Origin of the sequence: Oerskovia turbata, assembly GCF_000718325.1 — a bacterium.
Taxonomy (GTDB): Bacteria; Actinomycetota; Actinomycetes; order Actinomycetales; family Cellulomonadaceae; genus Oerskovia; species Oerskovia turbata.
Map to the genome: position 1 here is coordinate 57,672 of NZ_JOFV01000002.1, position 57,671 is coordinate 115,342.

General features: G+C 71.7%; 48 protein-coding genes (1 of these 48 only partly in view). 12 read left to right on the forward strand and 36 right to left on the reverse strand.

All coding sequences use genetic code 11. The annotated features are described in order from the left end of the window. Positions 1 to 177 precede the first annotated feature (177 nt). Together glgX and IE95_RS0101820 are read left to right on the forward strand one after the other, a co-directional pair. The gene (gene glgX / locus IE95_RS0101815) at positions 178 to 2,472 is read left to right on the forward strand and encodes a glycogen debranching protein GlgX (protein ID WP_030149917.1); all 2,295 of its coding nucleotides are present in this window, start codon (positions 178 to 180) and stop codon (positions 2,470 to 2,472) included. A gap of 89 nt (positions 2,473 to 2,561) precedes the next feature. Beyond that, on the forward strand, positions 2,562 to 4,334 hold the full coding sequence (locus IE95_RS0101820; RefSeq protein WP_084689703.1) for an FAD-binding dehydrogenase: 1,773 nt from the start codon (positions 2,562 to 2,564) through the stop codon (positions 4,332 to 4,334). A 28-nt stretch (positions 4,335 to 4,362) separates the two neighbouring features. On the opposite strand, the gene IE95_RS19375 is transcribed toward IE95_RS0101820, so the two are convergent. Beyond that, on the reverse strand, positions 4,363 to 5,127 hold the full coding sequence (locus IE95_RS19375; protein WP_030149919.1) for a hypothetical protein: 765 nt from the start codon (positions 5,125 to 5,127) through the stop codon (positions 4,363 to 4,365). Between the two features lie 185 nt (positions 5,128 to 5,312). On the opposite strand from IE95_RS19375, the gene IE95_RS18545 reads away from it, so the two are divergent. Further along, the gene (locus tag IE95_RS18545; protein WP_051702593.1) at positions 5,313 to 6,239 is read left to right on the forward strand and encodes a hypothetical protein; all 927 of its coding nucleotides are present in this window, start codon (positions 5,313 to 5,315) and stop codon (positions 6,237 to 6,239) included. A gap of 54 nt (positions 6,240 to 6,293) precedes the next feature. Here the strand turns inward: IE95_RS18545 and glgP are convergent, their stop codons facing one another. Beyond that, positions 6,294 to 8,879: an alpha-glucan family phosphorylase gene (gene glgP, locus IE95_RS0101835; RefSeq protein WP_030149921.1), complete on the reverse strand. Its 2,586-nt coding sequence runs from the start codon at positions 8,877 to 8,879 to the stop codon at positions 6,294 to 6,296. A 235-nt stretch (positions 8,880 to 9,114) separates the two neighbouring features. Between glgP and IE95_RS0101840 the strand changes: the two genes are divergently transcribed. From IE95_RS0101840 to glgB, 5 genes are all read left to right on the forward strand, one after another. Continuing rightward, on the forward strand, positions 9,115 to 11,160 hold the full coding sequence (locus tag IE95_RS0101840) for an alpha-1,4-glucan--maltose-1-phosphate maltosyltransferase (RefSeq protein ID WP_051702639.1): 2,046 nt from the start codon (positions 9,115 to 9,117) through the stop codon (positions 11,158 to 11,160). Beyond that, a complete protein-coding gene (gene treS / locus IE95_RS0101845; protein WP_084689704.1) occupies positions 11,157 to 12,977 on the forward strand; it encodes a maltose alpha-D-glucosyltransferase in 1,821 nt (606 codons plus the stop codon). Before IE95_RS0101840 ends, treS begins: the two co-directional genes overlap by 4 nt. Positions 12,978 to 13,010: 33 nt before the next feature. Then, positions 13,011 to 14,570 (forward strand): phosphotransferase, encoded by a 1,560-nt coding sequence (locus tag IE95_RS0101850; protein WP_051702594.1) that lies wholly within the window; start codon positions 13,011 to 13,013, stop codon positions 14,568 to 14,570. 160 nt (positions 14,571 to 14,730) lie between these two features. Then, positions 14,731 to 17,478 carry a glycoside hydrolase family 2 protein gene (locus IE95_RS0101855; protein WP_051702640.1) on the forward strand — a complete coding sequence of 916 codons (2,748 nt, stop codon included), beginning with the start codon at positions 14,731 to 14,733 and terminating at the stop codon, positions 17,476 to 17,478. Between the two features lie 72 nt (positions 17,479 to 17,550). Next, positions 17,551 to 19,845 (forward strand): 1,4-alpha-glucan branching protein GlgB, encoded by a 2,295-nt coding sequence (glgB, locus tag IE95_RS0101860; RefSeq protein ID WP_030149926.1) that lies wholly within the window; start codon positions 17,551 to 17,553, stop codon positions 19,843 to 19,845. Positions 19,846 to 19,932: 87 nt separating this feature from the next. Here glgB and IE95_RS0101865 read toward each other — a convergent pair whose 3' ends face one another. The 3 genes from IE95_RS0101865 to IE95_RS0101875 all read right to left on the reverse strand — a co-directional run bounded on the left by IE95_RS0101865 (position 19,933) and on the right by IE95_RS0101875 (position 23,246). After that, positions 19,933 to 20,880: a tetratricopeptide repeat protein gene (locus IE95_RS0101865; protein ID WP_030149927.1), complete on the reverse strand. Its 948-nt coding sequence runs from the start codon at positions 20,878 to 20,880 to the stop codon at positions 19,933 to 19,935. A gap of 111 nt (positions 20,881 to 20,991) precedes the next feature. Then, positions 20,992 to 22,011: a DUF8094 domain-containing protein gene (locus tag IE95_RS0101870; RefSeq protein ID WP_051702595.1), complete on the reverse strand. Its 1,020-nt coding sequence runs from the start codon at positions 22,009 to 22,011 to the stop codon at positions 20,992 to 20,994. Further along, a complete protein-coding gene (locus tag IE95_RS0101875; RefSeq protein ID WP_030149929.1) occupies positions 22,008 to 23,246 on the reverse strand; it encodes a hypothetical protein in 1,239 nt (412 codons plus the stop codon). The genes IE95_RS0101870 and IE95_RS0101875 overlap by 4 nt, the downstream gene beginning before the upstream one ends. Before the next feature lie 261 nt (positions 23,247 to 23,507). On the opposite strand from IE95_RS0101875, the gene IE95_RS0101880 reads away from it, so the two are divergent. Both IE95_RS0101880 and IE95_RS0101885 read left to right on the forward strand, forming a co-directional pair. Next, positions 23,508 to 24,905 carry a coiled-coil domain-containing protein gene (locus IE95_RS0101880; RefSeq protein WP_051702596.1) on the forward strand — a complete coding sequence of 466 codons (1,398 nt, stop codon included), beginning with the start codon at positions 23,508 to 23,510 and terminating at the stop codon, positions 24,903 to 24,905. 4 nt (positions 24,906 to 24,909) lie between these two features. Continuing rightward, on the forward strand, positions 24,910 to 25,449 hold the full coding sequence (locus tag IE95_RS0101885) for a hypothetical protein (protein ID WP_248700174.1): 540 nt from the start codon (positions 24,910 to 24,912) through the stop codon (positions 25,447 to 25,449). Between the two features lie 33 nt (positions 25,450 to 25,482). Here the strand turns inward: IE95_RS0101885 and IE95_RS0101890 are convergent, their stop codons facing one another. The 3 genes from IE95_RS0101890 to IE95_RS0101900 form a co-directional block, all read right to left on the reverse strand. Further along, on the reverse strand, positions 25,483 to 26,277 hold the full coding sequence (locus IE95_RS0101890) for an alpha/beta fold hydrolase (protein WP_036570522.1): 795 nt from the start codon (positions 26,275 to 26,277) through the stop codon (positions 25,483 to 25,485). Next, a complete protein-coding gene (locus IE95_RS0101895) occupies positions 26,274 to 27,191 on the reverse strand; it encodes an alpha/beta hydrolase (protein WP_240666296.1) in 918 nt (305 codons plus the stop codon). Before IE95_RS0101895 ends, IE95_RS0101890 begins: the two co-directional genes overlap by 4 nt. A gap of 72 nt (positions 27,192 to 27,263) precedes the next feature. Then, positions 27,264 to 27,563, reverse strand: coding sequence for a hypothetical protein (locus tag IE95_RS0101900; protein ID WP_030149934.1), 300 nt, complete (start codon positions 27,561 to 27,563; stop codon positions 27,264 to 27,266). Positions 27,564 to 27,708: 145 nt separating this feature from the next. Here IE95_RS0101900 and IE95_RS0101905 point away from each other — a divergent pair, with 145 nt between their 5' ends. Beyond that, positions 27,709 to 28,671 (forward strand): FKBP-type peptidyl-prolyl cis-trans isomerase, encoded by a 963-nt coding sequence (locus IE95_RS0101905; RefSeq protein WP_030149935.1) that lies wholly within the window; start codon positions 27,709 to 27,711, stop codon positions 28,669 to 28,671. Positions 28,672 to 28,801: 130 nt separating this feature from the next. Next, on the forward strand, positions 28,802 to 29,296 hold the full coding sequence (locus tag IE95_RS0101910; protein WP_030149936.1) for a phosphoribosyltransferase: 495 nt from the start codon (positions 28,802 to 28,804) through the stop codon (positions 29,294 to 29,296). A 138-nt stretch (positions 29,297 to 29,434) separates the two neighbouring features. Here IE95_RS0101910 and nrdF read toward each other — a convergent pair whose 3' ends face one another. From nrdF to prmC, 28 genes are all read right to left on the reverse strand, one after another. Continuing rightward, positions 29,435 to 30,415, reverse strand: a complete 981-nt coding sequence (nrdF, locus tag IE95_RS0101915; protein WP_030149937.1) for a class 1b ribonucleoside-diphosphate reductase subunit beta — start codon at positions 30,413 to 30,415, stop codon at positions 29,435 to 29,437. Positions 30,416 to 30,588: 173 nt separating this feature from the next. Next, positions 30,589 to 32,748 carry a class 1b ribonucleoside-diphosphate reductase subunit alpha gene (gene nrdE, locus IE95_RS0101920; protein ID WP_377679149.1) on the reverse strand — a complete coding sequence of 720 codons (2,160 nt, stop codon included), beginning with the start codon at positions 32,746 to 32,748 and terminating at the stop codon, positions 30,589 to 30,591. Then, positions 32,718 to 33,149: a class Ib ribonucleoside-diphosphate reductase assembly flavoprotein NrdI gene (nrdI, locus tag IE95_RS0101925; protein ID WP_030149939.1), complete on the reverse strand. Its 432-nt coding sequence runs from the start codon at positions 33,147 to 33,149 to the stop codon at positions 32,718 to 32,720. Before nrdI ends, nrdE begins: the two co-directional genes overlap by 31 nt. 37 nt (positions 33,150 to 33,186) lie before the next feature. Continuing rightward, positions 33,187 to 33,429, reverse strand: a complete 243-nt coding sequence (nrdH, locus tag IE95_RS0101930) for a glutaredoxin-like protein NrdH (protein WP_030149940.1) — start codon at positions 33,427 to 33,429, stop codon at positions 33,187 to 33,189. A gap of 675 nt (positions 33,430 to 34,104) precedes the next feature. Next, positions 34,105 to 35,523, reverse strand: a complete 1,419-nt coding sequence (locus tag IE95_RS0101935) for a GH1 family beta-glucosidase (protein ID WP_036570525.1) — start codon at positions 35,521 to 35,523, stop codon at positions 34,105 to 34,107. 264 nt (positions 35,524 to 35,787) lie between these two features. Then, complete coding sequence (gene yicI / locus IE95_RS0101940; protein WP_030149942.1) at positions 35,788 to 38,067, reverse strand: alpha-xylosidase; 2,280 nt, start codon at positions 38,065 to 38,067, stop codon at positions 35,788 to 35,790. A gap of 30 nt (positions 38,068 to 38,097) precedes the next feature. Beyond that, positions 38,098 to 39,003, reverse strand: a complete 906-nt coding sequence (locus IE95_RS0101945; protein WP_030149943.1) for a carbohydrate ABC transporter permease — start codon at positions 39,001 to 39,003, stop codon at positions 38,098 to 38,100. Next, a complete protein-coding gene (locus IE95_RS0101950; protein ID WP_084689705.1) occupies positions 39,003 to 39,968 on the reverse strand; it encodes a carbohydrate ABC transporter permease in 966 nt (321 codons plus the stop codon). The genes IE95_RS0101945 and IE95_RS0101950 overlap by 1 nt, the downstream gene beginning before the upstream one ends. A gap of 77 nt (positions 39,969 to 40,045) precedes the next feature. After that, the gene (locus IE95_RS0101955; RefSeq protein ID WP_030149945.1) at positions 40,046 to 41,347 is read right to left on the reverse strand and encodes an ABC transporter substrate-binding protein; all 1,302 of its coding nucleotides are present in this window, start codon (positions 41,345 to 41,347) and stop codon (positions 40,046 to 40,048) included. A gap of 151 nt (positions 41,348 to 41,498) precedes the next feature. Beyond that, entirely contained in the window at positions 41,499 to 42,524 is a 1,026-nt protein-coding gene (locus tag IE95_RS0101960) for a LacI family DNA-binding transcriptional regulator (protein ID WP_030149946.1), read from the reverse strand. A 215-nt stretch (positions 42,525 to 42,739) separates the two neighbouring features. Further along, positions 42,740 to 44,062 (reverse strand): N-acetylglucosamine-6-phosphate deacetylase, encoded by a 1,323-nt coding sequence (locus IE95_RS0101965; protein WP_084689706.1) that lies wholly within the window; start codon positions 44,060 to 44,062, stop codon positions 42,740 to 42,742. Between the two features lie 85 nt (positions 44,063 to 44,147). Further along, on the reverse strand, positions 44,148 to 44,672 hold the full coding sequence (locus tag IE95_RS0101970; protein ID WP_030149948.1) for a DUF1990 domain-containing protein: 525 nt from the start codon (positions 44,670 to 44,672) through the stop codon (positions 44,148 to 44,150). Continuing rightward, the gene (locus IE95_RS0101975; protein ID WP_051702598.1) at positions 44,669 to 45,610 is read right to left on the reverse strand and encodes a YndJ family protein; all 942 of its coding nucleotides are present in this window, start codon (positions 45,608 to 45,610) and stop codon (positions 44,669 to 44,671) included. The genes IE95_RS0101970 and IE95_RS0101975 overlap by 4 nt, the downstream gene beginning before the upstream one ends. A gap of 1 nt (position 45,611) precedes the next feature. Continuing rightward, a complete protein-coding gene (locus IE95_RS0101980; RefSeq protein WP_030149950.1) occupies positions 45,612 to 46,274 on the reverse strand; it encodes a TetR/AcrR family transcriptional regulator in 663 nt (220 codons plus the stop codon). Positions 46,275 to 46,369: 95 nt separating this feature from the next. Further along, positions 46,370 to 47,065 (reverse strand): endonuclease NucS, encoded by a 696-nt coding sequence (gene nucS / locus IE95_RS0101985; protein WP_030149951.1) that lies wholly within the window; start codon positions 47,063 to 47,065, stop codon positions 46,370 to 46,372. A 129-nt stretch (positions 47,066 to 47,194) separates the two neighbouring features. Then, positions 47,195 to 47,608: a DUF2550 domain-containing protein gene (locus IE95_RS0101990; RefSeq protein WP_030149952.1), complete on the reverse strand. Its 414-nt coding sequence runs from the start codon at positions 47,606 to 47,608 to the stop codon at positions 47,195 to 47,197. A gap of 18 nt (positions 47,609 to 47,626) precedes the next feature. Further along, complete coding sequence (locus IE95_RS0101995; RefSeq protein WP_030149953.1) at positions 47,627 to 47,911, reverse strand: F0F1 ATP synthase subunit epsilon; 285 nt, start codon at positions 47,909 to 47,911, stop codon at positions 47,627 to 47,629. An 88-nt stretch (positions 47,912 to 47,999) separates the two neighbouring features. Then, positions 48,000 to 49,481 (reverse strand): F0F1 ATP synthase subunit beta, encoded by a 1,482-nt coding sequence (atpD, locus tag IE95_RS0102000; RefSeq protein ID WP_030149954.1) that lies wholly within the window; start codon positions 49,479 to 49,481, stop codon positions 48,000 to 48,002. An 85-nt stretch (positions 49,482 to 49,566) separates the two neighbouring features. Beyond that, on the reverse strand, positions 49,567 to 50,463 hold the full coding sequence (locus IE95_RS0102005) for a F0F1 ATP synthase subunit gamma (protein ID WP_030149955.1): 897 nt from the start codon (positions 50,461 to 50,463) through the stop codon (positions 49,567 to 49,569). A 1-nt stretch (position 50,464) separates the two neighbouring features. Further along, a complete protein-coding gene (gene atpA / locus IE95_RS0102010) occupies positions 50,465 to 52,096 on the reverse strand; it encodes a F0F1 ATP synthase subunit alpha (RefSeq protein ID WP_030149956.1) in 1,632 nt (543 codons plus the stop codon). 134 nt (positions 52,097 to 52,230) lie between these two features. Then, positions 52,231 to 53,046 (reverse strand): F0F1 ATP synthase subunit delta, encoded by an 816-nt coding sequence (locus tag IE95_RS0102015; protein ID WP_030149957.1) that lies wholly within the window; start codon positions 53,044 to 53,046, stop codon positions 52,231 to 52,233. After that, on the reverse strand, positions 53,046 to 53,639 hold the full coding sequence (locus tag IE95_RS0102020) for a F0F1 ATP synthase subunit B (protein ID WP_030149958.1): 594 nt from the start codon (positions 53,637 to 53,639) through the stop codon (positions 53,046 to 53,048). Before IE95_RS0102020 ends, IE95_RS0102015 begins: the two co-directional genes overlap by 1 nt. Beyond that, positions 53,639 to 53,866: an ATP synthase F0 subunit C gene (gene atpE / locus IE95_RS0102025; RefSeq protein WP_030149959.1), complete on the reverse strand. Its 228-nt coding sequence runs from the start codon at positions 53,864 to 53,866 to the stop codon at positions 53,639 to 53,641. The genes IE95_RS0102020 and atpE overlap by 1 nt, the downstream gene beginning before the upstream one ends. A 116-nt stretch (positions 53,867 to 53,982) precedes the next feature. Beyond that, positions 53,983 to 54,801 (reverse strand): F0F1 ATP synthase subunit A, encoded by an 819-nt coding sequence (gene atpB / locus IE95_RS0102030; protein ID WP_030149960.1) that lies wholly within the window; start codon positions 54,799 to 54,801, stop codon positions 53,983 to 53,985. A gap of 257 nt (positions 54,802 to 55,058) precedes the next feature. After that, entirely contained in the window at positions 55,059 to 55,574 is a 516-nt protein-coding gene (locus IE95_RS0102035) for a Cg1360 family ATP-synthase-associated protein (RefSeq protein WP_240666297.1), read from the reverse strand. After that, a complete protein-coding gene (locus IE95_RS0102040; protein ID WP_084689707.1) occupies positions 55,571 to 56,830 on the reverse strand; it encodes an MraY family glycosyltransferase in 1,260 nt (419 codons plus the stop codon). Before IE95_RS0102040 ends, IE95_RS0102035 begins: the two co-directional genes overlap by 4 nt. Further along, positions 56,827 to 57,612, reverse strand: a complete 786-nt coding sequence (locus IE95_RS0102045) for an L-threonylcarbamoyladenylate synthase (RefSeq protein WP_420819369.1) — start codon at positions 57,610 to 57,612, stop codon at positions 56,827 to 56,829. The genes IE95_RS0102040 and IE95_RS0102045 overlap by 4 nt, the downstream gene beginning before the upstream one ends. 5 nt (positions 57,613 to 57,617) lie before the next feature. Then, positions 57,618 to 57,671, reverse strand: the 3' end of a protein-coding gene (gene prmC / locus IE95_RS0102050) for a peptide chain release factor N(5)-glutamine methyltransferase (RefSeq protein ID WP_051702642.1). Its footprint extends 954 nt past the window's final position; the window shows 54 of its 1,008 coding nt (coding positions 955-1,008); the start codon falls outside the window, past its right edge; it ends in the stop codon at positions 57,618 to 57,620.

Genomic DNA, 57,671 nt, shown 5'->3' on the forward strand with positions numbered 1-57,671 from the left:
ATGTGCTCCGTGGTTGGGACGACGGTGGACCCGGGTGGTACCCGCACGCCACAGCCCTTCGTGGAAGGTGTGGCACAGGCGAAACCCTACCGGGCAGCGCCGCGCAACCGGGTGAGATCTCGCGCACGACCACCTGGTGAGCACGAGCCGTCCACTTCCGGGCCTCACAATGGAGGGGTGCAAGCGCTTGCCCCCTCCCCCCGTCCTCGCCCCTCGCACGTCCCGGCCCCGCGCCTGGGCGTCCGTCTCGCCGGTGACGGCGTCGACGTCGCCGTGCTCGCCTCGCACGCGAGCGCCGTCGACCTGTGCCTGCTGGACGTCCTGCCCGACGGCGAGATCCACGAACGGCGGGTGGCGCTCGACGGGCCGACCCACGGCGTCTGGCACGGGCACGTCCCGGGCGTGCGCGAGGGGCAGCGCTACGGCTTCCGGGCCGAGGGCCCGTGGGACCCCGCGGCAGGCTTCCGGTACAACCCCGCGAAGCTCCTGCTCGACCCCTACGCGCGGGGGATCGTGGGCGAGCTCGACGACGACCCGTCGACGCGCGGCCACGTCACCGAGCGGGACGGCTCGGGCACGCTCGTCGGGGACGTCCGCGGCCCGGCCGACCCGCGCGACTCGGCGGCGCACGTGCCGCACTCGGTCGTCGTCGCGCCCCGCACCGGGCACGAGCCCGTGCGCAGGCCGCACGTGCCGTGGGCCGACACCGTGATCTACGAGGCCCACGTCCGCGGCCTGACCATGCAGCTCGACGCCGTGCCCGAGCACCTGCGCGGTACCTATGCGGGGCTCGCGCACCCGGCGACGATCGCGCACCTGAAGGCGCTGGGCGTCACGACGGTCGAGCTGCTGCCGATCCACGCGTCCCTGACCGAGCCGCACCTCGTGGCCAAGGGGCTCACCAACTACTGGGGCTACTCGACCGCGGGCTTCTTCGCCCCGCACGCCCCGTACGCGACGCGTGCCGCGCAGGAGGCCGGGCCCGGCGCCGTCGTCGACGAGGTCCGCGGCATGGTGCACCTGCTGCACGAGGCCGGGCTCGAGGTCCTCCTCGACGTCGTGCACAACCACACGTGCGAGGGCGGTGCGGACGGCCCGCACCTGGCGTGGCGCGGCCTCGACAACCCGGTCTACTACCTGCACGACGGCGCGTCCCCGGCCGAGCTCGCAGACGTCACCGGGACCGGGAACAGCCTCGACTTCCGGCGTGCCCGGGTGGTCCAGCTGACGCTCGACTCGCTGCGCTACTGGGCGCAGGAGATCGGCGTCGACGGCTTCCGCTTCGACCTCGCCGTGACGCTGGGTCGTGGCCCGGGCGGGTTCGACCCCGACCACCCGTTCCTCGTCGCGCTCCAGACCGACCCCGTGCTGAACGGTCTCAAGCTCGTCGCGGAGCCGTGGGACGTCGGCCCCGGTGGGTGGCGTACCGGGCAGTTTCCCGCCCCGCTGGCCGAGTGGAACGACCGCTTCCGCGGGGCTGCGCGCCAGTTCTGGCTCGCCGACGCGCGCGAGGCGTCGCACGGGCGACCCGGCCAGGGCGTGCGCGAGCTCGCGACCCGCCTGGCCGGGTCCGCGGACCTCTTCGGGCACAGCGACCCGCCGCTCATGCGCGGGCCCGTCGCGTCGGTCAACTTCGTCACGGCGCACGACGGGTTCACGCTCGCGGACCTCGTCGCCTACGAGCACAAGCACAACGAGGCCAACGGCGAGGGCAACCGCGACGGCAGCGACGACAACCGGTCCTGGAACCACGGGTTCGAGGGGCGCCTCGAGAACGAGGAGATGACGGTCGAGGGCTTCGAGCCGGGGGTCGAGATCGCCCCTCTTCGCCGCCGCTCGATCCGCAACCTCATGGCGACCCAGGTCCTGGCGGCCGGGACGCCCATGCTCACCGCGGGCGACGAGATGGGACGCACCCAGCGCGGCAACAACAACGCGTACTGCCAGGACGGGCCGGTGTCGTGGGTGAGCTGGGAACTGTCGCCCTGGCGCAAGGACCTGCTCGCGACCACGACCCACCTCCTGGCGCTGCGTCGAGAGCACGCAGCGCTGCGCAGCGAGACGTTCTTCCACGGCCGTCCCCGGCACTCGGCGCAGGACACGGTGCCGGACCTCGCGTGGTTCGACGCCGCCGGCCGCCCCCTCGACCACGCGGCCTGGCACGACCCCGGCTTCCGTGTGCTGCAGATGCTGCGCACCGGACCGGGTGGGGGCGACCGCGACGTGCTCCTGGTGCTCAACGGAGCGCTCGACTCGGTCGAGGTGGCGCTCGCGGACGTGCCGGGGCGCCGTGTGCCCGGGGCTGCCGAGGGTGCCGGGACCACCGGCTGGGAGCTTGCGTGGGACTCGGACTGGGAGCACCCGGCCGAGGGCCGCGGAGAGTCGAACGGCGGGACTCTCCCGGGCGACGACACGGCGGCGACGGCCCTCCTGGAGCCCCTCAGCCTGCAGGTCTACCTCTCGCCGAGGTAGAGGGTTCTCGTCGAGGTAGAGGGCCAGGGGCCTCTACCTCGACGGCTGGCCTCTACCTCGCGGCGGGGCGCGGGGTCTAGTCTCTGCGCATGAGTGACAACGACGTCAGCATCCCTCCCGCGAGCCACGCCGTCCCGTCGGGCACGCCCGCCCACGGGAGCGCTCCCAGCACCTCCGGTCCTGACCATGCCGAGGTCATCGTGGTCGGCGCCGGGCTCTCCGGCCTCGTCGCGGCCACCGAGCTCACCGCCGCGGGGCGCCGCGTGATCCTGCTCGACCAGGAGCCCGCCGCGAGCCTGGGAGGCCAGGCGTTCTGGTCCTTCGGCGGCCTCTTCCTGGTCGACTCCCCCGAGCAGCGCCGCCTGGGCGTCAAGGACACACCCGAGCTCGCGCTCGACGACTGGCTCGGGTCGGCGAGCTTCGCCCCCGGAGCCGCCGACGGCGAAGGCCCCGACCGCTGGGGCTACGCCTGGGCGCGCGCCTTCGTCGACTTCGCCGCGGGCAACCTGCGCTCGTGGCTCCACGCCAAGGGGGTGCGCTGGTTCCCGCTCGTCCAGTGGGCCGAGCGCGGCGGCCACCCCGCAGGCGGCCACGGCAACAGCGTGCCGCGCTTCCACGTCACCTGGGGCACCGGGCCCGGCATCCTCGAACCGTTCGTCCGTGCGGCCCTCGACGCCCGGGCCGCCGGGCTGCTCGACGTCCGGTTCCGCCACCGCGTCACCGGGCTCGTCGTGACCGACGGCGCCGTGACCGGTGTGCACGCCGAGATCCTGGCCGACGACCATGCCGAGCGCGGCGCCCCCTCGGTGCGCGACGTCGTCGGCGAGGTCGAGCTGTCCGCGAGCGCCGTCGTCGTCTCCTCCGGGGGGATCGGTGCGAACCACGACCTGGTGCGCTCGCACTGGCCCGCGTCCGCCGGGGCGCTGCCCGCGCGCATGCTCTCGGGCGTCCCCGACTCGACCGACGGGCTGATGCTCGGGATCGCCCGCGACGCGGGCGCGGCCCTGGTCCACGAGGACCGCATGTGGCACTACCCCGAGGGCATCGCGAACCACTCGCCCGTGTGGACGAACCACGGCATCCGCATCCTGCCCGGACCATCGTCGCTGTGGGTCGACGCGCACGGGCACCGGCTGCCCTCGCCCCTGTTCCCCGGCTTCGACGCCCTCGGCTCGCTCCAGCACGTGACGGCCCGCGCCGACGACCACTCCTGGTTCGTGCTCAACAAGGCCGTCATGGAGAGCGAGTTCGCGCTGTCGGGCTCCGAGCAGAACCCCGACCTCACCGGCAGGAGCGTGCGCCTGCTGGCGCAGCGGGTCCTGCCCGGGGCCGTCGGTCCCGTGGCGCGGTTCGCGGCCGAGTCCCCCGAGTTCGTGTGGGGCGCGAACCCCACCGAGCTCGCGGCCGGCATGAACACCCTGACCGACGCGACCCCCGGCTCGCAGGGACACATCGACGCCGAAGAGCTCGAACGGCTCGTGCGGCTGCGCGACGACCAGGTGCGCTCGGGCCTCGGCAAGGACCACCAGGTCGTCGCGACGGCCAGGGCCCGCACGTTCTTCGTGGACCGTGTCATCCGCGTGTCCCCGCCGCGCCCGCTCACGACGCCCCAGGACGGCCCGATGCTCGCGGTGCGGCTCTCGGTCCTGACCCGCAAGACGCTCGGCGGCCTGCACACCGACACCGACGGTCGCGTGCTGCGCCCCGACGGCTCGGTGCTCGAGGGCCTGTACGCCGCGGGTGAGGCGGCGGGGTTCGGGGGCGGTGGCGTGCACGGTCACCGGGCGCTCGAGGGGACCTTCCTCGGCGGTTGCCTGTTCTCGGGGCGGACCGTGGGGCGGGCGCTCGCGCGGAGCCTGTGAGGCCGGCGCTCGCGCCCGGGCAACCCTCTCACCAGTCCGCAGGCATCTGCACGGGTTCGTCCGGGTGCACGCGCGACGTGCGCAGCCCGGGCACGGCGAGCAGGTCCGCGACCAGCTCCTCGCTGCCCCCGAGGTCGGTGGCCACGGTGTCGAGCTCGGTGCACACGAACCACGACCGGTCGTCGGGCCACCACAGCGTGGGCGACTGGTCCATCGCGGCGAACGCCGCCGCCTGCGCGAGCCGACCGTGCCACAGGTGGTAGTCGCGGTGCGGTAGCGCGAGCATCGGTGCGGCGGGCCGCTCGACCTGGCGTGCGGCGCGGAGGGCGTGAGCCGTGGCCTGCGCCCGCGCCTGAGCCAGCGCGAACGACGACCCCGGCGCGTCCCCCTCCCCCACGTCGTCGATCGCGTACGTCAGCGCGGCGAACGACGTCGAGTCCTCGGGCCGCGTCCCGTGGTCGTACAACCACCCGTACCCGGTCCACAGCGCGAAGTGGCACTCCTGGTCGCCCGTGAACGGCGCGAGGGCGTCGAGCAGCAGGTCCATCTGCTCGGGGCCCGTCCCACCGCCGCGCCCCAGGTAGAGCGACCCCATGACCTCGTCCTCGTCGGACCACCCGGGCACGTTCGGGATGCGGGCGTAGGCCGCGTACACCGGCGGCACGCACGACGCGACCGTCCCCCCGCCGCCCAGCCGTGGCCCGATCCAGTCACCGGCCGACGCGTCGTCGTCCCACGTGACGCCACCGAAGGGTGAGGGAGGGTCGGGAAGGTGAGCGGCGTCGTCGGGCATGAGGCGAACGTAGCCGCGGCGAGGCCGCCCGGCCACCGGTCACGCGCGCCGCGAGGTAGAGGCCTGACGTCGAGGTAGAGCCCTGCAGGCCTCCAACTCGACGCGAACCCTCTACCTCACGAGCGGCTGTCCACAGATTCGTCGATCGACATCCATCAGCAGCGACGAGCCACCACAGTGGGCGCATGCTCTCGACGTCCCGCCCTGCACTGCCCCGGCTCCACGCCACGTCCGCGTTCTCGCGCGCGGAGCTCCAGGCCGGACTGGCCGACGGCACACTCGTGCGCGTACGGCGTGGCGTCGTCGCCCGGACGAGCCCCGGACCCGGTCGCCGGGAACGGTTGGTGCTCGCCCGCGGGGCAGCGTTCGCCCGTGATGCCACGACGGACTTCTGGCTCAGCCACTCGACGGCGGCCGTCCTCTGGGGATGCTGGACCTACCGCCTCCGGGACCGGGCCGACGTCACCCAGCTCACGCCGCCGAGCATCGTGCGCCGGGGCGGGGACCCGGTCCACCTGGTCGCGAGGCACTGGACCCGGCTCCCCGAGCGCGACCGCACGGTCCTGGACGGCCTCCCGGTGACGTCGCTCGAGCGCACGGTCGTGGACTGTGCACGTACGCTGCGCGGGGCGAGCGCCCTCGTCGTCGCCGACTCCGGTCTTCGCCTGGGAGCCGACCCGGTGGGGGTCGACGAGATCCTCACCGAGGCGGCTGGAGGACGAGGCGTCCGGCAGGCGCGCCAGGTCCTCCTCCTGGCCGACCGGGCGTCCGAGTCCCCCGGCGAGTCGGTCGTGCGGTGGCTCGTCCACGAGGCGGGCCTCCCGGCCCTCGACCTGCAGGTACCGGTGAGCACGTGGGCGGGATCGTTCCGGCTCGACCTCGGCTGGCCGGACCTCAAGATCGCGATCGAGTTCGACGGTGCGGTGAAGTACACAGTCCTGGCAGACGGTGACGCGACGGCCCGGTTCATGGCCGAGAAGCAGCGTCACGACGCGCTCGTCGAGGCAGGGTGGCTCGTGCTCCGGGTGACCTGGGCCGACCTCGAGCAGCCGGACCGGTTGATCGGACGGATCGTCGACGCTCGACGACGTAGAGCCCTGACGTCGAGGTAGAGGCCTGCAACCCCCAGTCGGGGCTGCAGGCCTCTACCTCGGCACCACAGCGGGTCAGGCGTTCGCCACCAGGCCCAGCTCTGCCACGCTCGCCAGGCCCTCGTGCCTCGGCACGATGCGGACCGTGTACCCGAAGGGGCCGGACGCCTCGAGGCGCACCGACCCGGCGAACGCCGCCCGACCCGCCTCGTAGGTCTCGGCGAGCTCGAGCGGCTCCGCCGTGAACGACTCGATCACGTCGGCCTCGGTCACGCGGCCGTGGACCACCTGCACCTCGACGTCGCCCGGAGCCAGCGTCCCGAGCGACACGTACGCCCGGACCGACAGCAGGTCGCCGACCTGTGGCACCTCGCGGATCCCGCTCGACTCGACGTGGTCGACGCGCACGTGCGACCAGTCGCCACGCACGTGCGCCTTCCACGCCGCGAGCTCGCGCGCCGGCTCGAAGCCCGGAGCGTTGAGCGCACGCCCCGCGACGGCGGCAGGCCCGTACAGGCGGTGCACGTAGTCCGCGACCATGCGCGTGGCCTGGACCTTGGGGCCGAGGGTCGCGAGCGTGTGCCGCACCATCTGGAGCCAGCGGACCGGGACACCCCGCTCGTCACGGTCGTAGAACCGGGCCGCGACCTGGGTCTCGATGAGGTCGTACAGCGCGGCGGCCTCGAGGTCGTCGCGGCGGTCGTTGTCCTCGACACCGTCGGCCGTGGGGATCGCCCAGCCGTTCTCGCCGTCGTACCACTCGTCCCACCACCCGTCGAGGATCGACAGGTTGAGACCGCCGTTGAGCGCGGACTTCATGCCCGACGTGCCACTGGCCTCGAGCGGGCGCAGCGGGTTGTTGAGCCACACGTCGCAGCCCGGGTAGAGCGACTGCGCCATGCCGATGTCGTAGTTCGGCAGGAACACGATGCGCCCGCGCACGTCGTGCTCGTCGGTGAACCGGACGAGCTGCTGGATGAGCCGCTTGCCCTGGTCGTCGGCGGGGTGGGACTTGCCGGCGACGACGAGCTGGACGGGCCGTTCGGGGTCGAGCAGCAGCGACCGCAGCCGCTCGGGGTCGCGCAGCATGAGCGTCAGGCGCTTGTAGGTGGGCACGCGGCGCGCGAACCCGATGGTCAGGACGTCGGGCGAGAGCGCCTCGTCGACCCAGCCGAGCTCGGCGGGGCTGGCCCCGCGCTCGCGCCAGGACCGGCGCAGCCGGTTGCGGGCCTCGTCGACGAGCTGGCCGCGCAGCTCGCGGCGCACGTCCCACAGCTCCTCGTCGCTCACCCCGGCGGGGTCGAGCCATCGCGACGACGCCGTGTCGGCCGTGAGCTCGTCGAGCCCGAGCCGTTCGGCCTCGAGCGCGGCGAGGCGCGGGTCGACCCAGGTGGGCGTGTGGACGCCGTTCGTCACGGACGTGATGGGGACCTCGCGCGAGTCGAAGCCCGGCCAGAGGCCGTTGAACATGCCGCGCGAGACCTCGCCGTGCAGGAGCGAGACGCCGTTGGCGCGCCCGCCCAGGCGCAGTCCCATGACGGCCATGTTGAAGACCGTGGGGTCGCCGCCCTCGTAGTCCTCGGCACCGAGCGAGAGGACCTGCTCGACGTCGATCCCGGGGATCTGGTTGTCCCCGCCGAAGTACTGCGAGACGAGGTCGCGGCCGAACCGGTCGATGCCCGCGGGGACCGGCGTGTGCGTCGTGAACACGGTCGCGGCCCGCACCGCCTCGAGCGCCGCGTCGAACGTGAGCCCGGCACCGGTCACGAGCTCGCGGATGCGCTCGACGCCGAGGAACCCGGCGTGGCCCTCGTTGGTGTGGTAGACCTCGGGCTCGGGTGCCCCGGTCAGGCGCGACCACAGGCGCAGCGCGCGCACGCCGCCGACGCCCAGCAGGAGCTCCTGCTGGAGGCGGTGCTCGCCGCCGCCGCCGTAGAGGCGGTCGGTGACCTTGCGTGCGGCCTCGTCGTTGCCCGGGACGTTGGAGTCGAGCAGCAGCAGCGGCACGCGCCCGACGGCCGCGACCCACACGTGCGCGTGCAGCACGCGCCCACCGGGCAGGTCGATCGAGACGCGCGCAGGCGTGCCGTCGTCCTCGCGCAGGATCGTCAGCGGCAGGCCGTCGGGGTCGAGCAGCGGGTAGGTCTCGACCTGCCAGCCGTCGCGTGTGAGGGACTGGCGGAAGTAGCCCGCGCCGTAGAGCAGACCGACGCCGACGATCGGCACGCCCAGGTCGGACGCGCTCTTGAGGTGGTCGCCCGCGAGGATGCCGAGGCCCCCCGAGTACTGCGGCAGGACCGAGGTGATGCCGTACTCCGGGGAGAAGTAGGCGATCGCCTGCGGGAGGACCTCGCCGCCCGCGGCCTGCTCCTGGTACCACATCAGGTCCTGGAGGTAGCGGTGGAGGTCCGCTGCCGCCGCGCGGACGCGGCCCACGAACTCCTGGTCGGCTGCGAGCGCCGCGAGGCGGTCCGGCCCGAGGGCGCCGAGGAGCGCCACCGGGTCGCGCTTCGCGGACTCCCAGAGCTGCGGGTCGATCGTGCTGAAGAGCTCGCGCGTGGGCGCGTGCCAGGACCAGCGCAGGTTGAGGGACAGCTCGTCGAGGTCGTGCAGCTCGGCGGGCAGGACGGTGCGGACGGTGAAACGTCTGATCGCTCTCACGGGTCCGACAGTACGCAACTGTGGGCCGCTGTACACCCTTTGCCGACCGCGTGCTCTCGTGGGTCTCGGGGTCTTTCACCCGGCCGTCGGACGACCGGGCTCGCGCGGGTTGCACGCCACGCCCGCCCTGCGGGTGCCGCACCTCGCCCGCGCTCGATACCTTGTGCTCGTGCCTGAGAACTCCGCGACCCCCGTGACCTCCGCGTCGGCGTCCCTGCCGGCCACGTCCTCGCCCCTGTCCGCCGCTGCTGCGACGGTCCCGCCGCTCGCTCCTCCGGTCGCCCCGGCGGCACCGATCGGGCGCATCCCCGTCCTCGAGGTGTCGCCCGTGGTCGAGGGCGGCCGCTGGCCCGCGAAGGCCGTGGTGGGTGAGGTCGTCCCGGTCGAGGCCACGGTCTTCCGCGAGGGCCACGACGCGGTCGCGGCGACCGCGGTGCTCGTCGCCCCGGACGGCACGGACCACTCGTGGGCGCGCATGGTCGACGTGGCCCCGGGCCTCGACCGGTTCCGTGCGACGCTCTCCCCCGACGCCCCGGGCGAGTGGTCGTTCCGCGTCGAGGCGTGGTCCGACCCGTACGGCACGTGGGCGCACGACGCGGCGATCAAGGTCGCGGCGGGCATCGACGTCGAGCTCATGCTCGCCGAGGGCGTCGCGCTCTTCGAGCGCATCTGCGCGGTCGCAGGTCGGGAGGCGCGCGACGCGAAGACGCTGCACGACGGCGCCGCGGCCCTCGCGGACCCGTCGCGCCCCTCCCCGGCCCGGCTCGCGGCAGCCCTGTCGCCCGAGGTGCGCGACGCCCTGGGCCGTGCTCCTCTGCGGGACCACGTGACGCCGTCGGGCACGTACCGCCTGCGCGTGGACCGGCCGCTCGCGCTCGCCGGCGCCTGGTACGAGATGTTCCCCCGCTCCGAGGGGGCGCGGCGCCTCAAGGACGGGACCTGGAAGTCAGGGACGTTCACGACCGCGGCCAGGCGCCTGCCCGCGATCGCCGCGATGGGCTTCGACATGGTCTACCTGACGCCCGTGCACCCCATCGGGACCACGCACCGCAAGGGGCGCAACAACTCGCTGACCGCGCTGCCGGGCGACCCGGGGTCGCCCTACGCGATCGGCTCGAAGGACGGCGGGCACGACGCGATCCACCCCGAGCTCGGCAGCGAGCGCACGTTCAAGGCGTTCGTGAAGGAGGCCCGGCGCCTGGGCATGGAGGTCGCGCTCGACCTCGCGCTCCAGTGCTCGCCCGACCACCCGTGGGTCACCGAGCACCCCGAGTGGTTCACGACGCGCGTCGACGGCTCGATCGCGTACGCCGAGAACCCGCCCAAGAAGTACCAGGACATCTACCCGCTCAACTTCGACAACGACCCCGAGGGCATCTACGCCGAGGTGCTGCGCGTCGTGCGGGTGTGGATCGCGCGCGGCGTCACGGCGTTCCGCGTCGACAACCCGCACACCAAGCCGCTCCCGTTCTGGGAGTGGCTGCTCGCCGAGGTGCGCGCGACGAACCCCGAGGTGATCTTCCTGTCGGAGGCATTCACCAAGCCCGCGATGATGCACACGCTCGCACGCATCGGGTTCCACCAGTCGTACACGTACTTCACGTGGCGCAACGAGAAGACCGAGCTCGCGGAGTACCTGACCGAGGTCTCGGGGCCCGCAGGGTCGTACATGCGCCCGAGCTTCTGGCCCACGACGCACGACATCCTCCCGCCCTACCTCCAGCACGGCGGTGTCGCCGGGTTCGCGGTGCGCGCGGTGCTCGCGGCGCTCGGCTCCCCCACGTGGGGCGTCTACTCGGGCTACGAGCTCGTCGAGAACGTGCCGCGCCCCGGCGTCGAGGAGCAGATCGACAACGAGAAGTACGAGTACAAGCCGCGCGACTGGGCGCTCGCGGAGGAGTTCGGCATCTCGACGCTCCTGACGACCCTCAACGAGGTGCGCCGCGAGCACCCCGCGCTGCGCCAGCTGCGCAACCTCACGGTCCACCCCACGAGCAACGACCGGGTCCTCGCGTTCTCGCGGCACCTGCCCGAGCGGGTGTCGCCGGGCGGGTTGGTCGAGCCCGCCGACACCGTGGTCGTGGTCGTGAACCTCGACCCGTGGGGCACGCAGGAGTCCATGGTCCACCTCGACCTGGCCGCCCTGGGCCTGGCGCCCGAGCAGCAGTTCGTCGCGCACGACCTGCTGTCGGGGGCGTCGTACGGCTGGGGCGAGGACGTCTACGTCAGGCTTGTCCCGCAGGAGCAGGTGGCGCACGTCATCCACGTGAGGACACCATGAGCAGCTCGCCGTTCTCGGCGCGCGCCGCAGGGCCCGCCGCGCGCGCCCCGGGCCCCGCCGCACGCGCCCCGGGCCCTGCCGCGGGGCCCGCCCCGGTCGCGCCGGTGACCGCGCCCCTGCCCGTCGGCGCGCTCCCCCCGCGGCGCCAGCCCGCCGCTCCCTCGGCACAGCGCTCGGGGCTCTCGGCGGACCCCGCCTGGTACAAGACCGCCGTGTTCTACGAGGTCCTGGTCCGCGCGTTCTCGGACTCCTCGGGCGACGGCTCGGGGGACCTGCGCGGGCTGATCGAGCGCCTCGACTACCTCCAGTGGCTCGGGATCGACGCGCTGTGGCTTCCCCCGTTCTACCCGTCGCCGCTGCGGGACGGCGGGTACGACGTCGCGGACTACACGGCCATCGCGGGCCAGTACGGCTCGATGGCGGACTTCACCGAGCTCATCGCCGAGGCGCACTCGCGCGGCATCCGGATCGTGATCGACCTGGTCATGAATCACACGAGCGACCAGCACCCGTGGTTCCAGGCGTCGCGCGCCGACCCCGAGGGGCCGTACGGCGACTTCTACGTGTGGAGCGACGACAGCACGCGGTACGAGGACGCGCGCATCATCTTCGTGGACACCGAGACGAGCAACTGGACGTTCGACCCGGTCCGGCGCCAGTTCTTCTGGCACCGGTTCTTCTCGCACCAGCCGGACCTCAACTTCGAGAACCCGCGCGTCGCGGACGCGATGCTCGACGTGACGCGGTTCTGGCTCCAGGTGGGCGTCGACGGGTTCCGCCTGGACGCGGTCCCGTACCTGTTCGAGGCCGAGGGGACGAACTGCGAGAACCTGCCCCAGACGCACCGGTTCCTGCGGCGCGTGCGCCAGATGGTCGACGCCGAGTTCCCGGGCCGCATCGTCCTCGCGGAGGCGAACCAGTGGCCCGCGGAGGTCGTGGACTACTTCGGCACCGAGGAGGAGCCGGAGTGCCACATGTGCTTCCACTTCCCTGTCATGCCGCGCATCTTCTACGCGATCCGCGACCAGCGGGCCAACCAGATCGTCGACATCCTGCGCGACACCCCGCCCATCCCGGCGGGCGCGCAGTGGAGCACGTTCCTGCGCAACCACGACGAGCTGACGCTCGAGATGGTCTCGACCGAGGAGCGCGCGTCGATGTACGGGTGGTACGCGCAGGACCCGCGCATGCGCGCGAACGTCGGGATCCGGCGCCGCCTGGCACCGCTGCTCGACAACTCGCGCAAGGAGGTCGAGCTCGCGCACGCGCTGCTGCTGTCGCTGCCGGGCAGCCCGTGCCTGTACTACGGCGACGAGATCGGGATGGGCGACAACATCTGGCTGCCGGACCGGGACGCCGTCCGCACGCCCATGCAGTGGACCCCGGACCGCAACGCGGGATTCTCGACCGCGGACCCGGGCAAGCTCTACCTGCCGCCCATCCAGTCGCTCGTGCACAACTACGGGTACGTCAACGTGGAGAACCAGCTCGCGCAGCCGACGTCGCTGCTGCACTGGGTCCACGGCATGCTCGCGGTGCGCAGGCTGCATCCGGCGTTCGGCGACGGTGAGCAGGTGACGCTGGGCACGGACAACGAGTCGATCCTCGCGTTCCTGCGCCGCAACGCGGCCGAGACGATCCTGTGCGTCGCGAACCTGTCGGCGACCGCGCGCACGGCCACGATCCACCTGCCCGAGCACGCGGGCGCGACCCTGACCGACGTGTTCGGCGGGGCCGCGTTCCCCTCGGTGGGCGAGGACGGCGACGTCGTGATGACATGGGGTTCGAGGGACTTCTACTGGCTCACGGTGTCGTAGGACGCCCTGACCTGCCCGGCAGAAGGAGCTGACGTGGTGCCGAAGACCGTCTCGTCCTCGCCCGTCGTGCCGCGTCCCGGGCCGCTCGGTTCGGCGCAGCGCGTACCTGTCCCGGACGCCCGGCTGCTCGGGCTCCTCGACGCGTGGCTGCCCGCGCAGCGGTGGTACCCGGTCAAGGGCCTGGCGGTGCGGCACGTGCCGTGGATGAGCTTCGCGCTCACCGGGCGCTGCACGCTGCACCTGCTGCGCATCGTGGGCGACGGGGTGGACCTGGTGGTCCAGGTCCCGCTGGTCCTGACCCCCGCGGGCAGGCTCGCGGAGTCGTCTGAGACCGTCCCGCCGACCGGTCCCGCGACGGGCGCCGGACGCGCGGGCCCCGCCGAGACAGGCGGGGCACGCACACCGCTCCCGGGCCTCGTGGGCTTCGTCCCCGGGGCTCCCGGTCGTCCCGGGGAGCGTCTCGACGCGCCGTTCGCGGTGCACGACGGCGCCACGCACCCCGACCTGTGGGTGGCCCTCCTGGGCGCGCTCGAGCGGGCGGACGACGTACGCCCGAGCGACTCCGACAGGCACGACGCCCCCGGGCACCGGCCGGTCGACCTGACGGGCGCGCGCATGGTCGGCGGCGAGCAGTCGAACTCGTCGGTGATCCTCCCCGGGGTCGCGGGCGGGTCGATCCTCAAGATCCTGCGGACGATCGCGATCGGCCCGAACCCGGACGTCGTGGTCCCGGACGCCTTGGCCCGCGTGGGGTGGACGGGCGTCCCGCGCCCGCTCGGCTGGGTCGAGGCGACGTGGGAGCCGCTCGACGTACCGGCGGATGCCCCCGCCCTGGGCCCTGCGAGGACCGCGCACCTCGCGGTCCTGAGCGAGCTCGTCACGGACGCGCGCGACGGGTTCGAGCTCGCGTGCGCCTACGCGGCCCAGGACACCTCGTTCGCCGACCTCGCGGCCGACCTCGGCCGGACGCTCGCGAGCATGCACCGGGCGCTGCGCGAGGCCCTGCCCACGGGACCGCCGCTCGAGGCGGGCTGGCTGCTGGGCGACCTGCGTCGTCGTGCACGCGAGGCCTGCGCCTCGTCCGTCCCGCTCGGGCGACGCGCCGCGCAGGTCGAGGTGTTCCTCGACGGTGTGGCCGACCGCCTCGCCCGCGAGGAGGCGCCGCCTCCCGTGCTCCAGGCGATCCACGGCGACATGCACCTGGGGCAGGCCCTGCACGCGCTCGGCGACGGCTGGAAGATCCTCGACTTCGAGGGCGAGCCGCTGCGGCCCGTGGCCGAGCGCACGCGCCCGGACCTGCCGCTGCGCGACGTCGCGGGGATCGTGCGCTCGCTCGACTACGCGGCGGCGGTCGGCGGGGCGCGCTCGCCCCGGTGGACGACGACGGCGCGCACCGCGTTCGTCGAGGCGTACCGGCGCGCGATCGGCGACGACGACGGGACGGCGGGTCTCTCGGTCTCCACGACCGAGGCGCTGCTGCGCGCGCTGGTCCTCGACAAGGCGCTGTACGAGGTCGTGTACGAGTCCCGGAACCGGCCGGCGTGGGAGCCGATCCCGCTCACCGCGGTGGACCGGCTGCTGGGCGGGCGGTAGCCGCGCGGCCGGCCGTACGCGACGTGCCGTCGTCGACCGCTGCGCAGGAGACGCACCGTCACCAGGCATGATGGTGCCGCGGTTCGACGACGACCCCTCACCTCTCTGGAGCTTCCCCGTGACTTCGGCCCCGGCCTCTGCAGACCTCGCGCACTCGACGATGACAGCGCTGACATCCCCGCCCGCCCAGACCCCGGGCACCGCCACCGCCGCGCGGGGCCTGACCCGCCGCGAGCTGCACGCAGGCTGGACCGTGCGCGCCGTCGCGGGCCCCGTCCCGGCGCACCTCGCCGACCAGGTGCACGCGCCCGTGCCCGCGACCGTGCCCGGCACGGTCCACACCGACCTCCTCGCGGCCGGGATCGTCCCCGACCCGTACCTCGACGACAACGAGCACGTCCTCGCGTGGATCGGCCGCTGCGACTGGGAGTACCGCACCACGTTCGAGTGGGCCCCCGACGGCCACGAGCGCCACGACCTCGTCGCCGACGGCCTCGACACCGTCGCGGCCGTGACCCTCAACGGCCACCTGCTCGCCGAGACCGCGAACCAGCACCGCACCTACCGCCTGCCCGTCGACGAGCACCTGCGCCCCGGCACCAACGAGCTCGTCGTGCGCTTCTCCTCGCCGCTCGCGTACGCCGCCGCCCAGAACGTGGCCATGGGCTACCGCCCCCACACCAACCCCCACCCGTTCAACGCGATCCGCAAGATGGCGTGCAGCTTCGGCTGGGACTGGGGCCTGGAGACCGCGGCGTCGGGCATCTGGCGCCCCCTCACGCTCGAGGCGTGGTCCGGGGCGCGGCTCGCGGCCGTGCGGCCCGTGGCGTCGGTCGCCGGAGACCCGGCGGCCTCGGCCTCCCCCGACGCCCCCGTCCGCGGCCGCCTCACGGTCCACGTCGACGTCGAGCGCTCCCCCGGCGCCGACGGCCCGTTCGACGTCGCGGTCCACGTCGACGGCCTCGTCACGACCGCGTCCGTCCCCGCCGGGGAGACCTCCACGGTCATCGACGTCGACCTCCCGGAGGTCCGCCGCTGGTGGCCCCGCGGGTTCGGCGAGCACCCGCTCTACGAGGTCGCGGTCGAGCTCCTCGCCGACCCCGGCGCGACGCCCGGGGAGACCGAGGCGACCGAGACGCACCAGCCGCGCGCCGCCGTCGGACCGCTCGACGTGCGACGCCACCGCGTGGGCTTCCGCACCGTGCGCCTCGACATGCTCGCCGACGAGCACGACGGCGAGCCCGGCACGTCGTTCGTGATCGTCGTCAACGACCAGCCCGTGTTCGTGCGCGGCGCCAACTGGATCCCCGACGACGCGTTCCCCCACCGCGTGACTCGCGAGCGGTACGCCGCGCGCATCGCCCAGGCCGAGCAGGCGAACGTCAACCTCCTGCGGGTCTGGGGCGGCGGGATCTACGAGGCCGACGACTTCTACGACCTGTGCGACGAGCGCGGCATCCTCACGTGGCAGGACTTCCTCTTCGCGTGCTCGACGTACGCCGAGGAGGAACCGCTGCGCAGCGAGGTCGAGGCCGAGGCGCGCGACAACGTGACCCGCCTGGCCTCGCACCCGAGCCTCGTGCTGTGGAACGGCAACAACGAGAACCTGTGGGGCTTCCACGACTGGGACTGGCAGCCGCGCCTCCAGGGCCGCACGTGGGGCCTGGGGTACTACACCGAGCTGCTGCCGCGCATCGTGGCCGAGCTCGACCCGGGGCGCCCGTACACCCCGGGCAGCCCGTGGTCGGGCACGGTCGACCTGCACCCCAACCTCGACGCGCACGGCTCGGTGCACGTCTGGGACGCGTGGAACCGCCAGGGCTACGACGTGTACCGCGACCACGTCGCGCGCTTCGTCGCCGAGTTCGGCTGGCAGGGCCCGCCCACGTGGTCGACGCTGCGCGACGCCCTGTCCGACGACCCGCTCACGCCCGAGTCCCCCGGGATGCTCGTGCACCAGAAGGCCGCGCAGGGCAACGACAAGCTGACCGACGGCCTGCTCCCCCACTTCCCGCTGCCCGACGACATGGACGACTGGCACTGGGCCATGTCCCTCAACCAGGCGAATGCCATGACGGTCGGGATCGAGCACCTGCGCTCCTGGAGCCCGCGCTGCGCGGGCGCGATCGTGTGGCAGCTCAACGACTGCTGGCCCGTCACGTCGTGGGCCGCGGTCGACGGCGCGGGCCGCGCCAAGCCCACCCTGTTCGCGCTCGCCCACGCGTACCGCGACCGCCTGGTCACGATCCAGCCCCGCAGGCCCGACGGCGGCGCCCCCGTCCCCGGCGGCCCCTCGGCGCTCGCGGTGGTCGTCGTCAACGACTCGCCCGACCCGTGGAGCGGGACGCTCGTCCAGCGGCGCGTGCGCTACGACGGGACGGTCCTCGCGGAGGCGAGCACCGCCGTCGGGCTGGCGCCGCGCGAGACGCGCACGCTCCTGCTGCCGGGCGACATCTCGACGGCCGGGAGCCCAGCCGACGAGCTGGTCGTCGCGACCCTGGGCGACGAGCGCGGGCTGTGGTTCTTCGCGGAGCCGCGCGACAGCGCGCTGGCCGAGGGCGGGCTGGACGTCGCGGTGCGGGAGGTCGCCTCCGACGTCCTGGCGCCGTCGCCCGTGCCGGGCTCGATCCGCACGCCCGCCGCACCCGGCGGCACCGCAGGAGGCCGCCGGTACGAGGTCGCCGCGACGGCCCGGACGCTCGTGCGCGACCTGGCCCTGCTGGCCGACAAGGCCCACCCGGACGCGACCGTCGACGACCAGCTCGTCACGCTCCTGCCCGGTGAGTCCGCGACGTTCACCGTGACCTCGCCCGCGCCGCTCGACCCCGGCACGCTGACCGGGCGTCGGGTGCTGCGCACCGCGAACCAGCCCGTGGTGGGACCGGCGACGCCGGGTGGGAGCCGATGAGCGCCGGGTGAGCGCACGCCCGTGCGGCGCGGGGAGTACGCACGCACCCCGGGGACGTGGAAAGGTTGGGCCATGACCGGGTCATCGACACCTCCGAGCAGCTCCCTCCCACCGCTTCCCGTGGTGCCGGCCGATCCGGGCACGCTCGCGGCCGTCGCCCAGGGCAGGGCGGCCGGTCCGCACGCGGTGCTCGGCCCGCACCTGACCGCGGTGACCCTCCCGGGCGGGCGGACCGGGGGTGCCGCCACGGTGCGCGTCCTGCGTCCCCTCGCGGACGACGTCACGATCGTGACCCTCGACGGCGAGTTCGCCGCGACGCACGAGCAGGACGGGATCTGGGTCGCGGTCGTGCCCGCGGCCGTCGACGAGCCCTCGCCCGGCACGTCGGCCCCGCCCGTGCTGCACGCACCCGACTACCGGGTCCGCGCGCGCTACGGCGAGACCACGACCCTCCAGGACGACCCCTACCGGTTCCTGCCGACCCTCGGGGAGATGGACCAGCACCTGATCCGCGAGGGGCGCCACGAGGAGCTGTGGACCGTCCTGGGTGCCAACCCGAAGGTCTACCCGAGCGTCCTCGGCGAGCCCGGGTCGGCCGGGACCACGAGCGGCACGGCGTTCGCGGTCTGGGCGCCCAACGCCCGCGCGGTACGGGTCATCGGCGACTTCAACCACTGGCAGGGCAGCACGCACGCCATGCGGTCGCTCGGCGACACGGGGGTGTGGGAGCTGTTCGTGCCCGGCATCGGGCCCGGGACGCTCTACAAGTACGAGATCCTCACGGCCGGGGGCGCCTGGCTCCAGAAGGCCGACCCCCTCGCCAAGGGCACGCAGGTGCCGCCCGCCAACGCGAGCGTCGTCGTCGCGTCCGGGCACGAGTGGACCGACGACGCCTGGCTCGCCGAGCGCGCCGCCCGCGACCCGCACGCGGGCCCCGTGAGCGTCTACGAGGTGCACCTGGGCTCGTGGCGCCAGGGCCTGAGCTACCGCGAGCTCGCCGACCAGCTCACGGCCTACGTCCTGGAGACCGGGTTCACGCACGTCGAGCTCATGCCCGTGGCCGAGCACCCCTACGGCGGCTCGTGGGGCTACCAGGTCACGAGCTACTACGCCCCCACCGCACGGTTCGGGCACCCCGACGACTTCCGGTACCTCGTCGATGCCCTGCACCGCGCCGGGATCGGCGTGATCCTCGACTGGGTCCCGGCCCACTTCCCCAAGGACGAGTGGGCGCTCGCACGCTTCGACGGGACGCCGCTCTACGAGCACCCCGACCCCCTGCGCGGCGAGCAGCCCGACTGGGGCACCTACGTGTTCGACTTCGGCCGCAACGAGGTGCGCAACTTCCTCGTCGCCAACGCGACGTACTGGTTCGAGGAGTTCCACGTCGACGCCCTGCGCGTCGACGCCGTGGCCTCGATGCTCTACCTCGACTACTCGCGCGGCCCCGGCCAGTGGCACCCCAACGTCCACGGCGGGCGCGAGAACCTCGAGGCCATCGCGTTCCTCCAGGAGACCAACGCGACCGCCTACCGGCGCACCCCGGGCGTCATGATGATCGCCGAGGAGTCCACGGCCTGGCCCGGCGTCACGCGCCCCACGGACGCGGGCGGCCTCGGGTTCGGGCTCAAGTGGAACATGGGCTGGATGAACGACTCGCTGCGCTACGTCGCCGAGGAGCCCATCAACCGGCGCTACCACCACCACGAGATCACGTTCTCGATGGTCTACGCGTACTCCGAGCAGTTCGTCCTGCCCATCAGCCACGACGAGGTCGTGCACGGCAAGGGGTCGCTGTACGGCAAGATGCCGGGCGACGACTGGCGCAAGCGCGCGGGGGTCCGGTCCTTCCTGGCCTTCCAGTGGTCGCACCCCGGCAAGCAGCTGCTGTTCATGGGGTGCGAGATCGCCCAGCACACCGAGTGGAACGAGGCCGCGAGCCTCGACTGGGCCGGCCTCGGCGACCCGGGCAGGGCGGGCGTGCAGCGCCAGGTGCGGGACCTCAACGAGCTCTACCGGCGCACGCCCGCGCTGTGGGCGCTCGACCACGACCCCGCGGGCTTCGAGTGGCTCGACGCCGAGGACGCGGACCACAACGTCGTCGCGTACCTGCGGCGCGACGCCGCAGGGAACCAGGTCGCGGTCGTCGTGAACTTCGCGGGCACCCCGCACGAGGACTACCGGCTCGCGCTGCCCCAGGGCGGCGCGTGGCGCGAGGTCCTCAACACCGACGCGGAGGTCTACGGGGGCTCCGGGGTCGGGAACCTGGGCGAGGTCCACGCCGAGTCGCGCCCGTGGAAGGGGCGGGCGCACTCCGTCGCGCTGCGCGTCCCGCCGCTCGGTGCGCTGTACCTGGAGCCGGTCTGACGCCGAGCGCCCCGCGGCGGCATCGACGACGGCGGCCGGTCACCTCGTGCGAGGTGGCCGGCCGCCGTCGTGCGTGGTTCGCGGGTGTCAGTACAGGTTGATCGCCAGGAGCTGGCGCGCCTTGCCGACCCGGGGGTCGGCGGGGCCGAGGATCTCGAAGTAGTCGACGAGCCGACGGCGCAGCGTCTCCTTGTCCTCGGCGCTCGACCCTGGCAGCAGGTCGAGCAGGCGCCCGAACGCGTCCTCGATCTTGCCCCCGAGGACGTCCAGGTCGGCGACGTCGAGCTGCGCCTGGAGATCGGTGGGCCGGGACGCCGCGGCGTCGCGCGTGGCCTGCAGGTCGAGGTCGCGCGTGCGGCGCAGCAACCCGACCTGTGCGAGGCCCGCCGTCGCGAGGTGGTCGCGCGGGTCCTGCTTGACGGCCTTCTCGTACGCCGCGACGGCCGCGTCGAAGTCGTCGCGCTCGATCGCGTCGTACGCCTCCTGGTGCAGCGGCGGAAGCTCGGGCTCGGGGACCGGGGACTCCGCAGCCTCGGCCGCGGGGGCTGCTCCCTGAGCCGGCGCGCGGCCCGTGACACCGTTGCCCTCGGCGATCTGCAGCACCTGCTGCAGGACCGCACGGACCTGGTCGCCTGCGGCGGCACCCTGGAACAGCGGGACCGGCTGGCCGCCGACGATCGCGACGACCGTCGGGACGCTCTCGACCTGGAAGGCGGCCGCGATCTGCGGGTACGTCTGCGCGTCGACCCGGCCCAGGAGGAAGCGCCCGGCGAACTCCTCGGCGATCGCACCGAGCTCGGTGCCGAGCTGGGCGTTCGCCTGGTCCGTCGGGATCCAGAGCAGGACCACGACGGGGTACTGCGCCGAGTCCTGCACGAGCTGCGGGAACGACTCCTCGGTCACGTCGACGACGTAGCCGCCGGCCTCGGGCGCACCACCGGGAGCGCCGGGCGGAGGGGCCGTCGGACGGTTCAGGGACGACAGGTCGACGGCACCACGCACGTCGAAGTTCGGCTGCTGGCTCGGTTGGCTCATGGCTACATCCTATGAAGAAACCGGCCGTGTGCCGCGCGTCCGACGACGGGCGGCACACGGCCGGGACACGGGTGGCGGATCACCCGGGACGGGGCGGATCCCCCGAGGAGGTCAGGAGGTCGCGACGGATGTCGCGACGTTCTCCATGCCGAGCACCTGGACGCCGGTCGTGGCACCCGCGGGCGGGATGTACATCGCGACCATCGTCGTGTACCCGACGTTGAGCTTGTTCGTCGGCTCGCTCGCCCCGAACAGCGCCTTCTCGGTGTCCGACCCGGGGGCGATCTTGCCGCCCTCCTCGATCGTGCGCGTCTCGAGAGCGGTCAGCCCGGCCATGACCATCGCCCCGCCGTCGGCCGTGCGCACCGCGCGCGCCTGGTCGGGGGTCGGGGTGAACGTCATGGTCAACGACCCCTCTGCCTTGCTCAGCTCGGCCATCTGCACGGTCGCGTTGTTCGCGACCCACGCCCGCAGGGGGTCGTCGGCGAACGACCCGGCATACGCGGAGCCCGCCCCGAGCGTCAGGACGTCCGCGTACTGCGCCACGGCGTCCGCGGGGGTCACGAGGAGCGACGGGTCGTCCATCGGGACGGACTCGCTGCCCACCGCCGGACCCGCGAACGCGGGCAGGGTCGCGCTCGGGAACAGCCGCACCCAGGCCCACAGCTTGTACGGGTCGCGGGCCGCCGTCTGCTCGTACGCGAGCAGCCGCGGGGACTGGAGGTCCTCGGGCTGGACGGTCACGGCGTAGGCCTGACGGGGCCAGGTGTCCGTCGTCGTGATGATGTCCTGCTGGACGTCGGTCGGCAGGACCGTGACGAGGTTCTGGTCGCCTCTCACCGCGGCGACCGCGAGCTGGCTCGTCCGGAGCGAGAGCGCCGGACCGGCGAGGCGGTTGGCGAGCGGGGCGGGGTCGTTGGCCGCGGCCGCCTCCTCGAGCGAGGTGCCGACCGCGGTGCGCACCTCGGCCATCTGGTCGGTCGTGAGGGCGGGGACCGCCTCGCTGGGCGTCGGGTCCGGGTCTGCCGTGGGCACGGGCGAGGTGCAGCCTGCGAGCAGGATCGCCCCTGCGACGACACCTGCCACGGCGGCCGTGCAGGTCACGGAGCGGCGGGGGGTGCGCTTGCTCATCGGTCTCCTCCGGTCGTGTCGGGGGTCTGGGTCTGGTCGTCGCCCGAGGTGGGCGGGGCGGCCTTCGTCTGGCCGAAGCCCCACGCCTGCCGCCAGGCGTCGGCCCGGGCGGCCGAGCCACCGTCGGTGCCGGCCTGCGGATCGGCCGTCGGGGCGGGCACGACGGGCTGGGCCGCGGTCGCGTTCTTCTGCCGGCCTGGCACGACCGGGATCTGCCCGGTCAGCCACCGGTTGCGGGGGCGCTGTGCGCGCGCCTCCTCCTGGGCCGCGGTCTCGGCCTCGGCACGCTGCCTCTCGGCCCGCTCCCGCAGCTCCCGCCGGGTCAGCGTGGCGGTCGAGCCGGTCTGCGGCGAGGGCTCCCGCGGGGTGGTCCCTCGCGTGTCGCCGGACGCAGGGTCGGTCGGTGCGGGCGTGACCGCCGGGGCGGCGGCACCCTGCTTCGTGGCGGGCGCGCCCTCGGCCCTGCCCTTCGGGTCGCCCTTCGAGGCCTTGCCGGACGTGCCGGACGTGCCGGACGTGCTCTTCGCGTTGCGCTTCGAGGGCTTGCCGCGCTTCTTGCCGCCCATGAACGAGATCACGGCGATCGCAAGCCCTGCCAGCAGGAGCAGCGTGCCGCCGGCGATCCCCGGCCACTGCCAGGGCGTCGAGACGTCCCTGGTCCAGGTAAGGGTCACGACCGGGGTGGCGGGGTCCTCGCCCGTCCCGGCGGCGAGCAGGCTCCAGCGGCCCGGCCGGTCGGACCACCGCAGGCTGACCTCGCCTGCGCCCGCCGACTCGGCGAACCACATGTCGGAACCGGCCGGGTCCACGCCGGCGGCCGGTGCCGGAGCGGCCTCGTCCGTCGTGGCGTCGCCCTCTGCGGGGGTCTCGCCCTCGGCCGGGGTCTCCTCCTGCGCAGGTGGTGCGGCGACCGACCTGGTCGAGAGCGTGTCCCAGTCCGTGAGTCCGGTGACGACCGTGTGGGCGTCCGTGCCGACCCATCCCTCGACGTCGACCTCGCGGCCGATCACGAGCGTGACGGGCGCCTCGTCCGAGGTCTTCGCCGTGACGGTCACGTCACCCGCGACCATGTCGAGGACGCCAGGCTCGGAGACGACGACGGGCGAGGAGCCGTCGGCGGGGGTCGAGGCGACCACCGTCTCGCTCTCGCGCCAGACCGTCGCCGAGGCGACCCCCGTGCCGATCCCCACCAGGCCGAGCACGATCAGGCCGGCGGCCAGGATTCGTTGAAGCACCGAGTTTTCCCTTCGTCATGGACAATCCACAATAGAGGCGAACGAGCGCCGGATTCGAAAGTTCGCCGGATGGCGACGATCGCCGCAGACTCTTCACGAACTCCTCGCGACACCCTGACGGTACCCATTCCGGGTATTCAGGACACAGCCGGGCCACGTATCCTGGTGGACGATCCACAGGTCGGGCTGCCGGTGACGCGCCGGCACTCATCCCCCGACACCCATGCTGGCGTGGACCAGCCCAAGGCGGAAGGTCGACCCGTGTCCGACGAACGCACACTGTTCCCCATCACCATGCGCGGATACGACCGCATCATGGTGGAAGGCCAGCTGGCCAAGCTCGAGAAGGACCTCGAGGAGTCCCGACACCGAGCGGAGGCCGCTGACGCGCGGGCCGCACAGCTCACGTCGGACCTCCAGGACGCCCAGCGCCAGCTGCGCGAGACGGACCGTCCGTCGTACGCGGGTCTGGGGTCGCGCATCGAGCAGCTCCTCCGCTCGGCCGAGGAGCAGTCCGCCGACATCCTGGCGCAGGCCAACGCGCAGGCGGTCGACATCATGTCGCGCGCCAAGGTCGCGGGCGGGCAGATCCGTTCGCGCGCCGAGAACGAGGTCGCCGAGCTCCTGTCGAACGCCCGCCGCGAGGCCGAGGAGATCCGGTCGACCGCCGCCGCGGAGACCGAGAGCACGCTGGTCGGTGCTCAGCGCCGTGCCGAGGAGTTCGTGGGTTCGGCCGAGCGCGAGGCCGCCCGCATCCAGAGCGCGCTGAACACCGAGGAGAGCGAGCGCCGCTCGAGCCTCGAGCGCGAGCTCGGCACGCTGCGCGCCCAGACCGAGCGCGAGACGACCGAGCTGCGCGTCGCGACCGAGCGCGAGACCGCGGAGCTCCGAGCCCGTGTCTCTGCCGAGACCGCCGCGATGCGTGAGGCCGCCGAGCGCGAGACGACCGAGCTGCGCGAGACGACTCGCCGCGAGGCCGAGCGCCAGGTCGCCGAGGCCAAGCGTGCCGCGTCCGAGGCCGCGAACGCCGTGACGTCGGAGATGGAGGAGCTGCGCGAGAAGGCGCGGACCGCCCTCGCCGAGGCCGAGCTCGACATCGCCCGCCGCCGCGAGGAGGCCGAGCTGGAGAGCGCACAGCGCCACCAGGTCGCCAAGGAGGAGACCGAGAAGCTCGTCGCGACCGCCGAGGCGCACGCCTCGGACGCCGAGGCCCGCGTGGTCGCCGCGCTCGAGCAGGCCGAGAAGGTCCGCACCGAGTCCGACGAGTACGTCAAGGAGGTCATCGCGACCGCGCGCCACAACGCGGACCGCGTGGTCGCCGAGGCTCGCGAGTTCGCCGAGCAGACGGTCGGGGACGCCAAGGCGGAGGCCGAGCAGCAGCGTGCTGCCGCTCAGCGCCAGCTCGAGGACCTCACGCGCCAGCACGAGTCGATCAACACGTACCTCGACGAGCTGCGCGGGCTCCTGGGCGACAGCGACGCGGGGGCCGCGAAGGCCAAGGCCGGCGCTCCCGCCGCGATCGCGGGCACGCCCGCACAGCGCGCTCGCGCGGCCAACCTCATGACCGCCGAGTTCCCGCAGGTCGAGGCCGCGGAGCAGGAGGACGGTTCGGCACGCACGGCCGACGAGCCCGAGGCTCCGGCCCGGACCAAGGGCTGACGAGGTGTCGACCGACGGCGACGGCACGGGACGCACGACTCCCGGGTCGTCGCCGTCGCCGCGTCCGGAGGTGCCGGCAAGCGCGCACGGCGGCCCCGGCGCGCCGTCCGCCCCCGGCACCGACCTGCCCGACGACGTCGCCGCCTGGCGTGCCCGGCGCACCGAGGCCGCGGCGCACCAGGCGGCCGAGCTCGAGCGTCGCCGCGCGCAGGAGTCCGCGGAGGCGGCGGTCCTGCTGCGCGAGTTCGTCGCCGAGGCCGGGCACCGCGGCATCGCGCCCGTGCCGCTGCAGGCCCGGTCCTACGCGGGCGACGCGACGTACCGGACCCGCACGCTCGGCTGGTACCTGCGCAAGAACCGGACGCTCGCGGTCGGCACGGACGGAGCGTTCTACGTCCTGAGCGTCCCTGGCGGCCTCTCGGCCCGGCTGCGCGGCGCCGTCCTCACCCCCTCGGACCCGCCGCTCGTGCTCGGCAAGGGCGGCCGTGACGGCGAGTCGATCTCGCTCGCCGACGCCGTCGCGCTGGTCCTCGAGCGCGGCTGACCCACGCCGCCTGTGGGGCCGGTGGGGCCGGCGTCACCCCTTGGCGGTCGCCCAGAGGTCGCCGAGCGCGTTCGCGACCGCAGCCGGCTCCTCGACCGCGCTCATGTGGCCGGCGGACTGCACCAGGACGAGCGAGGTGCCGCGTGCGGCCGCGACCATGTGCTCGGCCGCCTCGACGGGCGTCAGGGTGTCCTCCTCGCCCACGACCACGGTGACCGGACCCGCGAAGCGGGCCAGGACCTCGGTGCGGTCCGGGCGGGCGGCCATGGCGCGCTGGGCCCACGCGACGCCGTCGGGCCGCTGGGAACGGATCCACTCCTCGAGGCGGGCCGTCAGCGCGGGGCGCGCGACCTTGCTCGTCGCCCCGAGGAGCGCACCCGGCATGCCGAGCACGGCGTCGACCGTGGCGCTGCTCGCCACGGCCTCGGCGATGCGCAGGCGGTTGGCCCGCGCCTCGTCGGTATCGGCGGTGGACTTGGTGTCCACGAGGCCCAGGGCGACGGTGAAGTCGGGGTGCCGCTCGGCGGCCGCGAGCGCCACGTAGCCGCCCATCGACATCCCGACGACGACCGCGCGCTCGACCCCCGCGGCACGTGCCGCGGCGACCACGCCGTCCGCCGCAGCCTCGATCGAGGCGGGCTCGGCGCCGAGCGGGCTCTGGCCCGCGCCGGGAAGGTCCACCGCGAGGACCGTGGCGCCGTTCGGCAGGGCGGCCGCGACGTCGAGCCACATGCGGTGGTCGAACGGGAAGCCGTGCACGAGCAGCACGGGCAGCCCGTGGCCGTGGCGCAGCGTGTGGAGGGCGAGGCGTCGGTCGATCGTGGTCATGGTTCCTGTCCCGTCGTCGATGGCTGGACGTGCGTGCGGCTCGCGTCGTAGGAGGCCTGGTCGGTGGCCTCGGTGTCGGTCCCGGTCTCGGTCGCCGCGTCCCACGTCGTGGGCAGCGGCCCGGGGAACCCGGGCAGGACGTGCGCGACGATCTCGTCGAGCACGCGCCGGACCGACGGTTCCCCGACCCACAGGTGCTTGGCGCCCTCGACCGCGATGACCTCTGCCTGGGGCACGCGCGCGAACCGGCGGCGTGCCTCGTCGGGGCGCAGGTAGTCGTCGAGCTCAGGGACGAGCACCACGAGCGGCTTGCCGAACGCCGCCCAGCGGTCCAGGTCGTCGTCGGTCGCGCGGTGCAGGGGCGGGGAGAGCAGGATCGCGCCCTCGATGCCCGGGTCGGTGCCGTGCTTGAGCGCGAGCTCGGTCCCGAACGACCACCCGACGAGCCACCGGTTCGGCAGGTCGTGGAACTCTGCCCACTCGATGGCCGCGGCGACGTCGAAGCGCTCGGCCTCGCCACCGTCGAACGCACCCTCGCTCGTGCCGCGCGGCGAGGCGGTGCCGCGCGTGTTGAAGCGCAGCACCGCGAGGTCCGCGAGCGCGGGCAGGCGCCACGCGGCCTTGCGGTAGACGTGGGAGTCCATGTAGCCGCCGTGCGTGGGCAGCGGGTGCAGCGTGATCAGCGTGCCCGACGGCGCAGCGTGCGCCGGGAGCGCGAGCTCGCCCACGAGGGTCAGGCCGTCCGCGGTGTGCAGCTCGACGTCCTCGCGGCGGGCCGGCAGCACCGTGAGCGAACGGATCGGGGCACCGTGCTCGGCGGGCCTGCCCTCGGGGGCCGTGGGCACCGTGGGCGGCTCCTGCGGTGCGGGCTCGTCGGGGTGGTCGGTCGCTGGGGCGGGACGGTGCGCGTTCATCACGACCGAGCCTAGCCGTCGGTTCGTCCCGACGACGGTTCGGTGACGTGCGGGGCTGTGCCGTGCGACGCGTCAGCGCCGGCGTTCGCGGGCCGACCAGCAGCCCGAGTGCCAGTGCCGACGGTCCTCGAGCGCGGACTCCGCACCGAACAGCGAGTCCTTGGCCCAGGCCACGACGTGGCTCGTGCCCGCCGGGATGGTCTGCCGGCACCCCGGGCACACGTAGGACTTGTCTCCCGAACGCACCGTGCGGACCGACCACTCGCCGTCGGCCCCCAACTCCGAGCGCAGCCCGCCCAGGGCACGGCCCAGGTCGAGCGGGGCGGGTTCTGCCCCCCGGGGGCGGCGACGGGAGGGACGCTTCGACGGCATCCGTCCATTGTCCCCGCTCGGCGTACGAAGCGCCCCTCCCAGCGGCCTCCCAGAGAGTGCCGCTAGAGTTACCTGGCCTGCAACCCGTGCTCGGCGACGTGCTCGCCACCGGTCGTGCGCGGACACCCCCGAACGAAGGATCCCTGTGAAGCTCCGTACCTCCCGCGGCCTCGTCGCGATCGCCCTGGGGACCGCCCTGGTCCTCTCCGGCTGCGCGAGCGGCAACGACGGCGGCGCCAGCCCGTCGCCCTCCGACGCCGCCGCCACCGACATCCCGACGCCTTCCGCAGAGGACATCGCGGCGCTCGAGGCCGTCACGGTCACCGGAGACGCGGGCGCCGAGCCCACCGTGGAGTTCACGACGCCGTTCACGGTCTCGGCGGCGACCGCGCGGTCGATCGACGAGGGCGACGGTGACCCCATCGCCAAGGGTCAGCAGATCTCGATGCAGTCCGCGGCCTTCCTGGGGACCGACGGCAGCAAGGCCATGTCGACGTGGGACACGAACAGCCCCGAGCAGCTCGTCCTGGACGACAACCTGTACCCGCAGCTCCTCGACGTCCTCGTCGGCAAGAAGGTCGGGACGCGCTTCCTCTTCGCCGCTCCCATGAACGACGGTTCGGGCACGCTCGTGACCGTCGCCGAGGTCGTCGAGACCAAGGACGTACCGGACCCGGCCGACGTGCCGACCCGCGCCGAGGGTGAGGCCGTGACCCCGGCCGACGGGCTCCCCGTCGTCACGCTCGACGACAAGGGCAAGCCGAGCATCGCCGTCCCCGAGGGGTACACGGCACCGACCGAGCTCGTCGTCCAGCCCCTCATCAAGGGCACCGGCCCGGAGGTGACCGCCGACCAGACGATCATCGCGAACTACACCGGCTGGAAGCTCGACGGCACGCAGTTCGACTCCTCGTGGGACCGCGGCACGCCGGCCACCTTCCCGCTGAACGGCGTGGTCGCCGGCTGGACGCAGGGGCTCACGGGCCAGACGGTCGGCAGCCAGGTGCTGCTCGTCATCCCGCCGTCGCTCGGCTACGGCGCTGCTGAGGGCCACGAGCTGCAGAACGAGACCCTCGTCTTCGTCGTGGACATCCTCGCGGCGTACTGAGTCTCCCCGAGCCTCACCGAAGGGCCGTCTCCCGTTCGCGGGGGGCGGCCCTTCTCGTGTGCTGGACCGTGCCGTCCTGCGCTCGGCCCTCGGCGGGCCGACCCCCAGGTGCAGCACCTAGGCTCTGCCCATGAGCACAGAGCGCGAGGTCATGACGTGGGAGCTGTTCGGCACCGCGTCCAGGCAGCTGGCCGAGCAGGTGGTGGCCGGCGGCTTCCTGCCCGACGTCGTCGTCGCGATCGCCCGCGGCGGCCTCCTGCCCGGTGGCGCCGTGGCGTACGCGCTGGGGACCAAGGGCGTGGGGACGCTCAACGTCGAGTTCTACACGGACATCGGCCAGACGCTCGCCGACCCGCGCGTCCTGCCCCCGCTCATGGACACGTCCGAGCTCCCGGGGTCGAAGGTCCTCGTGGTCGACGACGTCGCGGACTCGGGCCGCACCCTCGCCCTGGTCATGGGCATGCTCGCCGAGCACGGCACCGAGGCCCGCTCCGCAGTGCTGTACACCAAGCCGCGCACGATCATCCAGCCGGACTTCTCCTGGAAGGAGACCGACCTGTGGATCACGTTCCCGTGGTCGGCCGAGCCTCCGGTCGAGGGCGCGGGGTCGAGGCCGAACGACTGACGCGCCCCGCAAGCACGACGACGCCCCGCCGCTCCGTCGAGGAGCAGCGGGGCGTCGGTCGTTCGAGGGGTGCCGTGCCGGTTGCCGGGTCAGCGCGGGCTCACGCGAGCGCGGACCGGACGGGCACGGTCGCCGGGATCAGAAGTCCCAGTCGTCGTCCTCGGTGTTCACGGCCTTGCCGATCACGTAGGACGAGCCCGAGCCGGAGAAGAAGTCGTGGTTCTCGTCGGCGTTCGGGGACAGCGCGGACAGGATCGCCGGGTTGACGTCGGTCTCGTCCTTGGGGAACAGCGCCTCGTAGCCCAGGTTCATGAGGGCCTTGTTGGCGTTGTAGCGCAGGAACTTCTTGACGTCCTCGGTCAGGCCGACGCCGTCGTAGAGGTCGGCGGTGTACTGGACCTCGTTCTCGTAGAGCTCGAAGAGGAGCTCGTACGTGTAGGCCTTCATCTCGTCGCGCTCCTCGGGGCTGAGCTTCTCGAGCCCCTTCTGGAACTTGTAGCCGATGTAGTACCCGTGCACGGCCTCGTCGCGGATGATGAGGCGGATCAGGTCAGCGGTGTTCGTGAGCTTCGCCCGGCTCGACCAGTACATCGGGAGGTAGAAGCCCGAGTAGAAGAGGAAGGACTCGAGGAGCGTGCTCGCGACCTTGCGCTTGAGCGGCGAGTCGCCCTTGTAGTACTCCATGACGATCTCGGCCTTGCGCTGGAGGTTGGGGTTCTCCTCCGACCAGCGGAACGCTTCGTCGATCTCGCGCGTCGAGCACAGCGTCGAGAAGATCGACGAGTAGCTCTTGGCGTGCACGGACTCCATGAAGGCGATGTTGGTGTACACGGCCTCCTCGTGCGGGGTGATCGCATCCGGGATGAGCGACACGGCGCCCACGGTGCCCTGGATGGTGTCCAGGAGCGTGAGGCCGGTGAAGACGCGCATGGTGAGCGTCTTCTCCTCCTCGGTGAGCGTGGCCCAGCTCTGGATGTCGTTCGAGACCGGGACCTTCTCGGGGAGCCAGAAGTTCCCGACGAGCCGGTCCCAGACCTCGGCGTCCTTGTCGTCCTCGAGACGGTTCCAGTTGATCGCAGACACGCGATCGATGAGCTTCAGCTTGCCAGTGGGTGACATGTCGTTCTTCTTCTTTCTCAGCACGGTGCCAGCGACGAGACGAGAGGTCCTGCGGGCGGCGGGAACGGGAGGGGCGCCGGTCGTGGTCGGGCCTGGCGGGGGCCGCGAGGCACGAGCGGCCCGGGAAGACCGGCGCCCCTCCCGTGGACGTCGCCCTCAGGCGACGAGGACGATCACAGCATGCAGGAGACGCAACCCTCCACCTCGGTGCCCTCGAGCGCGAGCTGGCGCAGGCGGATGTAGTACAGCGTCTTGATGCCCTTGCGCCAGGCGTAGATCTGCGCGCGGTTGACGTCGCGCGTGGTCGCGGTGTCCTTGAAGAACAGCGTGAGGCTCAGCCCCTGGTCCACGTGCTGCGTCGCCGCGGCGTACGTGTCGATGATCTTCTCGTAGCCGATCTCGTACGCGTCCTGGTAGTACTCCAGGTTGTCGTTCGTCAGGTAGGGCGCCGGGTAGTAGACGCGCCCGATCTTGCCCTCCTTGCGGATCTCGATCTTCGAGGCGACCGGGTGGATCGACGACGTCGAGTTGTTGATGTAGGAGATCGAACCGGTCGGCGGGACGGCCTGGAGGTTCTGGTTGTAGATGCCGTGCTCCTTGACGGACGCGGCGAGCGCCTTCCAGTCCTCCTGCGTGGGGATGTGCACGCCGGCGGTCTCGAACAGCTCCTTGACGCGCGGCGTCGCGGGCTCCCACACCTGGGTCGTGTACTTCTCGAAGTACTCGCCCGAGGCGTACGTCGAGTCCTCGAACCCGCCGAACGCGCGGCCCCGCTCGATCGCGAGGCGGTTGCTCGCGGCGATCGCGTGGTAGGCCACGGTGTAGAAGTAGATGTTCGTGAAGTCGATGCCCTCTTCGGAGCCGTAGAAGACGCGCTCGCGAGCGAGGTAGCCGTGCAGGTTCATCTGCCCGAGGCCGATCGCGTGACCCGACTCGTTGGCGCGCTTGATCGACGGGACGGACTCGATGCTCGTCTGGTCGGACACGGCCGTCAGGGCGCGGATCGCGGTGTCGATGGTCTTGGCGAAGTCGGGCGAGTCCATCGTCTTGGCGATGTTGAGCGAGCCCAGGTTGCACGAGATGTCGCGGCCGACGTGGTCGTACGACAGGTCCTCGTTGTACGTCGAGGGCGTCGAGACCTGGAGGATCTCGGAGCACAGGTTCGAGTGGGTGATACGACCCTTGATGGGGTTCGCCTTGTTCACCGTGTCCTCGAACATGACGTACGGGTAGCCGGACTCGAACTGGAGCTCGGCGAGGGTCTGGAAGAACTCGCGCGCCTTGATCTTGGTCTTGCGGATGCGCGCGTCGTCGACCATCTCGTCGTACTTCTCGGAGACCGAGATGTCGGCGAAGGGCTTGCCGTAGACGCGCTCGACGTCGTACGGCGAGAAGAGGTACATGTCCTCGTTCTTCTTCGCCAGGTCGAACGTGATGTCGGGGATGACGACGCCCAGGGACAGCGTCTTGATGCGGATCTTCTCGTCGGCGTTCTCACGCTTGGTGTCGAGGAACCGCATGATGTCGGGGTGGTGCGCGTGCAGGTAGACGGCACCGGCGCCCTGGCGGGCCCCGAGCTGGTTCGCGTAGGAGAAGGAGTCCTCGAGGAGCTTCATCACGGGGATGACGCCCGAGGACTGGTTCTCGATGTGCTTGATCGGGGCGCCGTGCTCACGGATGTTGCTCAGGAGCAGGGCGACGCCGCCGCCGCGCTTGGAGAGCTGCAGCGCGGAGTTGATGCCGCGCGCGATGGACTCCATGTTGTCCTCGATGCGCAGCAGGAAGCAGGACACGGGCTCGCCGCGCTGCGCCTTGCCGATGTTGAGGAACGTCGGGGTCGCGGGCTGGAATCGGCCTGCGACGATCTCCTCGACGATGTCGAGCGCGGTCTGCTCGTTGCCGTCGGCGAGGCCGAGCGCGACCATGGACACGCGGTCCTCGAAGCGCTCGAGGTAGCGCTTGCCGTCGAACGTCTTGAGCGTGTACGAGGTGTAGTACTTGAACGCGCCGAGGAACGTGTCGAAGCGGAACTTCTTGGAGTACGCGAACTCGAAGAGCGACTTGACGAAGGCGCGGTCGTACTTGGCGAGGACCGCGGGATCGTAGTACTTGTTCTCGACCAGGTAGTCGAGCTTCTCCTCGAGGCTGTGGAAGAAGACGGTGTTCTGGTTGACGTGCTGGAGGAAGTACTGGCGCGCGGCCTGGCGGTCCTTGTCGAACTGGATCTCGCCGTCGGGGCCGTACAAGTTGAGCATCGCGTTGAGTGCGTGGTAGTCGAGCTCGACTCCCGCAGCCACCGTGCTCACGCTGGAATCCGTGACTGTCGTTGCCAAAATCGTCCCAATCCGTCGCGGACGCGCTCGACGTCCTCGGCTGTTCCAAGAAGCTCGAAGGCGTACAGGTAGGGCACCTGGCACTTCGAGGAGATGATGTCGCCGGCGATGCAGTAGGCAGCGCCGAAGTTGGTGTTGCCCGCGGCGATCACGCCGCGGATCAACGACCGGTTGTGTGCGTCGTTCAAGAACTTGACGACCTGGCGGGGCACTGCCCCGCCCTCGTTGCCGCCGCCGTACGTCGGGATCATCAGGACGTACGGCTCGTCGACCCGCAGGAACTCGTCCTTGGGTCGCAGCGGGATGCGATGGACCGACTGGCCGCGGTCCTCGAGGCCCAGCCTCTGGACGAACCGGTGGGTGGTGTCCGAGACGCTGGAGAAGTAGACGAGCGATCCCATGTCACACCTCGCAGCGGGGACCGGAGGGACGAGCTGCTCAGGCGACGGGAGCGACCTTTGCCGCGAGTGCGTTGATCTGGTCGGGGCGGAAGCCCGACCAGTGGTCGTCGCCCGCGATGACGACGGGTGCCTGCAGGTAGCCGAGGCCGCGGACAAGCTCGAGCGCCTCGGCGTCCTGGCTGATGTCCACGACCGAGTACTCGATGCCCTTCTTGTCGAGGGCGCGGTAGGTCGCGTCGCACTGAACGCAAGCCGGCTTGCTGTAGACCGTGATGCTCATCTGGTCAGTCTCCTCGTGTAGGGGATCGGTCTTCCACGGGTCCCGGGTCGACTCCGCGAAGGGTCCTGACCTCGAAGAACACTGGTGGAACTACGATCGTGTGATGTGTCCGAGGAGGTGGTGCGCTCCCTGGTGCTGACCACTATACCTAGTAGGCGGGCTCCGCGCTCGGCACTAGATGTCGTGGTCGGGTGATCCTGGTCGCCTCCTCCTCGAGGCCCCTCGGAGTGTGCTACAAGCACGGATCCATCCTCCCAGGAGGCACTGACAGGACCCGGCGGACGCCGTCGTCCACCGTTCGTCCGCAGCTCGATCCGCACGCTCTCGCGGTCCCCGCGACTTCTCCACAGGCTGTGGAGGATCGTCGTCCACACGCTGTGGGGAGTCGGCCCGCCACGCGCGACCGGTCACGGGGGTCGTCGACGACGTACCGCAGGCCCCGAGCGACACGCCGCGAAGCGGACAAGCCGGGCAGAAAATTCTCAGGTGTGTCGTGCCCGCTCGGCGTGTCGCGTGGATCGCGTCGGGCTGCGACAAAGATCACCGGTCCCCGTCGGGGGGCGCCGGGGCACCGAGGTGCCCAGGGCACCGAGACCTCCGGGACGCTGGAGCACGGCGTCCGGGCCTCCCCCTCTCAGGAAGACCCGGACGTCGCGGTCGGACGCACCCCTGGTGTCAGAGCTCGTCGACCCCGGGCAGCACCGACGTCGTCGCGAGCCGGCGGTACCAGTGGGCCGAGTCCTTCCAGGTCCGCTCCAGGGTCTGGTAGTCGACCCGGATGATCCCGAAGCGGCGGTCGTAGCCGTAGCCCCACTCGAAGTTGTCGAGCAGCGACCACGCGAAATACCCGCGCACGTCGGCGCCCGCGTCGATCGCGGCCCCGACGGCGTCGATGTGGTCGTGCAGGTACGCGACGCGGCGGTCGTCGTGGACTCGCGCGGTGCCGTCGGCGTCCACGCTGACCTCGTCGTCGAAGGCCGCCCCGTTCTCGGTGACCATGAGCGGCTGGTCGGGGTAGGCCTGGTGCACCGAGAGCAGGAGCTCGGTCATGCCGACGGGCTCGATGTTCCAGCCCATCGCGGTGTAGGGCCCGGGCTGCTGGACGAACTCGACGTCGTCGACCCCGATCCACGGGCTGTGGCTCGACGCACCGTGTCCGTCGCTCTCGGAGCGCTCGCCGTCCCCGGAGAAGTGCCGGACCCGCACGGTCGAGTAGTAGTTGATGCCGAGGATCGACAGCGGCTGGCGCACGAGCTCCAGGTCGCCGTCCTGGACGAACGACCAGTCGCTCACGTGCGCGGTGTCGGCGAGCAGGTCCGCGGGGTAGGCGCCGTCGAGCAGGGGGCCGAGGAACGCGCGGTTGGCGAGCGCGTCGATCGTGCGCACGGCGTCGAGGTCGGCGTCCGAGGTGGGGTCGTCGGGCCGGATGACGTGCAGGTTGAGCGTCACCGAGGTCTTGGCGTCCTCGCCCAGCTCGTCGCGGATCGCGCGGCACGCGAGCCCGTGGGCGAGGTTGAGGTGGTGCACGGCCGCGAGCGCCGCGGCGGGTACGGTGCGGCCGGGGGCGTGGACGCCCGAGCCGTAGCCGAGGTAGGCCGAGCACCAGGGCTCGTTGAGCGTGGTCCACACGTCGATGCGGTCGCCGAGCTCGCGGGCCATGCGGCGCGCGTACTCCGCGAACGCGTAGGCGGTCTCGCGGTTGGCCCAGCCGCCTCGGTCCTCGAGCTCCTGCGGGAGGTCCCAGTGGTAGAGCGTCACGACGGGCTTGACCCCGGCCTCGAGCAGCGCGTCGACGAGCTGCGAGTAGAACGCGATGCCTTCGGGGTTGAACTCGCCCGTGCCGCCGGGCTGGACGCGCGACCAGGAGATGGAGAACCGGTAGGCGCCGAGCCCGAGGTCCTTGATGTGCCGCACGTCCTCGGCCCACCGGTGGTAGTGGTCGTCGGCGACGTCGCCCGTGTCCCCGTTGAGCGTGCGGCCCGGCGTGTGGGAGTAGGTGTCCCAGATGGAGGGGCCGCGTCCGCCCTCGGCGGCGGCTCCCTCGATCTGGTAGGCGGCGGTGGCCGATCCCCAGAGGAAGTCGGTCGGAAACATCCGCCGTGCGGGCGGCGGCGCTGTGGTCGGTGCGTGGTCGGCATGGGTGGCGACGGTGCTCACGGTGTTCCTTCGGTGTGCTCGGGTGGTCGACCGCTCCCTACGTGGAAGCGCTCTCACGTATCGATTCGATCAGCGTACCCACGCGGCCGGGTGACGTCGAGGGCGGGTGGTGCGCGGCGCCGTCGGGCAGGAGACTCCCCCGCCCGACGACGCCGCTCACCACTCCCTCGCGCTCCCCCGCCGCGTGGCGCGGGACGAGCGTCAGACGGACAGCTCGACGCTGCCCGCACCGGGCGCCCGGACCACCTGGTCGCCGAGCTGCACGGCCCACGGTGCACGGGCGTCGTCGGAGGAGACCGTGACCCGCGCCCCCTCACGGACGGTGCGGAACGTCGTGGCCGCGCCCGTCTCGGACGGGACCACGGTCGTCGAGTCGTGGCCGTCGGGCAGCTCGAACAGGCGCAGGGTCACGCCGTCGGCCCACTCGTAGTCCGGGCGGTCGGTCCGCGCACCGACCGGAAGCACGGTGCCCGGACGGACCAGGAGCGGCAGCGAGTCGAACCCGTGACGCTCCGCCACCCACCGCGGACCCGAGACGGTCCTCCCGTCGAGCAGGTTGGTCCAGCACCCCTCCGGGACGTAGTACTCGACGTCGCCCTCGGCCGTGAAGACCGGCGCCACGAGCAACGAGCCGCCCAGCATGTACTGCGTGTCGACCCCGAAGCCCCCGCGGTCGGCCGGGAACTCCAGCACCATGGGCCGCATCATCGAGATCCCGTCCCGGTGCGCCTCCTCCGCGACCCCCGCCAGGTACGGCATGAGCGAGAGCTTGAGCCGCGTGAACCGCCGGGTGACGTCGACCGCCTCCTCGTCGAACGCCCACGGCACGCGCACCGAGTCCGAGCCGTGCAGCCGGCTGTGCGAGGACAGCAGGCCGAACGCGAGCCACCGCTTGAAGACACCCGGGTCCGGAACGCCCTCGAAGCCCCCGATGTCATGGCTCCAGTACCCGAAGCCGGACATCGCGAGCGAGAGCCCGCCGCGCAGCGACTCGGCCATCGACGCGTACGTCGAGTCGCAGTCGCCACCCCAGTGGACGGGCAGCTGCTGGCCGCCCGCGGTCGCCGACCGTGCGAACAGGACCGCGTCCCCCTCGCCGCGCTCGCGCTCGAGGAGCCGGAAGACCGCCTCGTTGTAGAGCTGCGCGTAGTAGTTGTGCATCTTGGCCGGGTCCGACCCGTCCGACCACACGACGCTGTCGACCGGGATGCGCTCGCCGAAGTCGGTCTTGAAGCAGTCGACCCCCTGGTCAAGCAGTCCCTTGAGCTTGCCCAGGTACCATTCGGTCGCCTCGGGGTTCGTGAAGTCGACCAGACCCATGCCCGCCTGCCACTTGTCCCACTGCCACACGCCACCGTCGGCCGTGCGGAGCAGGTACCCCGCCTCGCGGGCCTCCTCGAACAGCGGCGAGCGCTGCGCGACGTACGGGTTGATCCACACGCAGATCTTGAGGCCCTTGTCCTTCAGCCGGCCCAGCATGCCCTCGGGGTCCGGGAACGTGCGCGGGTCCCACTCGAAGTCGACCCACTGGTACTCGCGCATCCAGAAGCAGTCGAAGTGGAAGACCGACAGCGGCAGGTCCCGCTCGGCCATCCCGTCGATGAACCCGCTCACGGTCTGCTCGTCGTAGCTCGTCGTGAAGGACGTCGTGAGCCACAGCCCGAACGACCAGCCCGGGACGCGCGCGGGGCGTCCCGTCAGCGCGGTGTACCGCGTCAGGACCTCCTTGGGCGTAGGGCCCGCGACCAGGTAGTACTGGAGCGACTGCCCCTCGACCGAGAACTGCGCCCGCGTGTTCGTCTCCGACGCGACCTCGAACGACACCAGCTCGGGGTGGTCGACGAACACGCCGTACCCCCGGCTGCTCATGTAGAACGGCACGTTCTTGTACGCCTGCTCGCTCGACGTCCCGCCGTCGGCGTTCCAGATGTCGACCGCCTGCCCGTTCTTGACGAAAGGCCCGAACCGCTCCCCCAGCCCGTACAGGTGCTCGCCCGGTGCGAGGCTCAGCTGCTCGTGCACGTAGTGCGCTCCCCCGTGCGCGGCATCGGCCTGGACCGCGCCCACGGCCTTGTGCAGGCTCGACGTCACGACCTGCCCGTCCTGCTCGACGTCGACACGCCAGCCGCCGTCCCGGTGCACCCGCACCGCGAGCGGCCCCGACCGCAGCACTCCCGCAGCCTCGTCGACCGAGATCTCGGGCAAGAACCCCTCCTCGCGGTGGAGCTCGAAGTGCGGGCCGCGCTGCGCACCGCCGCTCAGGTGCTCGATCCGCACGCCGATCACCCCCGGTGCGGGCGACGAGTAGGTGACCGTCAGGAGCGGCCGGTTGAGCGTGTCGCCACGCCGCCGGATCACGGCGGTCGGGGCGTACACCGTCATGGTGCCCGCCGCGGGGTCCGCGCGGACGTCGTCGACCTGGGCCGGGTGGAGCGGCGAGAAGCCGTCACGGACCTGCCAGTAGCCGTCGGTGAACTTCATGGGTGCTCGGTTCCTTCGGAGTAGGTGCGATCACTTCACGGCGCCGGCCGTGACGCCTCGCGTCAGGGTGCGCTGGAAGATCAGGAAGAAGATGACGGCCGGGACGAGCGAGACCAGCGCGCCCGCGTTGGTCGTCGTGGCGTCCATCATCCGGTCGCCCTGGAGCGAGGCCAGCGCGATCGGGATCGTCTGGGTGTCGTTGGTCGTCAGCATGACCAGCGGGATGAAGAACTCGTTCCAGGTCCAGATGAAGAAGAAGATCATCAGGACCGAGAGCGTCGGGCGCACGACGGGGAAGACGATCTTCCACAGGATCTGCCAGCGCGTGGCGCCGTCGAGCGCCGCGGCCTCGAGCAGCGCGGGCGGGAACGTGCCCAGCACCGACGACAGGAGGTAGGTGCCGAACGCCGACTGGATGACCGTGAAGATGATGATCACGGACCACTGCGAGTTCGACAGGCCGACCTGCTGCGCCATGGTGAACAGCGGGTAGACCAGGGCCTCCTGCGGCAGCATGTTCGCGAGCAGGAACAGCATGATGATCCACAGCCGGCCCTTGACCCTCCCGACGCCGATCGCGTAGGCGTTGAGCAGCGAGAGCAACGTGCCCCCGATCGCGACAGCGGCCGAGATCCAGATCGAGTTCAGCAGCTTCTGCGGGAAGTCGACCCGCTCCCAGAACGCCACGACGCCGTCGAAGTACAGGTGCGTCGGCCAGCTCAGCGGCCCGTCCTGCGAGTACTCCGCAGGCGACTTGAACGCGTTGAGGAGCATGATGACGAACGGTGCGAGCATCAGGAGCGCGAACAGGGCGGCCGCGGCGAGGACGAACCAGCGCCCGACCCCTCGGCGGTGCCGCTGGTCGGGGCGCGTGGCCCGCAGGACCTGGTCCCCCGTGGTCTCGTCGACGGACGGGGTCAACGTGTCGGTGGCCATCAGCGGCCTCCTTCTTCACGGCGCTCAGCGCGGGACTGCAGGGCGAGGATCACGAGGGCGACCACGACGATCACCAGCGTCAGGACGGTCGCCACGGCAGCGCCGTAGCCGACCTTCGACTTGTCGAAGAAGTTGAGGTACGAGTAGTAGCTGGGCACGAGCGTCGAGCTCTCGGGGCCGCCACGGGTCAGCACGTAGATCGGGCCGAAGACCTTGAGTGCCGCGACCGTGCAGGTCAGGACCACCACGAACGTCTCGGGACGGATCTGCGGCATCGTGATCGCGCCGAACCGTCGCCACCACCCGGCGCCGTCGAGCTCGGCCGCCTCGTACAGCTCGGGATCGACCCGCTGGAGCGCCGACATGAAGATCACGACCGGGTAGCCGATCTGGACCCAGACCAGGACGGCCATGACCGTGGGCAGCGCCGTGGTCGTGGACCCGAGCCAGTTGGGCGGGTTCTCGAACCCGATCGAGCGCAGGACCACGTTGAGCGCACCGGTCTGGGAGTTGAGGATCCAGTTCCACAAGACGCCCGCGACCGCGACCGGCAGGATCTGCGGCAGGTAGTAGGTCGCCCGCAGGAACGCCGCGACCCCACCGCCGAACCGGCGCCCCAGGTAGTCGAACAGGACGGCCGCCAGGACGAGGCCGATCAGCGTCGGGACCACGACCATCGCCAGGATCATCGCGATCGAGTTCCGGAACGAGGTCCAGAACTGCTCGTCGGCCATGAGTGCGGCGTAGTTGTCGAGGCCCACGAACTTCTTCGGGGCCATCCCGCCCTTCCACTTGAAGAGGCTGTAGTACACGTTCGTGGCGAACGGGATCAGGATGACCACCGTGAAGGCGACCGCTCCCGGGATCAGGTAGGGCAGGTACCCCACCCAGCGGGGTCTGCTGCGCCGCGAGCGCGCGGCTCGTGCTCGCTCGACCGCAGGGGTCGGCGTCTGGACAGTGCTCATGGTCTTTCCTCGTCGTCGGAGTCCTCGGCCCCGGTGGGCGGGCGGTCGCCCGCCCACCGGGATCCCTGCGCTGCGGATCAGCCCTCGAGCAGGTCCGCCTTGCCCTCCTCGTACGGGCCGGACAGGCCGTCGAGGACCTCGGCCGGGGTCTTGGACCTGTTGACGAGCGACTGGAGCTGGCTCACGAGCACGTCGTAGTAGCCCGCGACGGGCCAGTCGGGGTAGAACGCGAGGCCGTCGGCGGCCAGGATGTCGTTGAAGTTCTGCGTGAGGGCCTTGGTGCGCTCGTCCGTGATCGCCGAGACGTCACCCGCGACGGGGAGCCCGCCGGCCTCGCCCAGGATGTTCTGGACCTCGGGGCGCAGCGTGATGTCGATGAACTCCTCGGCGAGCGACTTCGAGTCGGCGTTGGTCGGGACGACCCACAGGTTGCCCGACGAGCCCACCTGCAGCGTGTTGCCCGGGAAGTTGAACTGGCCCCAGTCGGCATCCATCTCGTCGACGATGCGTCCGAACCACCACGAGCCGGAGACCATCATCGGGTAGGTGCCGTTGATGAACGAGACGCCCATGTCCTCGGCCGTGAGAGCAGCGGAGTCGGACGCGATGTAGCCCTTGTCGATCCAGTCGGCGAGGGTCTCGGTGGCCTCCGTCATCTCGGGGCCTTGGAAGTCGACATCGCCGTCGAACAGCTGGTAGGCGTCGACGAAGTCCTGGTCGGCGTTCGCGAGGACGAGCTCGTACCAGAGCTGCCCGAGCGGGTACTCGGCGCCGGCCTCGGCGAGCGGGATGACGCCCGCGGCCTGGAACGTCGCCATCGCGGTCTCGAGCTCGGCGAGCGTCGTCGGGACCTCGACGCCGTACTGCGCGAACATGTCCTTGTTGTAGTAGACGCCCACGAACTCGCCGTAGTTCGGCACCCCGTACCAGTCGCCCGACCCCATGAGGCCGTTCTCGTCGTACGTCGCGGTGGTCTGGAGCGACCCGCTGAGGGTGGTGTCCCAGCCGCGCTCCTTCGCCGCGTCGGTCAGGGGCGTCAGCAGGCCCTGCGACGCGAGCTGACCGGCGGTCGCGTTCCCCTTGTTGTACTCCATGACGTCGGGCACGTCGTCGCCCGTGAGCACGATCTTCGCGTTCTTCTGGATCTGCTCGAAGGTCTGCTTCTGGACGTCGACCGTGACGTCGGGGTTCTCGTCCTCGAAGATCTCGATCGCCTTGGCCCAGGCCTGGCCCATGGCCGAGGTCTCGGACTCGTAGTGCCAGATCGTGAGGGTCGTGTCGTCGGAGTCTCCTCCGCCGCTCCCTCCTCCCGCACAGCCCGCCAGGGCAAGTGGGAGCGCTACCAGGGCAGCGACAAGAGGCTTCCGTGTACGCAACATGACTCTCTCCTCATCATTGAGCGTCGGCGCCAGCGCCGATCGTCTGGTCCTGCACCGGCGGGGCCGGCGGACATGCACCGGCGAACCGGCGGTCGCGACCTCGGCACCTCGGGGACGAGGCCGTGGTCGGGGTCAGGGTCGAGCACCCGGGTCAGGGACCCCGGACAGGGGCGGGGCCGACGCTCGCGCCGGCCTCGAGGTCGCACGGGACGAGGACGGGCGCGTGCGCCCTGCCCGCGTCGTCGATCCGTGCGACCAAGGACTGCACACCGAGCCGCCCGAGCTCGGCGCCCGGTGCGTGCATGGTGGTCAAGGGGGGCGTGCTCATCGCACCGACGCCCGGCGAGGTGACGATGCCGAGCACCGAGACGTCACCCGGGACCGCGAGGCCACGAGCCTGCAGGCCCGACATGACGCCGAACGTCGCGATCTCGTTCATCGTGACGAACGCGGTGAGCGTCGGGTCCTGCTCGAGCAGCTCCCCGACCGCGGCGCGACCGGCCTCGGCCGTCTCGTCGCACAGGAGACTGCGTCCCACGAGCCCGCGGCGCTCCATGGCCGCGGTGAACCCCTCGTCCGCTCGCAGGGTCGGGCCGTAGCCCGCCGCGGCACTCTCGGCCGAGTGGTTGATGAACGCGATCCGCCGGTGACCCCGGGCGACGAGGTGCTCCACGGCCGCCTCGGTCGTCGCAGCGAAGTCGATGTCGACGTACGGGCGACCCTCGAGCTCCCGGGTGCGCCCGATCATCGTGTAGGGCACACCGGCCTCGTGGAGAACCTCGACGCGCGGGTCGTCGAGCCGGACCTCCATGAGCAGGACCCCGTCGGCCATGCCCTGCTGGGTCAGGTCACGGATCTCCGTGGCCTCGTGCGCCGCGAAGGGCCACAGCACCAGGTGGTAACCCGCCTCGCGGGCCGCTGCGGCAGCGCTCGTGACGAACTCCGAGACGGTCCCGCCGATCCCGGCCTCGGTCGCGGGGAAGATCAGGGCGAGGACGTGGCTCCGGCGCGAGGCGAGCCCCCGAGCCATGGCGTTGCGGTGGTAGCCGAGGTCCGTCATGGCCGCCTCGATCCGGGCGCGCGTCTCGTCGGAGATCTTGCGCGTCCCGTTGAGCGCGTACGACACCGTGCTGAGCGACACGTTCGCCCGCGCGGCCACGTCCTGCATGGTCACCATCTCGCCACCTCCTCGTGTCGGCCCCGCCCTCGGGGAACGATGTGTCGAAGCGCTTCGTCGAAGCGCTTCGACTGAATACGAGTATTGACTGAACTATTGCGTTCCGTCAACCCCTCTCCCCGGACGACGGCGGCCCGGCGCCGAGCTCTCGCTCGGGGCCGGGCCGCAGTTCGGGCGTCGTCGCAGGTCAGGCGACGTCGTGAGGTTCGTTCGAGTCAGTCGGTGACCAGCGCGCCACCGCGCCACACGCTCACCGGGTGGAGCTCCGCGTCCGTCACGACGACGTCCGCCCGACGACCGGCCTCCAGCGCGCCGATGTCCGCACGCCCGAGCACGCCGGCCGGTGTCAGCGACGCCGCCTTGACGGCGTCGACCAGCGGGATGCCGAATCCGACGGTCGCGCGCACCACGTCGAGCAGGTGGAACGTCCCCCCGGCGATCGACCCCTCGGGCGTCCCGTCGTCGAGGCGCGCGACGCCGTCGGCGACCGTGACCGCCATCGGACCGAGCTGGTACGTGCCGTCGGCCATGCCCGCAGCGGCCATCGCGTCCGTGACGAGCACGATCGCGTCGGCCCCGACGAGCTCGAACACGCTGCGGACCGTCCCGGCCGCGAGGTGGGTGCCATCCGCGACGAGCTCGACCACGAGGTCGCCGCGGGCCGCGGCCGCCAGGCACGAGGCGACGGGTCCGGGCGCGCGGTGGTGCAGCGGGCGCATGCCGTTGAAGAGGTGGGTCGCCGTCACGCGGGGCGCCGGACCGACCTGCTCTCCTGCGGCGACCAGCTCCGCCCGACGAGCGGCGAGCGCCGCGACGCCCTCGGCGATCGCGGCGTCGGTCTGCTCCGACGACGCGTCGGTGTGCCCGACGGAGGGGATCGCCCCGACCTCGACCAGGGTCTCGACGACACCGCCGGGCCCCGTGTTGCCCGGCACCTCGGGCGCGAAGGTCATGGTGCGGACGTGCCCACGACCGGCCTCGGCGATCGCCCGGACCAGCCCGGGGTCCCCCGCGAGCATGTCGTGCGGGTTCTGCGCGCCGCAGCGCACCTCGGACAGGAACGGCCCCTCCAGGTGGATGCCCACGATCTCGCCCGCGTCCCCGAGGTCCGCGAGCGTCGCGACCCGGCGCAGCAGGGTCTCTCGCTCGGCGGTCACGAGCGACGCGACCAGGCTCGTGGTCCCGTGCCGCCGGTGCTCACGGACCGCGACGAGGGCCTCGTGCGCGTCGGCGGCGTCGGGGAAGCTCGCCCCGCCACCACCGTGGTTGTGCACCTCGACGAGGCCCGGCAGGACGACCTGTCCCTCGACGGGCTCGGCGGCCGCCTCGACCGCGGCCGCGTATCCGGCAGCCGCGGCATCCTGGCGCTCGCCGACCCAGGCGATCACCGGACCGTCGAGGACCACGACGCCGTCCTCGATCACCTCCTGCGGCGTCACGACCCGGCCCCGCAGGGCGGTCCGCCCGGCGGGCGACGCCTCCCCCGGAGACGAGGCAGGCGTGGAGGTGGACGACAGCGGGGCGGGGTTCGACGTCATGACCTCATTCTTGCGCACTTCGTTCGGACGACGCACGAATGGTCGCGGTGACCCTCGAGACGGGTCGAGTGCTGAGACGCACCCGTCAGAGGTCACGCAGGAGCCGGCGCGCGGCCCGCGCGAGATGCGCGATGTACAGCCGCTGGAACGTCGGGACCAGGAGACGGAGCATCGAGACCCACCGGACCGCGGGGTTGCTGAAGACGTCCACGACGAACCACACGTCGCCTGCCGCGTCGCGTTCGAGCACGAACGACTCCTCCCCCACGAACACGTGCCCCGGCAGGGTGCCGTAGCCGAAGCCGATCCGCTGCTCCTCCCGCTCGACCCACACGACCTCGCACGGCTCGCTCAGCCGGACGGGCCCGAGGCCCAGCCGCGTCGTCACGAGCCCACCGGGCTCCGCGACCGGCGCAGAGGTCACGATCTCGACGCGCGCGCGAGCGTGCACCTGCCAGGTCAGGAGCAGCTCGCCGAGGCGACCGAGCTCGTCGACCGAGTACGGCCGTTCCGAGATCCGGTGGCGCAGGCGCAGGCGGGCATAGCCCGTCGGCAGTGCTGCGGACCGGGTGGCTCCCACCTCGGGGTAGGTCGTGCGGGGCTGCGTCATGCCTGTCTCCGTCCTGGACTCCTGCTGGGTCTGTGTGCCGAGCGGTCACCTTCTTGCATCGCTGGAGCCCGGCCCCCCGGGTCGGCTCCGCCCCGTGCGAGCCGCAGGCCCAGCACGGTGCACAGGGCGAAGCCGAGCGCGTTCGCGACACCGTGCGTCGCCGCCATCTGCCCGATGCTCGGGTGCGGCACCCCCATGGCCTCACCGACGGCCCACCAGACCGCGAGCAGCATCGACGCCACGACGGCGACGGCTCCCGCCACGAGGAGCGCCCGCGCAGCCCGCCGGGCCGGGATGGCGAGCACGGCCCAGGCGGTGCACCAGAGCGCGCCCGTCAGCACGAGCGCACCGACCAGCTCGGCGACGTCCCCGACGAAGTACCCGACCAGGACCAGGGCGGTCCCCAGCGGCACACCGGCCGCGCCGACGCGCGCGAGGCCCGAGGGGCCCGGCCGGCCGGCCCCGGCGCGGCTGCCGCTGAGACCCACGGTCAGCCCGGCGACGAGCGCCGCCGCAAAACCCGCGAAGAGCATGTGCGGCACGGTCAGCGTCAGGTACGTCCCCGAGAACCCGAGGAGGCCCCATCCCCCGCGGTCGGCGAGCATCGCCGCTGCACCGACCCCCGGCATGACCAGAGCGACGCCGACGGCGAGTCGCACCTCGAGCGGTCGAGGCGCCGTCGGGCCGGGAAGGGCGACGCGGAACGCCGCGACGGCCAGGACCGCGGACTCCACCAGGAACGGCACCGTCGCCGCCTGCGCGAGCGGGCCCCGCGGGAGCCAGGCTCCTGCGGCCGTGACGGCTCCTGCCACGGGCCACCACATGCTGCCCGCCCCCGGGACCGTGCGCGACCCGAGCAGGGACAGCCCGAGAGGGAGCACCACCACGAGACCGAAGGCCACCACGAGGTCCACGAGAACCGCGGTCGAGGGGCTCACGTCAGGTCCTGAGCGAGGCGGTCAGGCGCAGGACGTCGTCGACGACCTTGCGCGCCACCGGGAGGCGGGAGAGCCGGACGAGCGTGCCGACGATCGGGCTCGCCCCGGCGACGAGGCGCCGCGTCCGCGCCGTGCCCGACGACGAGTCCTGGACCCAGAAGAGCGTCACCCCGAGGTGCGCGAGCCACAGCAGCTCGGGGAGCTGTGCACGCAGCGCCGCGGGAACCGCAGGCGAGGCCCCCGCGACGACGTCCTCGAAGATCGCGAGCGAGAGCTCGCGCGCCTCGCGCGAGGCGTCGCTGAACGGGTTGGCCGCAGCGTCCGGGCGGATCGCGACCGAGACGAACTCGGCACCGAACGAGTGGTAGGGCGTGAACACGTCGATCCCCGCGTCGAGCACGAGGCGCAGACGCTCGGCGAGCGTCCCGCCCTGCCTGAGCGCGTCGTCCACAGCGCACCGGTGCGCCCGCTGGACGTCGACGTAGAGCTCCTGGACCAGGTGGTCCTTGGACGGGAAGTAGTAGTACGCGTTGCCGGTGCTCACCCCGGCCCGGGTGGCGATCGCGCGCATGGTCGTCGCCTCGTAACCCTGCTCGCGCAGCATCCCGAGCGCCGCGTCGAGGACCTTGGCGCGAGTCTCCGCCGACTTGGGTGTGGGGCTCATGGAGTCGCCCCGGTCGCGGCACGGACATTTTTGAACATGTTCAAAAAAGTAGCACGAGAAGAACCCGCACACCGAGCAGGCGTGCGGGCTCCAGGTCAGAAGAGACGCGAGTCCACGTCGTCGACCCCGCGCATCGCGTCGTAGTCCAGGACCAGACAGCCGATCCCCCGGTCCGTCGCCAGGACACGCGCCTGCGGCTTGATCTCCTGCGCCGCGAACACACCCCGCACCGGCGCCAGGAGCGGGTCCCGGTTCAGCAGGTCCAGATAGCGCGTGAGCTGCTCGACGCCGTCGATGTCACCCCGGCGCTTGATCTCGACCGCGACCGTCGCACCGTCCTTGTCCCGGGCCAGGATGTCGACCGGGCCGATCGCCGTCGGATACTCGCGGCGGATCAACGTGTGCCCCGTCCCCAGGAGCTGGATCTGGGCGGCGAGCATCTCCTGGAGGTGCGCCTCGACGCCGTCCTTGATCAGGCCCGGGTCCACGCCCAGGTCGTGAGCCGAGTCGTGCAGGACCTCGTACAGCTCGATCTCGAGGCGGTCGTCGCTCTTCGCGTGCTGGACCGCCCAGACCTGGGTCACGCCACGCTCCCGCGCCGACTCGTCAGGCTCGGACACCGCCATCGAGCACGGCGGGCTCATCCAGTTGAGAGGCTTGTACGAGCCGCCGTCCGAGTGCAGCAGCACGCTGCCGTCAGCCTTGACGAGCAGCACACGGGTCGCGAGCGGGAGGTGGGCCGAGAGCCGGCCGGTGTAGTGAGCCGAGCACTGGGCAACCACGAGACGCACGAAGAACTCCTCAGACGGGGAAAGAAGGTGGCGGCGGGACCGCACGGACAGCCTCGCGAGGCCGAGAGCCCAGGCCCGGGACGACGTCCACGGGCGACGCTAGCACCCCGCCGCGCCGCACAGCCGGTCTCAGACCACCACGCCGCGACGGCCGGGGGGCGCGGCCTCGAGCCACGACGCCAGGCCGGCGTACGCGCCGCTCGACATCGTCAGCTCGAACCGGACGTCCTCGTACGAGCACTCCACGAGGAAGAGGTCGCGGTCCCCGTCCAGAGGCCGGCGCGAGACGATCACGAGGTCCTGGCGCCGCCACGAGCGGGACGGACGCAGCGACAGGGACCAGCAGCGCCACCAGTCGATGCGCCCCACCCCGTAGTGCGCGATCCCCAGCGACCAGGACGCCTGCCCGTCCCCGGCGGGACGGGCGCTGCACTCGAAGGACCCCACCCGGTGGGAGATGGCCCGAAGACGCAACGCTCCCAGCCCGGCCACGAGCGCGACTGCGAGAAGCAGTCCGATCGCGATCCAGGCGGGGAGCGGCACGTGTACTACCTGAGCCCGTCAGTGGCCGGAGACGCCGGCGCCGTCGAGCACCTCTGCGTCGTCCACCACGAGCATGACCTGGTTGGAGTCCACCGAGAGAAAACCACCGGTGACCTTCACGGCGACCTTCTCGCCGTTCGAGCCGGTGATCCGCACGGTTCCCTCACCGAGGACGGACAGGAGGGGCGAGTGGTTCACGAGGATACCGATCTCACCGTCGGCGGCGGGCGCGCTCACGGCGCGCGCGTCCCCGGACCAGATCTTGCGGTCCGCCGCCACGAGGTCGACGTTCAGCTGTGCCACTTCAACTCCTTCATGTCGGTGCACGGGTCTGACGAAGCGCGCCGCGTGCCCGGCCCTGTGGCCGGGCGCGCGGCGCGCTCACGTCGTGTCAGACGCCGTACTCCTTCTGGATACGGGCCCAGTTGCGCTCGAGGTCCTCGAGGCCACCGATGTTGAAGAACGCCTGCTCGGCGACGTGGTCGAACTCGCCGTCCGCGATCTTCTTGAAGGCCTCGATGGTCTCCGTCAGCGGAACCGTCGAACCGACGACACCCGTGAACTTCTCGGCCATGTACGTGTTCTGCGAGAGGAACTGCTGGATGCGGCGAGCACGCGCCACGACCGTCTTGTCCTCCTCCGAGAGCTCGTCCACACCGAGGATCGCGATGATGTCCTGCAGCTCCTTGTTGCGCTGGAGGATGGACTTCACACGCGTCGCGACGTCGTAGTGCTCCTGGCCCACGTAGCGCGGGTCGAGGATGCGCGAGGACGAGGTCAACGGGTCGATCGCCGGGTACAGACCCTTCGAGGCGATCTCGCGCGAGAGCTCCGTGGTCGCGTCCAGGTGGGCGAACGTCGTCGCCGGCGCCGGGTCGGTGTAGTCGTCCGCAGGGACGTAGATCGCCTGGAGCGACGTGATCGAGTGACCACGCGTCGAGGTGATGCGCTCCTGGAGCAGACCCATCTCGTCGGCCAGGTTCGGCTGGTAGCCCACCGCGGAGGGCATGCGCCCGAGCAGCGTGGAGACCTCGGAACCGGCCTGCGTGAAGCGGAAGATGTTGTCGATGAAGAGCAGCACGTCCTGCTTCTGCACGTCACGGAAGTACTCCGCCATGGTGAGCGCGGAGAGCGCGACGCGAAGACGCGTGCCCGGCGGCTCGTCCATCTGGCCGAAGACGAGGGCCGTCTTGTCGAAGACGCCCGCCTCCTCCATCTCGACGATCAGGTCGTTGCCCTCACGGGTGCGCTCGCCGACACCGGCGAACACCGAGACACCACCGTGGTTCTGGGCGACACGCTGGATCATCTCCTGGATGAGGACCGTCTTGCCGACGCCCGCACCACCGAAGAGGCCGATCTTCCCACCGAGCACGTACGGCGTCAGGAGGTCGATCGACTTGATGCCGGTCTCGAACATGGTGGTCTTCGACTCGAGCTGGTCGAACGCCGGGGGCTTGCGGTGGATGGGCCAGCGCTCGGTGATCTCGAGCTTCTCGCCCTCGGCGAGGTTGAGGACGTCGCCGGTCACGTTGAACACGTGGCCCTTGGTCACGTCGCCCACGGGCACGCTGATCGGCGAGCCCGTGTCGGTGACGACGGCGCCACGGACCAGGCCGTCGGTGGGCTTGAGGGCGATCGCACGGATGAGCGAGTCACCCAGGTGCTGCGCGACCTCCAGGGTCAGGCGGAAGGACTTCTCGCCCTCGCCCTGTCCGGACAGGTCGATGTCGACGGTCAGCGCGTTGTAGATCTCGGGGATCGCGTCCGACGGGAACTCGATGTCGACGACGGGGCCGATCACGCGGGCGACACGGCCCACGCCGGGTCCGCTCTGGTGCTCGACCTGGGCTTCCACGGTGGTGGCGGTCATTACTGGCCTCGCTTCGCAGGGCCGGAGACAGCTCCGGCAGGTTCGGTGCAGGTGATGGAGATCGTCGGGTTCGTCATGCGGTGCCTCACGACGCCGCGAGGGCGTCGGCACCGGAGACGATCTCGCTGATCTCCTGGGTGATGTCGGCCTGTCGTGCCTGGTTCGCAAGTCGCGTGTACATGCGGATCAGGTCCTCGGCGTTGTCCGTCGCGGTGTGCATCGCGCGCTGGCGGGCAGCCAGCTCCGACGCGGCCGCCTGCAGGAGGCAGCTGTAGATGCGGCTGCGCACGTAGCGCGGCAGCAGTGCGTCGAGGACGGCCTCGGGCGACGGCTCGAAGTCGTACAGCGGCAGGACGTCGTTCTGCCCGACCGGCGCGACCCCTTCGACGACCTCGAGGGGAAGCATCCGGACGACGCGGGGGCGCTGCGTCACCATGTTCACGAACTGCGTGTACACGATGTGCAGCTCACCGACGCCGCCCTCGTCCGCAGGGGCGAGGAAGGCGTTCAGCAGCGTGTCGGCGATCTCGCCGGCGACGTCCGACGACGGCGAGTCCGAGCCGCCGGTCCACGAACCGGCGAGCTCGCGGTGACGGAAGGTGTAGTAGGTCACCGCGCGACGCCCTGCGGCGAAGAGCGCGACCTCCTTGCCCTCGTGCGTGAGGCGCTCGACCAGACGCTCGGTCTCACGGATGATCGACGCCGAGTAGGCGCCCGCCATGCCACGGTCCGACGCCACCACGAGCACCGCGACCCGGTTGGTGTCGGTGCGCTCGGACGTCAGCGGGTGCTGGGTCGTCGAGTGCGTCGCGACGGCCGAGACCGCCGTGGTGATCGCCTGGGCGTAGGGGCCCGCCTCGGACGACCGGGCGCGAGCCCGGCCGATCCTCGACGCAGCAATGAGCTCCTGCGCGCGGAACATCTTCTTGAGGGACTGCGTCGACTTGATCCGCTGCTTGTAGACGCGCTGGGATCCGGCCATGTCAGGCCTTCTTCTGCCGGACGATCTGCTCCTGCTCGACCACGACGGCCTCTTCCTCGTCCGACTCGCCACCGACGAGGGGGGTGCCGTCGCCCGTGAGGAAGCCGTTGCGGAAGTCGTCGACACCCTTCGCCAGCGCAGCCTCGGTCTCGTCCGACAGCTTGCCGGTGTCAGCGATCGTGCTGAGCACGTCGGTGTTGCGACGCAGGTGGTCCAGCAGCTCGCTCTCGAAGCGGCGCACGTCCTCGAGGGGCACGTCGTCGAGCTTGCCCTTGGTCCCGGCCCAGATCGAGGCGACCTGGTCCTCGACCGGGTACGGCGAGTACTGGCCCTGCTTGAGCAGCTCCATGAGGCGGGCCCCACGGGTCAGCTGGCCGCGCGAGGCTGCGTCGAGGTCCGACGCGAACATCGCGAAGGCTTCGAGCGAGCGGTACTGCGCGAGCTCCAGCTTGAGCGTGCCCGAGACCTGCTTCATCGCCTTGACCTGTGCGGCACCACCGACACGGGACACGGAGATACCGACGTCCACCGCGGGGCGCTGGTCGGCGTTGAAGAGGTCCGACTGGAGGAAGATCTGGCCGTCGGTGATCGAGATGACGTTGGTCGGGATGTACGCCGAGACGTCGTTCGCCTTGGTCTCGATGACCGGCAGACCCGTCATCGATCCCGCGCCCAGCTCGTCCGAGAGCTTCGCACAACGCTCGAGCAGACGGGAGTGCAGGTAGAAGACGTCACCGGGGTACGCCTCGCGGCCCGGCGGGCGACGGAGCAGCAGCGACACGGCACGGTAGGCCTCGGCCTGCTTCGACAGGTCGTCGAAGACGATGAGGACGTGCTTGCCGCCGTACATCCAGTGCTGGCCGATGGCCGAGCCCGTGTAGGGGGCGAGGTACTTGAAGCCGGCCGGGTCGGACGCGGGCGCCGCGACGATCGTCGTGTACTCGAGGGCCCCGGCCTCTTCCAGCGCGCCGCGGACGGCAGCGATGGTCGAGCCCTTCTGGCCGATCGCGACGTAGATGCAGCGGACCTGCTTGGTCGGGTCGCCGGTCTCCCAGTTCGCCTTCTGGTTGATGATCGTGTCGGTCGCGATCGCCGTCTTGCCGGTCTGGCGGTCACCGATGATCAGCTGACGCTGACCACGGCCGACCGGGATCATCGAGTCGATCGCCTTGAGGCCGGTCTGCAGCGGCTCGTGGACCGACTTGCGGTCCATGACGCCGGGGGCCTGCAGCTCGAGGGCGCGGCGGCCCTCGGTCTCGATCTCGCCGAGACCGTCGATCGGCTGACCCAGCGGGTCGACGACGCGACCCAGGTAGCCGTCACCGACGGGGACGGAGAGGACCTCTCCGGTCCGGCGGACCTCCTGGCCCTCCTCGATACCGGTGAACTCACCCAGGACGACGACACCGATCTGGCGAACGTCCAAGTTCAGGGCAAGGCCGAGGGTGCCGTCCTCGAAGCGCAGCAGCTCGTTGGCCATTGCGCCCGGAAGGCCTTCCACCTGGGCGATGCCGTCAGCGGCGAGGGTGACGCGACCGACTTCCTCGGTCACCGCGCCCCCGGGCTCGTAGGACTTCACGAAGCTGTCCAGCGCGGCCCGAATCTCGTCGGGCCGGATCGTCAGCTCAGCCATTGCTCTTCTCCTGTCGTGGCCACCCCGCGATGTGCGGGAGCGGTCGAACGTTCTTGTCAGTTCGCCGGCTCGGGAGCCGGCGGGGTGTCGACGACACCGGGGGCCGCGAGGACCTCAGTGTTCGGGCGAACAGGTCAGCTGACCAGTCGTCTGCGTGCGTCGACCAGGCGCGAGAGGACCGTCGAGTCGACGACGTCCGCCCCGACCTGGATGCGCATGCCGCCGAGGACCTCGGGGTCCACGGTGACGTTCAGCTGGACTGCCCGGCCGTACGCGCGCTCCAGGAGCGCGGACAGACGGTCCTGCTGTGCCTGGCTGAGCACCGTGCCCGACGTCACCGAGGCGACGAGGCGACGGCGACGGCGCGCGGCGACGTCCCCGAGCCACACGAGGGTGGCCACGAAACGACGACCACGAGGCGCCACGGTCGCCCGCTCCGCGAGGAACTGGGTGACCGGGTCGACCTTGCCTGCGAGCAGCGCGTCGACGAACGCCTTGCGACGAGCGGGGTCCGTCGAGGTCTCCGTCAGCACGCGACGGGCCTCACGCTCTCCGACGAGCGACCGCGTGACGCGGAACAGCTCGTCCTCGACTCGCTCGAGCGCACCGCGGGCCTCGGCCGAGGCCAGGACCGCGTCGACACCGAGGTGCTCGACGGCGTCGGCGATGTCCCCGTCGTGGGCCCAGCGGTCCCGGGCGAGCCCGGAGACCAGGTCGACCACACGACCGTCGAAGCCCTCACGCAGCAGGTCGGCCGCGAGGGCCGCCTTGTCCTCGCCGGACCGCGACGGGTCCGCGAGGGCCCGGCGCAACGGCACGGAGCCGTCGAGCGCCGCGGCCACGGTGAGGAGCTCCTCGCCCAGGGCGAATGCCCCCTCGCCCGCAGCACGCAGCACCGGCTCGAAGCGGTCCTGGGCCTGCGCGAGGGAGGCTCCGCTCGTCCCGCGCATCAGCCCTCCTTGCCGTTGGCCGCCGCGCTGGCGGCCCCGGCTCCCGCTGCCTCGAGCTCGTCGAGGAACCTGTCCACGACACGCGACTGACGTGCGGAGTCCTCGAGGGACTCGCCGACGATCTTCGAGGCGAGCTGGGTCGCGAGCGTCCCGACGTCGTTGCGCAGCGAGACCGACGCCTGCTGACGCTCGGCCTCGATCTGGCGGTGTGCCGTCTCGACGATGCGAGCGGCCTCCTCGCCGGCCTTGACCTTCTGGTCGGCGACGATGGCCGTGCCCTCGGCGCGAGCGTCCTCACGGATCTTCGCGGCCTCGGTGCGGGCCTCCTGCAGCTGCTGGTGGTACTCCGCCAGTGCCGCAGCGGCCTCGGCCTGAGCGGACTCCGCCTTGGCCAGGCCACCCTCGATCTTGGCCGTGCGCTCGTCGAGCACCGCCTGGAACTTGGGCAGGACCATCTTGTAGAAGACGACCGCGATGATGACCAGGACGACCGCCGACCAGAAGAGGTCGTAGAACGGCGGGAGGAACAGCTTGATGGGGTCGACCTCGCCAGACTCTGCGGCGAGGACCGCCTGGGGGCCGATGGTCGACATCAGAAGATGAAGCCAGCGACGAAGCCGAGCAGCGCGAGGATCTCGACGAAGGCAAGACCGATGAACATGGTGCCGCGGAGCTGGCCGGCGACCTCGGGCTGGCGGGCCATGCCCTCGACCGTCTTGCCGATCAGGATGCCGAGGCCGATGCCCGGGCCGATCGCGGCGATGCCGTAGCCGATGGTGTTGATGCTGCCTTCGACAGCGGCGAGGGTGGTGACGTCCACGGTGTTTCCTTCCGTTGGGCGCCCGGTCGTGCGAACGGGCGTCAGGTGCGATGCGTCAGGTGGAGCTCAGGGTCGGTTCCGGGACCGAGGGCCCGGGACCAGGTCTGTCGTGCGGGTCAGTGCTCTTCCTCGATCGACATGTTGATGTAGACCGTGGCGAGGAGCGCGAAGATGTACGCCTGCAGGCCCGCGACGAACACCTCGAAGAGAGTGATCGCGATGCCGCCCGCGAGAGTCAGCGCGCTGATCGCCTTGAGGGCCGGCGCTGCCTCGAGGAGCAGGAAGTTCGTGGCGGCGAAGCACAGGACCAGCATGATGTGGCCTGCGACCATGTTCGCCGTGAGTCGGATGACCAGCGAGGCCGGACGGATGATCAAGAGCTGGAGCAGCTCGATCGGCGCCAGGATGAAGTAGATCGGGAACGGCACTCCCGGGGGGAACAGGTTCGCCCTGATGTAGCCCCAGAGGCCGTGCTGCCTGATGCCCGCGGCCCAGTAGGCCACGAAGACCCACAGCGCCAGGAGGATCGCGACGCCGGCCACCGAGGTGCCCGCGAGGTTGAGACCCGGCACCACACCCGTCAGGTTGAACGCGAGGATCGTCACGAAGATCGTGGTGATCATGGGCACGTAGCGGCGAGCCCGCTCGGTCCCCATGATCTCCTCGACGATGTTCACGCGAGCGAAGTCGAGGACCATCTCGACGCCGTTCTGGAACCGTCCGGGGACGAGCTTGGCGCGCCGCGCCGCGATCACGAAGATCACCAGGATCACGATCGTGGCGATCACGCGGATGAGCTGCAGCCGGTTGAACTCGAACGGCGTGCCGGCGAAGAAGATGGCGTCGGGGAAGAACTCACCGATCGTCGGCGCGTGGAAGCCGCCTTCGCCTTCTGCTGCGGCAACGAAGGGAGAGGGGGTCGCGAGCGTGAACAGGGTGGACTCCCGGTGTTCGTCGGTGTGCCGGGGCCGTGCGCTCGATGGGCACGCCGTCGGACCAGGCCTTCATGGATTCGCCGATAGCCTAACGCATGTTGAGACCTCCACAGGTCACGGGTCCGCACCGGCCGCGAGGGTGAGGGATATCATGCCCCGGCGCGCCGTCGGGCCACGGACGACGGGCTACGCGTGGGCCCCGCGACGGCCGGTCCACCGGCTGCGGCGCGACCTGCGCGGGCGCGCCAGGGGACGGGTCAGGCCTTCGGTGCGACGTACGGGATACGGCCGCGGTCGACCGCCCGGTAGTCGAGCAGCGCCGAACCGATGACCCCGACGAGGAGCACGACGGCGAAGACGACGCGGTCGTAGAACTCGTAGTTGCGCAGGACGGCGAGCACGATCCCGAGCAGGACGATCTTGACGAGCCAGCTGCCCAGCACGACCGCCGCCGTGGTCGTCGGGGTCGAGCGCGCGGTGCGCGCCATCGCGACGATCGTCGTGCCGGAGAACACCAGCGCGATCGCGACGCCCATGAGCGCGCCCCAGACGCCCGCGGTGCCGGCCAGGAGCGCCCCGAGCCCGACGCCCAGGACGAGGAGCCCCCCGAGCAGCAGCAGGGTGTCGCGCAGCGCGGTCCGGAACACGGCGCTGACCGCGTCACCCACGGCGTCGGCCGAGACCTGCTCGGGGTCGGGTCCCGTGGAGGGCACCCCGGTCGGCGCCTGGTCGCTCGTCGGCTCGTCGGGAGTCTGCGGTGCGGGGGTCGTCATCGTGAGTGTCCTTCGGGGTGGGCGCGGAACGGGTCGGTCGGGGGTTCAGGGGTGGTCGGCGTCGCCGCAGGGACGACCTTCGAGGGCCCGCTCGCCACCGCGACCCGGCGGGGCGGGGGTGCGGACGGGATCCCCTCGGGCGCGGTGACCGCGTCGTCGTCGAGGAACCGGCCACGGGTCCGCAGCGGGCCGAGCGTGAGGATCGCCGCCACGACGACGGCCACGACCAGTCCGATCGCGACGTTCTCGGCGGGCCAGCGCACGAGCGCCACCGCACCGAACGCGAAGACCGCGGTCCACACGTACATGATGATGACCGCGCGCCGGTGCGAGTGGCCGAGCGCGAGGAGCCGGTGGTGCAGGTGGAGCCGGTCCGGGTGGAAGGGCGACTTGCCCGTCCCGACCCGGCGGACCACGGCGAGGACCATGTCGAGCAGCGGGAGCAGGATCACCGCGAGCGGCAGCAGGATGGGGATGAGCTCGCGCTGGCGGCTCGGGTCCGAGGCCATGCCCGTGTCGATGCTCCCGGTGACCACGATCACCGCGGACGCGAGCACGAGGCCGAGCACCATCGAGCCGGAGTCGCCCATGAAGATCCGGGCAGGATGGAAGTTGTGGGGCAGGAACCCGAGGCAGATGCCGACGAGGGCCGCCATGACCAGGGTCGCGAGGTTCGAGTAGTCGGTGGGGCTCGCGGCGACGGTCAGGCTGTAGGTGTAGACGAAGTAGGCGCTGCCACCGATCGCGATGAGTCCCGCCGCCAGGCCGTCGAGGCCGTCCACGAAGTTCACGGCGTTCATCGCGACCACGACGACGAGTACCGTGACGATGAGCGAGAGCCGGGACGAGCCGATGACCAGCCCGTTGATGGGGAACGTCACGAGCTGCACGCCCTGCCAGGCGATGAACAGGGCCGCGAGGACCTGACCGGCGAGCTTCGTCATCCAGTCCAGGTCCCAGATGTCGTCCGCGACGCCGAGGAGACAGACGATGAGCGCGCCCCCGACGATCGCCCACGCCCGGTCGTCGATCGCGAAGACACCGTCGAGGAAGGGCATCTGCGAGGCGAACGTCACGGCCACGACGAGCCCTGCGGTCATCGCGAGCCCGCCGAGGCGGGCCGTGGGGATGGTGTGCACGTCGCGGTCGCGGACCGCGGTGATGGCCCCTGTCCTCGCGGCGATCCAGTACGCGAGCGGCGTGAGGAGGTAGGTGACCGCCGCTGCGATCAGCAGGACGAGCAGATAGACCCTCACCCGCCGTTCGCCTCCGGGCCGCTCGTCGGCTCGGTCTCGTCGGAGGGCGCGTCCTCGTCGGTCGGCAGGCCCCCGGTCCCGGCGACCTCGTCGACCGCCCCGGCCGGCTCGTCGACAGGCTCCTCGCCGGCGGGCTCCTCGCCGACCCCCAGGACGGGCGCGACCTCACGGAGGCGCTCGAGCGAGACGGCGCCCTCACGCACGACCCGCAGGTGGGGCCCCGTCGCGTCGACGATGGTCGAGGCCACTCCCCCGGGCGCGGTGCCGCCGTCGAGGTAGACCGCGACCGACTCCCTGAGCTGCACCTGGGCGTCGTCGACCTCGAGCGCGGCGGGCAGGCCCGTGGAGTTGGCGCTCGAGACCGCGAGCGGTCCCGTGCGGCGCAGCAGGGCCAGCGCGGCCGGGTGGTCGGGCATGCGCAGCGCGACGGTCCCGTGCGTCTCGCCGAGGTCCCACGCGAGCGAGGGCTGCGCGGTCAGGATGATGGTGAAGCCGCCGGGCCAGAACGCCTCGACCAGGGCGCGCGCGTCGTCGGGCACGTCGGTCGCGAGCCCGTCGAGGGTCCGCAGGTCGGGGACGAGGACGGGCGGCGGCATCTGCCGTCCGCGTCCCTTCGCGGCCAGGAGGGCCGCGACGGCCTCGGCGTCGAACGCGTCGGCCCCGATCCCGTAGACCGTGTCGGTCGGCAGGACCACGAGGCCACCTCGCGAGACGGCGTTCACCGCCTCGTCGATCGACGGTCCCCAGGTGTTCGGGTCGGTGACGGGGTGCACAGAGCTCACGCTTCTCAGTCTTCCATGTCCGAAGGGTCCCCTGGTGCGGGGGCTGGCTCGCTCGTCGG

Bases quoted from the DNA above. Each gene is read 5' to 3' on its own strand.
- IE95_RS0101820 (WP_084689703.1), top strand. From the start codon at position 2,562: ATGAGTGACAACGACGTCAGCATCCCTCCCGCGAGCCACGCCGTCCCG.
- IE95_RS19375 (WP_030149919.1), bottom strand. From the start codon at position 5,127: ATGCCCGACGACGCCGCTCACCTTCCCGACCCTCCCTCACCCTTCGGT.
- IE95_RS18545 (WP_051702593.1), top strand. From the start codon at position 5,313: ATGCTCTCGACGTCCCGCCCTGCACTGCCCCGGCTCCACGCCACGTCC.
- treS (WP_084689704.1), top strand. From the start codon at position 11,157: ATGAGCAGCTCGCCGTTCTCGGCGCGCGCCGCAGGGCCCGCCGCGCGC.
- IE95_RS0101855 (WP_051702640.1), top strand. From the start codon at position 14,731: ATGACAGCGCTGACATCCCCGCCCGCCCAGACCCCGGGCACCGCCACC.
- glgB (WP_030149926.1), top strand. From the start codon at position 17,551: ATGACCGGGTCATCGACACCTCCGAGCAGCTCCCTCCCACCGCTTCCC.
- IE95_RS0101865 (WP_030149927.1), bottom strand. From the start codon at position 20,880: ATGAGCCAACCGAGCCAGCAGCCGAACTTCGACGTGCGTGGTGCCGTC.
- IE95_RS0101870 (WP_051702595.1), bottom strand. From the start codon at position 22,011: ATGAGCAAGCGCACCCCCCGCCGCTCCGTGACCTGCACGGCCGCCGTG.
- IE95_RS0101890 (WP_036570522.1), bottom strand. From the start codon at position 26,277: ATGACCACGATCGACCGACGCCTCGCCCTCCACACGCTGCGCCACGGC.
- IE95_RS0101895 (WP_240666296.1), bottom strand. From the start codon at position 27,191: ATGAACGCGCACCGTCCCGCCCCAGCGACCGACCACCCCGACGAGCCC.
- IE95_RS0101900 (WP_030149934.1), bottom strand. From the start codon at position 27,563: ATGCCGTCGAAGCGTCCCTCCCGTCGCCGCCCCCGGGGGGCAGAACCC.
- IE95_RS0101910 (WP_030149936.1), top strand. From the start codon at position 28,802: ATGAGCACAGAGCGCGAGGTCATGACGTGGGAGCTGTTCGGCACCGCG.
- nrdF (WP_030149937.1), bottom strand. From the start codon at position 30,415: ATGTCACCCACTGGCAAGCTGAAGCTCATCGATCGCGTGTCTGCGATC.
- nrdI (WP_030149939.1), bottom strand. From the start codon at position 33,149: ATGGGATCGCTCGTCTACTTCTCCAGCGTCTCGGACACCACCCACCGG.
- nrdH (WP_030149940.1), bottom strand. From the start codon at position 33,429: ATGAGCATCACGGTCTACAGCAAGCCGGCTTGCGTTCAGTGCGACGCG.
- IE95_RS0101935 (WP_036570525.1), bottom strand. From the start codon at position 35,523: ATGTTTCCGACCGACTTCCTCTGGGGATCGGCCACCGCCGCCTACCAG.
- yicI (WP_030149942.1), bottom strand. From the start codon at position 38,067: ATGAAGTTCACCGACGGCTACTGGCAGGTCCGTGACGGCTTCTCGCCG.
- IE95_RS0101945 (WP_030149943.1), bottom strand. From the start codon at position 39,003: ATGGCCACCGACACGTTGACCCCGTCCGTCGACGAGACCACGGGGGAC.
- IE95_RS0101950 (WP_084689705.1), bottom strand. From the start codon at position 39,968: ATGAGCACTGTCCAGACGCCGACCCCTGCGGTCGAGCGAGCACGAGCC.
- IE95_RS0101955 (WP_030149945.1), bottom strand. From the start codon at position 41,347: ATGTTGCGTACACGGAAGCCTCTTGTCGCTGCCCTGGTAGCGCTCCCA.
- IE95_RS0101960 (WP_030149946.1), bottom strand. From the start codon at position 42,524: ATGGTGACCATGCAGGACGTGGCCGCGCGGGCGAACGTGTCGCTCAGC.
- IE95_RS0101965 (WP_084689706.1), bottom strand. From the start codon at position 44,062: ATGACGTCGAACCCCGCCCCGCTGTCGTCCACCTCCACGCCTGCCTCG.
- IE95_RS0101970 (WP_030149948.1), bottom strand. From the start codon at position 44,672: ATGACGCAGCCCCGCACGACCTACCCCGAGGTGGGAGCCACCCGGTCC.
- IE95_RS0101980 (WP_030149950.1), bottom strand. From the start codon at position 46,274: ATGAGCCCCACACCCAAGTCGGCGGAGACTCGCGCCAAGGTCCTCGAC.
- atpD (WP_030149954.1), bottom strand. From the start codon at position 49,481: ATGACCGCCACCACCGTGGAAGCCCAGGTCGAGCACCAGAGCGGACCC.
- IE95_RS0102005 (WP_030149955.1), bottom strand. From the start codon at position 50,463: ATGGCCGGATCCCAGCGCGTCTACAAGCAGCGGATCAAGTCGACGCAG.
- atpA (WP_030149956.1), bottom strand. From the start codon at position 52,096: ATGGCTGAGCTGACGATCCGGCCCGACGAGATTCGGGCCGCGCTGGAC.
- IE95_RS0102015 (WP_030149957.1), bottom strand. From the start codon at position 53,046: ATGCGCGGGACGAGCGGAGCCTCCCTCGCGCAGGCCCAGGACCGCTTC.
- IE95_RS0102020 (WP_030149958.1), bottom strand. From the start codon at position 53,639: ATGTCGACCATCGGCCCCCAGGCGGTCCTCGCCGCAGAGTCTGGCGAG.
- IE95_RS0102035 (WP_240666297.1), bottom strand. From the start codon at position 55,574: ATGACGACCCCCGCACCGCAGACTCCCGACGAGCCGACGAGCGACCAG.